This window comes from Pseudomonas shirazica (assembly GCF_015168335.1).
Taxonomy (GTDB): domain Bacteria; phylum Pseudomonadota; class Gammaproteobacteria; order Pseudomonadales; family Pseudomonadaceae; genus Aquipseudomonas; species Aquipseudomonas asiatica.
On record NZ_CP063456.1, the window covers coordinates 2618761 to 2676079 of the forward strand.

The window sequence follows — 57319 nt, forward strand, 5'->3', positions numbered from 1 at the left end:
CAGACCCCTTCCGACCAGCTGCTGCGCCTTTACCAGGCTTGGGCCAAGGGCGGTGCCGGGCTGTTGCTGACCGGTAACGTGATGGTCGACCCTGGCGCCATGACCGGCCCGGGTGGCGTGATGCTCGATGCCAGCCAGCCACTGCAACGTTTTCGCGACTGGGCGCGCATCGGCCGCGCCCACGGCGCGCAGTTCTGGATGCAGATCAACCACCCGGGCCGGCAGATGCAGGCCAACCTCGGCCAGCCCACCGTGGCGCCTTCGGCCATTGCCCTGGACATGGGCGATTTGTCAAAGCTGTTCCCCCTGCCCAAGGCACTGGACGAAGCCGAGATCGGCGCGTTGATCCAGCGCTTCGCCCGCACCGCGGCGCTGGCTGAAGAAGCTGGTTTCAGTGGCGTACAGATCCACGCTGCCCACGGTTACCTGCTGAGCCAGTTTCTTTCGCCACTGAGCAACCAGCGCCAGGATCGCTGGGGTGGCAGCCTGGAAAATCGCGCGCGGTTGCTGCTGGAGGTGGTCAAGGCCGTGCGCGAGGTGGTTTCGCCCGGTTTCGCCGTGGCAGTGAAACTGAATTCGGCGGATTTCCAGCGCGGCGGTTTCGAACCGGCGGATGCGCGCCAGGTAGTGCTGTGGCTGAATGAATTGTCGGTGGACCTGGTGGAGCTGTCGGGCGGCAGCTATGAGGCACCGGCGATGCAGGGTGATGCCCGCGATGGGCGCACCCTGGCTCGCGAGGCCTACTTCCTGGAGTTTGCCCGGGAAATCGCCGCTATCGCGAAGATGCCGGTGATGGTCACCGGCGGTATCCGGCGGTTGCCGGTGGTCGAGCAGGTGCTGGCCAGCGGTGTGGCCATGGCTGGGATTGCCACGGCGTTGGCAGTCGAGCCTGCCCTGCCCCGGCGCTGGCAGAACGGCGAGCCGACGGCAACCGCCGAACTGCAGCCCATTCGCTGGAAGCGCAAGGCCTTTGCCGCACTGGCCTACATGGCCCTGGTGAAATTGCAGATGCGCCGCCTGGCGGCCGGCAGCCGGCCCAAGGCGCATGCGTCGCCCTTGCGCGCCTTGTTGCTGGAGCAAGGCTACACGTTACTGCGGGTGCGGCAGTACAGGCGTATGATGAAAAGCCGAGCGGATTGATGGTGTGATCGCAGAGCCCGGCGTCGCACATTCGCGCTGGTAGCACTGCCTTCATCGGCATCCTTTACCGGAGCACTGCCATGAACAAACCCTTTCACGCGCTGATCCTTGCACTGGCAGCGCTTTCTGCCTGCTCGTCCAACTCCGCGCTGTACCACGACCAGCCGCTGGTGGCGAAAGTCACCAACGGCATGAGCAGAGACCAGGTCATGCAGGTAGGCGGCAAGCCCGCTGCGGAGACCGAACGCACCGTGGTGCCCGGCACCTGTTTCGACTACATGCTGACCAAGGCCGACAACCGGCAGCCCTACAGCGTAAGTTTCGACGGCACAGGCAAAGTGGACAATACCGCTTTCATGACCTGCGCCGAGTGGAGCAATGCTCAGCGCAGGGCCCGCCTGCCCAGCATGGGCGGGTCTAGCGGATCGGGTTACTGAATCAGTCCAGGCATTCCCTGGCTGCCTGGCGCAATTTGTCGCCAGACAGGAAGCTGCCCTTGTAGAAAGTCGCGCGGCTGCCCTCGTGGGAATCGACTACGTCCAGCACATCATCGGATGCCACGGGGCTGGGTGCCGTCAGCCGATAGCCGTGGGCGATCGATTTCTGCGTGGCTTGAGGCGCCAGTGCTTGCCATTTGGGTAGTACGCAAGCGGCGTATTGCTGTGGCGATTTGTGAGTCAGTTTGCTGGCAGTGGGTTTGCCTGGGGTTGCGCAGCCGGCAACACCGGTGACCACCACAGCGAAGAGAAAGATACGAAACATAGACATTTGCAATTAGCCATCAAGGATACGCTGCATTCTAACGGGGGTTGTATTGGCTTACCAATCAACCAAAGTCTCGCAGCACAGGCCCACCTGATATTTCTGCCAGTAGCCTGGGTGCGTGAAGGCTGGGAAAGTGAACCCTGCCAATAGCCTTCGGAGCACGCACCATGCAAAAGAACACCAACCGCACGCACTTCTTTTATCAGAATGGAAAACTCATCACCTTGAGTGTTGGTGAACAAGGTCGCAGCATTTTTCGTAATGCAGATATGCCACTGGCCGAACTACAAACAGAGGGCACGCACTCGAGCGAATTGCTGGTGACGGACGACAAAGGCTCAGTACTTAACGTTCTGGAAAATAGTAGCGGCAAGGATCGACAAGAATGAAGGCGCTGGCTGACACCAGCGCCAGGCTTCAATCCAGTGCGCCGTTCAACACCTCGTAGATGATCCCCGTAGCGACTGCCACCAGGATCAGGTCCGCCCCCGCCTGCATCCACTCATAGCCATCATAATGAGGGAGTTGCCCCAGCAGCCTGCCATCCAGCTTCTTGGCGATACCTGGCGGCAGCGGTTTGCCACGGGCCAGGTTCTTCTGAATGCCGGGGGGCAGCGCCGGCCCTGCGCTCCAGTAGCCACGGTGCCCGTCAAGAATGCCAAGCACATCGCCACGGTTTATCGACGGGCCACCATACGAGCCCCCGTGACCTTGACCATGCTGGCCCTTGTCCTTGCCGTGGCCCTGCCCTTTACCATTACCCGGGTCGGCATAAGTGAGCGCCGGCCCCACTGCCAGCGCGATCGAGGTAGCGATAACTGCCCATCGACGCTTTGCCATAGCTGTTTCCTTACACCAGAGACGTCCCAGCACTGTAGACCAAAACCCGGTTCAGGGTGGAAGTCCCCAAACCCGGGTCAGGGCTTGGCACTCCGATAGAGCATGATGGCTGCCACATCAAGGGCCAGCACGCCAATGGCGAAGAGAAACATGAAATAAAGATCTTCTGGAAGCATGGCCGTATCCCCGAATGGGCAGGTTTTCAGGGATGCAGCAATTCCCGTTCCAAACACCTCGCTGAACGAGCCTGCCCATCTGCTATCGAGATGATTGCTCCGTAACCACGACATCAGCCGGTAATGTTCCAGCGCGGCTTTCCCATTTTGCAATCACGATCGGCGCCAGCGCATTGCCGAGCACATTCAGTGCCGTAACGGGCATGTCCATCAATCGATATACCCCTGCAATCAAGGCCACGCCTTCCAAAGGCAAACCTGCCGCCGTCAGGGTTGCAGTGAGAATCACAAACATAAACCCGGGCACTCCGGCAGCGCCTTTGGACGTCAATACCATGATGAATACCAGCATCACCTGGTCTGCCAGGGCCAGTTCAATATTGTAGGCCTGCGCGATAAACAGCGTACCCAGGCCCGCAAACAGCGACGCGCCATCCAGATTGAATGAATAACCCAACGGGATCACCAGCGACGTGATAGCTCGCGGCACACCCCGTGCTTCGGTCTTGGCCATCAATTGCGGCATGACGGTGGCGGAACTCGCGCTGCTGAAGGCCAGTATCAGTTCACCCTTGAAGGCCTTGATGATCTCAAAGATATTCTCTCCAACAGCTCTGGCAACAAGCCCCAGCACGACAATTGCAAAGAACAGTACCGCCACATAAGTAATGGCTATCAGTTTTGCCAGCGGCATCAGTGAATCAATCCCGAAGGTCGACACGGTAACAGCTATCAGGGCAAAGATGCCGATCGGTGAGTAGGCCATGACCATATGAGTGACCTTGAACATGGTATCCACCACCGTCTGCAGCACGGCAACCAACGGCTGTTTCCTGGGTTCATCCAGCGTAGACAGTGCCACCCCGAACAAGATGGCGAAGAACAGTACCGACAACAGCTTCGCCTCTGCCATTGCCGCCACTACATTGTCAGGAATGATGCCCAACAGTACCTTGCCGAGCCCTGCCGAACCATTTTGCACCGGTGGCACTGCTTCACTCGCCGATGAAACGGCGAAGCCCGCACCGGCGCCTGGCTGGAGCACGTTACCGACCAGCAGGCCGAAAATGATTGCGACCCCGGTCACGGCAAAGAAATAGACAAGGCTCTTTGTTCCCAACCGCCCCAGGGCGCGCTTGCCGGAGCCGGCTATGCCTACCACCATGCAGGAAAACACCAGCGGCACGATGATCATTTTCATCAGTTTTATGAACGCATCACCCGCCGGTTGCAGTACTTGCTCGATCCACCAGCCCTTGTAATCGGGAAAATGATTCAATAGCAGGCCAACGCATATACCGACAGCCAGACCAATTGCAATTTGCGTGATTAGATTTATTTTTATTCTCACGGGATTGACCTCTGCTTTTATAAAACACTAGGAGGCAAAGATTGCACTCAAGTTCTTGAACCCCTTGATTTCGATCGGATTACCACTTGGGTCCAGGAAAAACATTGTCCTCTGCTCGCCAGGCTCACCCTCGAAACGTACAACCGGTGGAATTTCGAACTGCACACCCAGAACTTCAAGGCGTTCAGCCAAGGCTTGCCAGCGATCCAGAGGCAATATCACCCCGATATGAGGCATCAGTACAAGGTGCGGGCCGACCTTGCCAGTGCGGCTGGTTTCAAAGGGCTTGCCCACATGCAGAGATATCTGGTGACCAAAGAACTCGAAGTCTACCCACGTATCAGTGCTACGCCCCTCGACACAGCCAAGAACCTCTTTATAGAATTTTCTTGCTTCATCCATATCTTTGACATGATAAGCAACATGAAAGGGTGTCAACATGATGGTACTCCTCGAACGGAGCCACTATCCTCACACCGCCCGGCATTCATGTACACCAACTGACACTTGGTCTGAGCATAAGCATTACTTATGGACATTCAAAATCTGGAAAGCCTCATATCTGTTGTTGAATGCGGCTCCATTGCGGGTGCGGCAAAGAAAGCAAATGTTTCAGCCGCTGCAATAAGTTTGCGCATTCGAAATCTGGAGAAACACTTGGGCTGCACTCTCTTCAATAGAGAAGCACACGCGATAAGGCCGACAGAAAAGCTGCTGGCATTGATTCCACGCATACGTTGCATCGTCGAGCATGCCAATCAGCTCAGGAACGACCTCAACGCCGACACGCTGACCGGGGAACTGCGCATTGGCGCCATATCAACCGCCCTCACCGGCCTTGTACCGCCAGCACTCGAGCATTTGTCATCCTCCGCGCCCGACCTCAAGCTCACCATCACACCCGGTGACTCGAAACTGCTTCATGACAAGCTGATCAATCAGGAACTGGATGCGGCAATTCTGGTGGCGCCACCCTTCAAGACAGCAAAATCGTTGAGAACGCTCACATTGCGCAGCGAACCGCTGTACTTGTTGGCACCTGTCGCGGCCTCCCGGGCTGAAGCGCAGGCAATGCTGGCCACCGGGCCCTATATCCGATATGCCGTCGATTCCTGGGGCGGCCTGATAACCCAGCGCTATCTGGACGATCTGGGTCTCGCGCCAAGCGTGGCTTGCGACCTGGATGCGCTCGAAGCCATCAGCCTGCTGGTGTCGCTGGGGCAAGGCGTTTCCTTGGTACCGCAATGGCCGTCATTGCTGGAGCAATCGCCAAACGCCCGGATTCTGAGCGAAGAACCAAGGTACTGCCGCGACATAGTGCTGGCCTACAGTGCCGGCCATCACCGCACGTCGGCAATCAAGCTGCTGGCATCCGTACTGATGCCCTGACGCTCCAGCTCAGTACAGACGGGCCTTGATCAGCGGGCGCAGCAAATAATTGAGCACGCTGCGCTTGCCGCTGAGGATATCCACCTCGGCAACCATGCCGGGGATGATCGGCAGCACCTCCTCGCCGCGCTTGAGCTGGCTGCCGTCAGTGCGGATCAGCACCTGGTAGTACGACTCCTTGCCATGGGGCGTGTCCTCCTCGATGGTGTCGGCACTGATCTGCTCCAGGGTGCCCTTGAGGTCACCATAGATGCTGAAGTCGTAGGCAGTGATCTTCACCTTGGCCGGCATGCCCGGTACCAGGAAGGCCACGTCGCGCGGCTTGATCCTGGCCTCGACCAGCAGGCGGTCCTCCACCGGGATCACTTCCATGATCGCTTCGCCGGGCTGGATCACCCCGCCACGGGTGTTGATCAGCACGGTGTTCACCCGCCCACGCACCGGCGAAACGATCCCGGTACGGCGCAGTTGGTCCTGGCGCTGCTGGACGATCGGCTCCAGGGCACTGAGGTCGGCCTTGCGCTGTGAGCGTTCGGTATAGGCATCCTGGAAGTAGCTACTCTTCAGCTCGGTCAGCTTACCGTTGAGGGTAGCGATGTCCTGGCTCAGCCGCAGCGCCTCCATCTGGCTCACCGCACGCTTGGCCACCAGCGGGCGGACCAGGTCGAGCTGGCTCTGGGCCAGGCTGATCTGCCTCTGGATCGCCTGGCTGCCTTCGAGCAGCTTGTCCCGCCGCGACTTGAACAGCTCGCGCTCGGAACGCGCCAGCGGCCCTTGCGGGTCGATGTCCGGCGGGAACTCTATCGCCGCCTTGCCCAGCACCTCGGCGTCCAGCCGGGCGATGGCCGCGCGCAGCACGCCGGCCTGGTTGGCCGACTCCTGGAAGTTGGTGAGAAAGCGCGTCTCGTCCAGGCGCAGCAGCGGCTGGCCGACCTCCACCAGGTCGCCCTCCTGCACCAGCAGGCGGTCGAGAATGCCCCCTTCCAGGCTCTGGATCTTCTGGATGCGGCTGAACGGCACCACACGCCCATCGCCGCGCGTCACTTCATCGAGCTCCGCCCAGGCAGCCCAGGCAACGAACAGCACGACGCTGCCGAGCAGGGTCCAGAGCAGCGGGCGATAGACCGGGTGAGTGGTCGCCAGCAAGGGGTCGGCCAGTTGCCGGCGCAGCACTACAGAACTTTTTTCAGCTGCCATGGCCGACTCCTTCGGCGACCTGCGGCGCCTGCACCTGGTTGCCCAGCACCACCTGGTTCAGCGGGCCGTCCATGATCACCTGGCCGTTGCGCAGCACCACTGCACGGTCCACCAGCGCCAATACGCTTTTCTTGTGGGTGGTGATGATCAGGGTGCGCCGGCCCAGCCATTTCTGCAGGTAGTCGATGACCTGTTTCTCGCTGTTCTGGTCGAAGGCCGCGGTCGGCTCGTCGAGCAGCAGGATTGGCGGGTCCTGCAACAGTACGCGGGCCAACCCCACCGCCTGGCGCTGGCCGCCGGAGAGGCTGGCATTGCCCTGGATCGGCATGTCCAGGCCCAACGGGTGGGCGCGCACGAAAGTACCCAGCCCTACGCCATCGAGGGCTTCCAGCAATTCCTCGTCGCCCAGCGCGGCGTTGGCCAGGTTGAGGTTTTCCCGCAGGCTGCCGTGGAACAGCGCCACATCCTGCGGCAAGTAGCCGATGCCGCGCTGGCGGTCGGCCGGGTCGAGCTGGCTCAGGGCGATGTCGTCCAGCAGCAGCCGGCCGGATTGCGCGTCGAGCAGGCCGCTGAGCAGCCGCAGCAGGGTCGACTTGCCGGCGCCGTTGCCACCGAGCAGCGCTACCCGCTCGCCGGCCTGGATGTTCAGCGCCTGCACGTCGACCACCGGTGGGCTGTCGCCGTGGGCCAGGCGCAGCGCCTCCAGGCGGTAATGCCCGTGGAGCCGGTCGCGGTGCACGAAGCGCTTGCCGGCGGGCCGCTCCTGCTCGGCGGACATCAGCTGGTCGAGCCCCTCCAGCGCCACCTTGGTATGTTGCCAGCGGCCAAGGATGGCGGCAGCCTGGGACAGTGGTGCGATGGCCCGCGAGGCCAGGATCGAACAGGCCACCAGGGCACCGACGGTCATCGCGCCGTCGCTTATCCGGTAGACGCCGAACACCACCACCCCGACATAGCACAGCTGCTGAACGATACTCGCCGAATAGCTGAGGGTCGAGGCCAACGCATGGGTCTTCATTGCAGTACCGGCCAGTTCCCCGGTGAGCGTCTCCCACTGCTGTTGGCAGCGGCCTTCGGCACGCGCGGCCTTGACCGTCTCCAGGTGTTCGAAGGCTTCCAGCAGCACGCTGTTCTTCAGCGCCCCCTCGCGCAGGTTCTGCCGCGACAGGTGCCCCAGCAGGCGCTGGGTCAGCAGCCCTGGCAGCAGCATCAGCACACAGGCCACCAGCGGCACCCAGACCACATGGCCGCCGATCACGGCAATGATCAACAGGAAGATCGCCACGAACGGCAGGTCGCTGATCAGTGCGGCGCTGGACGAAGTGAAGAACTCGCGGACCGACTCGAACTCACGCACCTGGGTGCTGAACGCGCCCATCGACGCCGGTTTGGCGGCGATCCGGGTACTCAGCACGCGCGCGAACAGCAGGCTCGACAACTGCAGGTCCAGGCGCTTGCCGAGAACGTTCAGCAGGTGCCCGCGAAGGATCCGCAATACCCCGTCGACGATGATCGCCAAGGCCACGCCGCTGGCGAGTATCCACAGGGTATCGAAGGCTGCGTTGGGCACCACGCGGTCGTAAACCTGCATGGCGAACAGCGCTGAGGCGACGGCCAGGACGTTGGCCACCAGGGCCGCCGCCGTGACTTCCGCATAAGAGCGCCAGAGCCGCTTGAGCGGCCCGAAGAACCAGTGCTCCGGCAGGCCGCTGGCGTAGTCGCCCACCCGCCCATCGGGGCGGTAGCGGCACTTGGCGAACACCGCCGTACCGCTGTAAAGCGCCTCCAGAGCGGGCCGCGCCATGCACTCACGGCCGCCGTCGCTCTGCGGCACCAGCACCTCGTACTGCTCACCCTCGATGCCAACCAGCAGCAGGCTGCGGCCATCGTCGAGCAACAGCAGGGCCGGCAGCAGGTAGGCGTCCATCTGCCGCAACGGCAGCTCCGCGACCCTGGCAGTTATGTCGGCGCGACGCAGGGCGCGGGCTACCAGGCGCAGCGGCAGGCGTCCGTGCTCCAGTGCCAGGCCGTCGACCAGTTCGGCGTCGCCCAACGGCCGGCCCAGTTGCCGGCACAGCAGCAGCAGGCCCTGGCGCAGCGGGTCGTCGTGGTTCAGGGTCACGACGTTATCCGGGGATTGTTCAACTTCCATGATTCAACCGGTTCTCCAGTAATGCCCCCAACAACCCGACCTGCGCGGCCGCTCGATACTCGATACGCTTGCGCTCTATGTGCAGATTGATCAACTGCCGCTCGGCCTCGAAGCGTTCGCGCTGCACGTTGAGCAAGTCGATCACGTCGCGTCGGCCGACCTCGAATTGCTCGCGGTACAGCTCGCCAACCTGCTCCGACTCCGTCACCTGCTGGCTCAGGGACTGTTCCCGCCACCGTAGCGTGTCACCGTTGTCGAACAGCGTCTGCAACTGCCGGCGGATGTCACGCTGCATCGCATCGGCCGTCCATTGCGCCGACTCCAGACGCTGTTGCGCAGCAGTCGGCCGACGGAAGTTGGAAAGCCCCTGGAAGGTATCCATGCGAAAGCGCAGCGACATCACCGAGTCGCTTTCCGGACGACCGCCGATCTCCCGGCGCAACGCTGAGGCCTCCAGGTTCAACTGCGGCAGCAACGAAGCCTTGGCCTCGCGCACTTGCGCCTCGGCGACATTGGCGTCCTCCAGCGCCTTGCGCTGCAACGGCGACTCACGGATCACCCGCGCCACGTCGCTGGCAGCCAGGTAGCGCTGCAGCGACATCGGCTCTGGCTCCACCAGCTCGGAGGGGTCCTGGCCAACCAGGATCGCGTACTGGTTGCGCGCGTCCTGCAGGTTGCCCTTCTCCAGCGACAGCTGTTCCTGGGCACGCGACAGTTCGAGGTTGGCGCGGTCCAGTTCGCTGCGGTCGGCGTAACCATCGCTGCCGCGCGCCTGGGTCATCTCGCGGATGCCGTCCAGACGCTGGATGTGCTGGCGCACCGTTTCCACCCGGCGCTCCGAGGCAAGCACGTCGAGGTAGGTCTCGACGATATCCAGCGCAGCATCGTCGCGCGCCACCAGCACCGCCTCGGACAGTTTGCGCCGGGTGGCGCTGGCGCTGTCGACCTTGCTCGTCACCCTTCCCCAGTCATACAGCATCTGCGATACGGTGACGTCGTAGACGACCTCGCCAACGTCGAACTCCTGCGGCCCCCCGGACATGGTGACGGAGGGGTAGTAACCACCCTTGGCGATCTCTACCTCGGTACCCGCACGGTCCGCTTCGGCCATCGCCGAACGCACCTGCGGGTGGATCGCCAACCCCGCCCGCACCGCCTGGTCGAGAGGAATGGCCGGCGCGGACAGCGGCAGCCCGAAGCACAGGAGCCAAAGGGCTCCCGCGCCACGGCGCCTTCCCTTGAGCACGGACAGGCCGCGCATCAGACCACGACCTGTACCGTGTTGTCCTCGATCAGCAGGGTACTGCTGCCAAAGTTGTAGACATCGTAGGTAATGCCGTTGACCTGCTGGGTGGTTCCTGTGTTCACGGCACCCACCACGTTGAGGGTGTCGTTGCTCTCGCCAGTGATCTGCAGGATGTTGTTGCCATCGGTGATGGCGTCGACCTCCGCCGCAGTCAATGTCAGCACGCTCCCCGAGTCGCCCTTGCCGAGGTCGATACGCTCGATGTTCGAGAGCGTGCCGACGCCGACGGCGTTGTAGTCGAGGTCGATGCCGTCGGCCAGGATCAGGGTGTCGAAGCCCGCACCGCCGTCGATGCTGGTGAAGTCGGTCGCGGTGATCTGGATGGCGTCGTTGCCATCGCCTGCCACTACCTGATCGCCGGTCCCCACGTTGAAGATCAGGTCGCTGCCATCGCCTCCATTGATGTGCTCCGAACTGCCGTCCGCCCCGGACATGACATCGTCCCCCGAGGTGCCGTTGACGTCGATCTGGCCGATATTCAGCGACAGCCCGTTAGGGGCCAGGGTGATGCCGTAGGCCGAGCTGTCGTTGCCGTTGGTGTCGGTGGCGACGATGTTGAACGAGATCTGCGAACCGAGGTTGAGGATATCGGTGATGTTCAACCCCAACTGGGTGAGGACGGTCGGGCTCAGCAGGTTCAGCGAGAAGTTGCCGGAACTGTCCGCCTGGATCGGCAGCAGCTCGACGTTCAGCGCCGGGGTGATGACACGGATCACCACGCTGGAGTCCGGCTCGGTGGTGCCGCTGAAACCGAACCGCGGGTTCAGTGGGTTGAGGCTGACATCGACGCCGAAGTTACCGATGGTCACTGGCTGCTCGATGCTGCTGCCGACGCCGATGGTCGCCACATTGCTCGGGTTGCCGGCAGGGTCCTCACCGGTCACGGAGACTTGGGCATTGAGCAGTTGGTCCAGGGTAAGGTCTATGTCCAGGTCGGTGAGCAGGTTCAGCGAAGCCAGCCCGCTGTTGTCGGCAGTTACCGTGGCGGTGGCAGTGACCCCGCCGACGTCCACGGTGACCGTCAGTTCGGTGCCCGGATCGGTGGAGATGGTCAGGATGCTGCCCACCAGCGACAGCACCGGTGTTGAAGGCGGAATGGTGTCGACGGTGAACGGCACCGGGTTCGACGCGATACCGCCATTGATATCGGCGGTGACGGTCGAGGCGCCCTCCGGGAACGGCCCCATGCCATCGCCAGGGGGTATGGTCACGGTGACGCTGCCGGCCAGGATGTCGCCGGCAGTGATGGTGTGCGTTACCTGCGTCTCGTAACCGTTCTGCCCGGCGAACGCGACGGTGATCACCTGGCCGACCTGCATGGTCGGGCGGATCGTCACGTCGACCTGGATGCCGTCGCTGATCTCGGCAGCGTTGATCCAGGTATCGGCTGCCTCCGGTACGCTGATGGTCGGCGGAGCCAGGTCCGGCGCGTTGATCGTTGCCGGGCCGCTGAGGTTGCCGGCAGCGTCGGCGGTGACCCCGCTGATCAGCTCGCCGGTGATCAGCGGTGGTGCCAACGGCAGGCTGAAGTTACCGGCGCCGTCGACATTCACCGTGATCGGGTTGGCGGTATCGCCGTCGATCACGAGGCGCACCTGGCTGTTCGGCTCGGCGGTACCGGTCAGCAGCGCACCGTCGGCACTGATGCTCAGCAGCGGCGCCGACGGCGCCACCGTGTCGACCGTGGTACTGGCCGGGCCACTGCTGTTGCCGGCGGCGTCCTGGGCCACCGCGGTGACCACCGTGCCATTGGCCAGCGGCGTGGTTGGGGTGAAGCTCCAGTCGCCACTGCCGTCGGCGGTCGTCTCGCCGATCGGGTTGCCGCCACCATCGGTGAGGATGACGGTGGCGCCGGGCTCAGCGGTACCCGTGAGGACCACACCATTGCTCGGCTCGATGGTCGGCGCGCCCGGGGCGATAGCGTCAACGGTGACGCTGCTCGGCCCGCTGGCATTGCCGGCCGGGTCCTGGGCCACGGCGTTGACCACTGTGCCGTTGGCCAGCGGGGTTGCAGGCGTAAAGGTCCAGTTGCCACTGCCGTCGGCGGTCGTCTCGCCGATCGGGTTGCCGTTGCCGTCGGTGAGGATCACCTTGGCTCCGGCTTCGGCGGTACCACTGATCTCGGTGCCATTGCTCGGCTCGATCGTCGGCTGGCCTGGGGCTACGGCATCAACCGTGGTGCTGACCTGTGGGGTGCTGGTGTTGCCGGCGGCGTCCTGAGCCACGGCGTTGATCACCGTGCCGTTGGCCAGAGGCGCACCAGGCGTAAAGGTCCAGTTGCCACTGCCATCGGCGGTCGTCTCGCCGATCGGGTTGCCGTTGCCGTCGGTGAGGATCACCTTGGCCCCGGCCTCAGCACTACCAGTGATCACGGCCCCGTTGCTCGGGTCGATCGTCGGCTGGCCAGGTGCGACTGAATCCACCGTGGTGATGCCCTGCAGGCTGGTATTGCCGGCCACGTCCTGGGCAACGGCGATGATCACTGTACCGTTGGCCAGCGGAGTCGCAGGCGTGAAGGTCCAATTGCCACTGCCGTCGGCGGTCGTCTCGCCGATCGGATTACCGCTACCGTCAGTGAGAATCACCTTGACCCCTACTTCGGCGGTACCAGTGATCACCACCCCGTTGCTTGGATTGACGATCGGCGCGGCCGGGGCAATTGCGTCAACGGTGACGCTGGCCGGCCCGCTGGTATTGCCGGCCGGGTCCTGGGCCACGGCGTTGATCACCGTGCCGTTGGCCAGCGGTGTGCCGGGTGTGAACGACCAGTTGCCGCTACCATCGGCGGTCGTCTCGCCGATCGGGTTGCCGTTGCCATCGGTGAGGATCACCTTGGCTCCGGCTTCGGCGGTACCACTGATCTCGGTGCCATTGCTCGGCTCGATCGTCGGCTGGCCTGGGGCTACGGCATCAACCGTGGTGCTGACCTGTGGAGTGCTGGTGTTGCCGGCGGCATCCTGAGCCACGGCATTGATCACCGTGCCGTTGGCAAGCGGAGTTGCAGGTGTGAAAGTCCAGTTACCGCTGCCATCGGCGGTAGTCTGGCCGATGGGGTTGCCGCTGCCGTCGGTGAGGATCACCTTGGCCCCGGCTTCAGCGGTACCAGTGATCACTACCCCGTTGCTCGGGTTGATGATCGGTGCGGCCGGGGCGATGGCATCAACGGTGGCGCTGGTCGGCCCGCTGGTATTGCCGGACGGGTCCTGGGTCACGGCATTGATCACCGTGCCGTTCGCCAGCGGAACTGTAGGCGTGAAGGCCCAGTTGCCACTGCCGTCGGCCGTCGTCTCGCCAATCGGGTTGCCGCTACCGTCAGTGAGAATCACCTTGGCCCCTATTTCGGCGGTACCACTGATCACCACCCCGTTGCTCGGGTTGATGATCGGTGCAGCCGGGGCGATTGCGTCAACGGTGACGCTGGCCGGCCCGCTGGTATTGCCGGCCGGGTCCTGGGCCACGGCGTTGATCACCGTGCCGTTGGCCAGCGGCGTGCCAGGTGTGAACGACCAGTTACCACTGCCATCGGCGGTAGTCTCGCCGATCGGGTTGCCGCTGCCGTCGGTGAGGATCACCTTGGCCCCGGCTTCGGCGGTACCGCTGATTTCCGTGCCGTTGCTCGGTTCGACCACCGGTGCGGCCGGCGCAACGCCGTCCACGGTAATGACCGCTGGCGCACTATCGGTCCCACCGGGGTTACGTGCCACAGCGTTGACCACAGTGCCATCCGGCAGCGGTATACCGGGCGTGAACGACCAGTTGCCGCTGCCGTCGGCGGTGACCTGGCCGATCGGGTTGCCGTTGCCGTCGGTGAGGGTAATGGTGTTACCCGCATCCGCGGTACCGCTGATCACCGAGCCGTTGCTCGGATCGACCTGCGGAATCGACGGCAGCGACGAGTCCACGGTAGTGCTACCGGGGGCACCAGTATTACCGGCGGCATCAGTCGCCGTAGCGTTGACCACGGTGCCGTTGGGCAGTTGCGTGCTGGGTAAGAACGTCCAGTTACCGCTACCGTCAGCGGTGACCTCGCCAATGGGATTACCGTTGCCGTCGGTGAGGGTCACGGTGCTGTTCGGCTCGGCAGTACCGTTGATCACGTTGCCGTTGCTCGGATTGACCACCGGCGCGGCAGGTGCGATCGAATCCACGGTGGTGGTGCCCTGTGGGCCGGTGTTCCCAGCCGGGTCGGTCGCCGTGGCGTTGACCACTGTGCCGTTGGCCAGCGGCGTACCAGGGCTGTAGCTCCAGTTGCCGCTGCCGTCGGCGGTGGTTTGGCCGATGGGGTTGCCGCTACCATCGGTCAGGGTGATGGTACTGCCCGGCTCGGCGGTGCCGCTGATTTCGCTGCCGTTGCTGGGCTCGACCACTGGAGCCGCCGGGGCTACCGAGTCCACCGTGGTGGCGGCCTGCGGACCGGTGTTGCCGGTCGGGTCGGTTGCCGTGGCGATGATTACGGTGCCGTTGGCCAGCGGCGAGCCAGGGGTGAAGCTCCAGTTGCCGCTGCCGTCAGCGGTGACCTGGCCGATCGGGTTGCCGCTGCCATTGGTGAGTGTGACGGTAGCACCCGCTTCGGCAGTACCGCTGATGGTCGTCCCGTTACTAGGATCGATTACCGGTGCAGCCGGCGCGCTGGAGTCGACCGTGACCGTCGCTGCCGGGCTGGTGTTGCCAGCCGGGTCGCTCGCCGTCGCATTGACCACGGTGCCATTGGGCAGTGGTGTGGCTGGGGTGAACGTCCAGTTGCCGCTACCGTCGGCAGTGGCTTCGCCAATCGGGTTACCACTGCCGTCAGTGAGGGTCACGGTGCTGTTCGGCTCGGCGGTACCGCTGAGGCTGCTGCCGTTGCTGAGATTGATGGTGGGTGTACCCGGCACCACGCCGTCTACGGTGGTGCTGCCCTGCCCGCTGGTATTGCCAGCCGGGTCGGTCGCCGTGGCGTTGACCACGGTACCGTCGGCCAGCGGCGTACCAGGGCTGTAGCTCCAGTTGCCGCTGCCGTCGGCGGTGGTTTGGCCGATGGGGTTGCCGCTGCCATCGGTCAGGGTGATGGTACTGCCCGGCTCGGCGGTGCCGCTGATTTCGCTGCCGTTGCTCGGTTCGACCACTGGAGCCGCCGGGGCTACCGAGTCCACCGTGGTGGCGGCCTGCGGACCGGTGTTGCCGGTCGGGTCGGTTGCCGTGGCGATGATCACGGTGCCGTTGGCCAGCGGCGAGCCGGGGGTGAAGCTCCAGTTGCCGCTGCCGTCAGCGGTGACCTGGCCGATCGGGTTGCCGCCGCCATTGGTGAGTGTGACGGTAGCACCCGCTTCGGCAGTCCCGCTGATGGTCGTCCCGTTACTAGGATCGATTACCGGTGCAGCCGGCGCGCTGGAGTCGACCGTGACCGTCGCTGCCGGGCTGGTGTTGCCAGCCGGGTCGCTCGCCGTCGCATTGACCACGGTGCCATTGGGCAGTGGTGTGGCTGGGGTGAACGTCCAGTTGCCGCTACCGTCGGCAGTGGCTTCGCCAATCGGGTTACCACTGCCGTCAGTGAGGGTCACGGTGCTGTTCGGCTCGGCGGTACCGCTGAGGCTGCTGCCGTTGCTGAGATTGATGGTGGGCGTACCCGGCGCCACGCCGTCTACGGTGGTGCTGCCCTGCCCGCTGGTATTGCCAGCCGGGTCGGTCGCCGTGGCGTTGACCACGGTACCGTCGGCCAGCGGCGTACCAGGGCTGTAGCTCCAGTTGCCGCTGCCGTCGGCGGTGGTTTGGCCGATGGGGTTGCCGCTGCCATCGGTCAGGGTGATGGTACTGCCCGGCTCGGCGGTGCCGCTGATTTCGCTGCCGTTGCTCGGTTCGACCACTGGAGCCGCCGGGGCTACCGAATCCACCGTGGTGGCGGCCTGCGGACCGGTGTTGCCGGTCGGGTCGGTTGCCGTGGCGATGATTACGGTGCCGTTGGCCAGCGGCGAGCCAGGGGTGAAGCTCCAGTTGCCGCTGCCGTCGGCGGTGACCTGGCCGATCGGGTTGCCGCTGCCATTGGTGAGTGTGACGGTAGCACCCGCTTCGGCAGTACCGCTGATGGTCGTCCCGTTACTAGGATCGATTACCGGTGCAGCCGGCGCGCTGGAGTCGACCGTGACCGTCGCTGCCGGGCTGGTGTTGCCAGCCGGGTCGCTCGCCGTCGCATTGACCACGGTGCCATTGGGCAGTGGTGTGGCTGGGGTGAACGTCCAGTTGCCGCTACCGTCGGCAGTGGCTTCGCCAATCGGGTTACCACTGCCGTCGGTGAGGGTCACGGTGCTGTTCGGCTCGGCGGTACCGCTGAGGCTGCTGCCGTTGCTGAGATTGATGGTGGGTGTACCCGGCGCCACGCCGTCTACGGTGGTGCTGCCCTGCCCGCTGGTATTGCCAGCCGGGTCGGTCGCCGTGGCGTTGACCACGGTACCGTCGGCCAGCGGCGTACCAGGGCTGTAGCTCCAGTTGCCGCTGCCGTCGGCGGTGGTTTGGCCGATGGGGTTGCCGCTGCCATCGGTCAGGGTGATGGTACTGCCCGGTTCGGCGGTGCCGCTGATCTCGCTGCCGTTGCTCGGCTCGACCACTGGAGCCGCCGGGGCTACCGAATCCACTGTGGTGGTCGATGGAGCACTGGTGTTGCCGGCTGCGTCCCGCGCCACCACGTTGACCACAGTGCCGTTTGCCAGCGGCGTGGTCGGGACATAGCTCCAGTTGCCACTGCCATCGGCTACTACCTGGCCGATCGGATTACCGCTGCCGTCGGTGAGGGTCACGGTGCTGTTCGGCTCGGCAGTACCGTTGATCACGGTGCCGTTGCTCGGATTGATCGTGGGTGCCGAAGGTGCCACGCCATCGATCACGGTGCTGGCGGGCGGGCTGCTGTTGCCGGCGGCATCCGTGACCACCGCATTAACCACTGTTCCATCAGGCAGTTGGGTATCCGTGGGATATGACCAGTTGCCATTGCCATCGGCTGTAGCGTGGCCGATTGGGTTGCCGTTGCCGTCGGTGAGGACCACGGTACTGCCTGGCTCGGCTGTACCGCTGAGGCTGCTACCGTCGCTCAGGTTGATGGTGGGCGCACCCGGCGCCACGCTATCCACGGTGGTGCTGCCCTGCCCGCTGGTATTACCGGCCGCATCGGTCGCGGTGGCGTTCACCACGGTACCGTCTGGCAGCGGTGTCGCCGGGGTGTAGCTCCAGTTGCCGTTGCCATCGACAGTCACCTGGCCGATCGGGTTACCGCTGCCATCGGTGATGGTCACGGCGCTGTTCGGCTCGGCGGTACCGCTAAGCTCGGTACCGTTGCTCGGATTGATCACGGGTGCCGCTGGCGCCACACCATCAATAATGGTGCTGGCGGGCGGGCCGCTGTTACCGGCGGCATCCACGACCACCGCTTTGACCACCGTGCCATCGGGCAGTGGGCTATCGGGTGTGTACGACCAGTTGCCGTTGCCGTCGGCGGTAGTCTGGCCGATGGGGTTGCCGTTGCCGTCGGTAAGCAGCACGGTGCTGCCCGGCTCGGCGGTACCGCTGAGGCTGGAGCCGTTGCTCGGGTTGATGTGCGGCGCATCAGGGAAGTCAGGGGCCTGCACGGTAGCGGGCGGGCTGCTATTGCCGGACGGATCGGTCACCACCACGGAAACCGTTTCGCCGTTGGTCAGTGGCGGATTCAGCGGAATCTGGAATTTGCCGTCGGGGCCGACGACCACGCTGACGTCGGTTTCTCCATCGCCATTGCTGTCGATGCCCACGGTGGCGCCCGGCTCGGCCGTGCCGCTGATGCTGCTGCCATCCGGGGCAATTTGCAACCCGCTGGCCGGCGCCGGGGCCGAAGTATCGGGCGGCACACTGCTGTCACCGCCACCACCACCGCCACCACCGCCATTGCTGTTGGCGATCGCGACGCCGCCACCAATGATCGCAGCGCCAGCCAGAAGTGCAGCACCGGGGCTGAGCCCGCCAATGGTGCTGTCGGCGCCAGTGAGTGACTCGAACCCGGCCGGCGTTTCCTGGGGTACATAACCCGCCACCAGCGGCCCATCGGCAGCGACCGGCGGCAGGTCGACGGCCAGCAGCTTGTCCCGGTCTACCAGGTACAACTGGCTTGCAGGCTGCCCCTCGACATAGAAGTTGGCAATGCGCAGGCTTTCGCCACTCTTCAGCTGTACGATCAGATCGGCACCGCTCTTCGTGTAGCCCGACACACCTTCCGGAGCAATGTCCAGAACAATGTTACTGCTCTGGGTAAGAGTCAGGATTCCGTTGTTGGGGATTGCGATGGGGGCGGCAGAAGTAACACTTTGAGCGAGGGGAGATACCTTGGCCTGAATCGACATACCTGACAGTCCTTTTGTCTACAGCACGACTGAGCGGTCGCGCTCATATCTCCAGAAATAGCACGCTGCTCATAAAACGCCAGCCGGTTTATTACAAATAACTCGCGAGCCCTCCCAACTTTGACGAGAACGCCAGTCGCAATTGATTTCTTGATCGAAAGTAGAAGCTTGTTTGGATTAATACGAATGGAGAGTAACCCCCCATTTTGATAGATGCGATTGGATGACACTCCACTGCCGCCCCATCCAATTGAACATGGGCATGTAAACTCGCCGGCAATGGAGATGAGGAAATCGCGATGAACGACTTGGAAACCGAGCCGCCCCGAGACGAGATACCGGCATGCACCACTCATCGAGCGGCTTGTTCAGTATTTGCTCTAGTTGAACTTGAGCTTGGCCACCTTGCTCAGTGCCCACCCACTGAACACGTAGAACGCATCCAGGTAGAAGCGCCCTTCGTAGTTGGGCAGCGGCTCACGATTCAACAACAGTTCGGGCATGTCGGGCGAAGGGGGAAACAGCGCATAGAAACCGTTGGGCAACACCGCCAACGCAATGAGCAGCAGGTAGGTCACGGCCCGCAGCATGCTGGCGTGGCTATCGGACTGTTCGGCCCATTTCAGGCCGAACCAGGCGATCAGGCCGGCAACGGGCAACACCCAGAAATGCGTGGGCATCCCAATGAACATCTCAGCAACAACGCTTCTGGTTTCCAACTTGGTGTTCTCCGTTCAAATGAGCGGATTATTGCGGCTGGGGGCGGCAAATGCAAAAAGCCCGCTCTCGAGGGCGGGCCTTTTGCATCAAGGGTCAGATGATCATGCTTTCGAACACATCAGCGCGGCGTCCAGCAGCCTGCCATGGTCGTACCAGGCATCACGTTGATAGGCCGCGAACTGGCGCCGGGCTCCCGTGCCCCGCACCTCGACCAGGCCACCCGCCGTGTCGGGGTCGGTGCTATCGACAAACAGCCTGACCGAGTTATCGCCATCGACCTGGTAGGTTTTCACATTCCCTTGAAGCTCGCTTTTGACGCACCCCAGGTACGCCGGCGTACTTCTTTCCGTGGCCCCGGCTGCATACCCATGGCCTTGACGCACATCGGGGTCATGCGCACAGCCTGTCATGAACAGTGTGGCGAAGGTGGACATCAATATTGCACCTGCTACCGATCTTGAACTTTTCACGCGACACGCTCCTGCCACCCCATCGAGTAACTTGGGAAGTGTTGCCGAACTGCATGCCCCTTTTTTTGTTTTAGTTTGACCATGTTACTGCTCAATTTTAGCCGGGCAATATGCCTGTTTGCTATATCGGCTCCAGGGCGGGCTTTACCCGCGAAGTTAAACTTCGTTCATGGATCAGCGGGCAAGTTGCAGGCAAGCCAGCCTGGGCGAGCATGCGTTGTCTTGCAGTGTGTTCGCACAGGCGTGGCCGCAAGCGGAAGGGATTACTGGGTGCATCAATAGCGGCGGTAGTCCTGACCACCATGGTAGCCGTCGTTGAAATGCCGGTGATGGCCGCCGCCGTGATGCCCACCGTGGTGCCAATATGGCCAGCAACCACCGAGCAGCAGCAACCCTGACAACACTACGACCCATACAGTCTTGCGTTTCATGTGCGTACCTCCGGCCAGGTGAAACCAGGCCTTGCTTACGTTGGACCGCACAAAGGTGGGATGTTCAGGCAGAGGTACGCCGCTGGTGATCTTGCGGGCAAGAGTTCAGCTGGCGGTCGACTCAAAGGACGTGCAGCGCCATGTGGCCATGAACCAGACAGTGGGCGGACAAAATTTGTCCCAAAACCGGGTAGTCTCTGCAGATGACCCCGATTTCGGGTACAACCAGGCCCACAAATGGGGGTCAGGCGATGGCCTTGAGAAACACAAATGTCGCTGCCAGATCCAGGACCAGCACAGCAACCACAACGAAGATCATGTAGTAGCGGTCATTCTGAGTCATTTCTGCGTACTCCGCATGATCGATGCCCCAGGGTCGCAGCAATTTGCATTCCACTTCCCGGGTGCTCTCAGGCCGACCGGGCCTGATGGATGGGCAGTTCGACCCTGAATGTCGTACCGACTCCCACCTCGCTGTCTACGCGGATCTCGCCACCATGACGCTTGATGATTCCGTACGAAAGTGACAATCCCAGCCCGGTGCCCTGGCCGATGGGCTTCGTCGTGTAGAACGGATCGAAGATCTTTTGCAGGCTTTCGCCAGGAATGCCACAACCATTGTCTGCGACTTCGATCCATACCCACTTGTCACTGGCACCGGTTCGCAGGGTAATTCTGCCACGCTCGGCCCCCATCGCCTGGGTGGCATTGACCAGCAGATTCATGATTACCTGATTGATCTGTGAAGGCAGGCATTCGACCGGCGGCAATGGGCTGTAATCCTTGACAAGGTCCGCCTTGTGCCTGAGTTCGCTGGCAACGATGTTCAGCGTTGACTCTATGCCTTGATGCAAGTCTGACACTTGCCAGTCATGGCTGGTCTCTACTCGCGAAAAGTCCTTGAGGTCCTTGACGATCCGCGCAACGCGGCTGATACCGTCCTTGGATTCGCGGATCAGCGCCGGAATATCCTCCAGCAAGTAATCCAGCTCGATTTCCGTGCGCAACTTCGCCAGCTCCGCGCCGAGCGCGTTCGGAACCAGGGTATTTTCCGCGTCAGCATATGCCTTCAGCATGTCCTGCAAACGGCCGAAATAGTCGTCCAGTGCACCGAGGTTGGAAGAGACAAACCCAATCGGGTTGTTGACTTCATGGGCTACGCCGGCTGCCAGTTGACCGAGCGAGGCGAGCTTTTCGGACTGGACCAACTGGTTCTCGAGCAATCGGCGTTCATCCACCTCGCGCTGCAGTGCTGCGCTGGCTTGGGTAAGTGCCTGGGTACGCCGTTCGACCCGCTGTTCCAATTCGTCGTTGGCACTCACCAGCGCTCGGTTTACACGGTTTATTTCGGCGTAGCTACGCATCAGCCACATCCCCATGTACAGCAATAGCAATACCAGCAGGGTGGAAAACACCAACAGGTAGAAATGGTATCGCTGAGCCGTCAGCGCTGCTGCTTGCTCGTCACGGTCCAGCATCAGCGCAATGGCGTCCAGACTCTCGGCGATCGGAACCGCCTCGATCGCTTCAAGTAGTTGATCGACCTTGGGTTGCTCACGAAGAATCAACTCAATGTGTTTGCTGATGGTATCGATGGGCACCTGAAAATTGACAGGCAAGCGCTCCTTGTTGACCGAAAGGTTGTTCAGTCCGACAAGGATGTCGGCAGCTTTTTCATCTGTTGTGGCATGGGCAAACTCAAGGCTGCTCAGCATCAGGTCGTAGGTATCGCTGGTGATTCTGCGCAGACGCACTGTATCGGCATCAACCAATCGACGAAGGTGCACCTGTATCACATCGGCCGCAGCCGGGAGAAAAGCCAGGGAATTTCGCAGGATCGCATTGTGCGTCTTGAAGCGCGAGACCAGCAGGACCTTGTCGTCAAAGGCCTGTTGGTAATCGCGAAAAGCCTTTTGCCAAGCGAGCATTTCTGTTTTTTGATGACGCCCTTCCAGCGTGCCGAACTCCCGCCATAGGCGCTTCATTTCAATCAACGGCAGCACCAGCGGGTCGTAGTTGTAATTGGTGGTGGTGCGCGCCTTGAGCACTGCCCCCTCCCACTGTGCATCGTACTGCTTGATCTGGCGAATCAGATCGCGCGCCTGGGCGTAGTTGCCACTCTCATCGGACCTGGACATCCAGTACAGGTAGACCAGCACGGAAGCCAGCGACATGGCGCACGCAGCCAACAGCAGCAGACTGCGCCGAGCGTTCAACCTCATAGCGGTTTACCCTCCCATTGGCCGGTGAGGGTCTGGAGAAACTTGATGATCAGCGCTTTATCATCGTCGCTCGGCGTACGTCCCAACTGATAATGAAACATGGCATCGACGGCTGCTTCCAAGGTGGGCGCCGAACCATCATGAAAGTAAGGGGCAGTCACCTCCACGTTTCGCAGGCTTGGAACTTTGAACAGGTGGAGATCGTCCGGATCACCTGTCACGTTGTAGAGCCCCTGATCTGCCAAGGTAACACTGCCACGGTTGGTGAAATAATCATCGAAAACACCGAACTTCTGCAGCATGTTGCCGCCGATATTCACACCCTGGTGGCAGGCTATACAACCGTACTCCTGGAAGCGCTGATAGCCATGCTTCTCTTCCAGGCTGAGGCTGCTGGTATCTCCTTTCAGATAGCGATCGAAGCGTGAATCGGGTGTCAGCAGGGTACGCTGGTACGTAACCAGGGCATCTTTGACATCGATGGCGGTCACTGGTTTGCCATAGGCTTCGGCGAACCCCGTCTGGTAAGCCGGATCGTCAGCAATTCGTTGGACCACGGTAGCCCAGCCATCTTCTTTGCCGTCCGTATTACCGGTTGCCAGGTGCACCAGGCCGTCAAACGATTGCGCGCGCCCATCCCAGAACTGCAGGAAGTTCAGGCTGGCGTTGAAGACGCTGGGTGTGTGAACTGGCAAGGGTTTGCCATCTGCACCAGGCGAGCGCGCCTGCCCGTCCGCGCCACCACGATCCAGGCGATGGCAATCAGCACAGGACTGGCTGTTATCGAGGGACAATCGCGAGTCATTGAACAGTTTGCGCCCCAGTTCCACCCGGGCAGGGTCAAGCTCAGGCACCGCCGGCAATGGCGTGAGCGGCCCACCAATGCTCTGGGCCAGCACCCATGCCGGCAAAACCACAAGCATCGAGACAACGATGCGAACCTGCAGACAAGTCGGCACAGCACAACCCTCCCTGGCGAGATGCACCTGCCTCCGAGCATAGTGAGGCCAACAGACAAAAGCTAACGGCGGGGGCAAATATCATCTAGGCTGTGGCCAGGGAGTAGTCTGGCCGAGGCCGGCAGGGAGGGACCCATGGAGCTACCCGTTACCGATGGCGCAGCAGCCAAGCCGGTGATACTTCTGGTTGACGACGAGCCCTCGATTCTCAGCAGCCTTCGTCGTCTACTTCGCAACCAACCCTACGAACTCCTCCTTGCCGAAAGCGGTGCCGACGCCCTGCAACTGCTCCAACAACGCCCGATCAATCTGGTGATGAGTGATGCGCGTATGCCAAACATGGACGGGGCAACACTGTTGGCCCACGTACATGAGCGTTTTCCCGACACGTTGCGCATTCTGCTTACGGGTTACGCTGACACGGACACCATCGCGAAAGCCATCAATGATGGGCACATCTATCGTTACATCAGCAAACCCTGGAATGATGAAGAGCTGTTGGTCACATTGCGCCAGGCATTGGCCCACCAACATTCGGAAAGCGAACGAAAGCGCCTGGAACAGCTGACTCAGGTTCAGATCAAGCAACTCAAGGCGCTTAACGAAAGCCTTGAACAGCGTGTAGCGGCGCGCACCGCCGAGTTGCAGCAAACCGCCGACATGCTTGACCTTGCCTATGAAGAACTCAAGCGCAGTTACGTGACCAGCACCGAATTCTTTTCGCAGTTAGGCAACCTGCGTCTGCCCAAGGCCAAGCAGACCAACCGGCAAGTCATAGAACTGATACGGGTGTATTGCACCAGCCATGGGCTGGACGAAGGTAGCTGTCGCAACCTGACCATGGCTGCAGCCCTCTACAACATCGGCAAGATGAGCTGGACCGACAGCATGCTCACCTGCCCTGCCGATCTCATTCCTCCACCAGAGCGCGAACTGTACCGGTCATACCCGAAACAGAGCGAAGCGCTGGTCATGACCCTGGAGCCAATAAAAGAGGCTGCACAACTCATACTTCACCACCAGGAACGCTGGGATGGCAGCGGTTTTCCGGGCCACCTGAAGGGCGCGGCAATTCCACTGGGCGCCCGCTGGTTGAAAATGGCCGTGGATTTCATCGAGTTGCAGCGCGGAATGGTCCTGGATCGCCAGCTCAATAGCGATGAGGCACTGCTCTACATACGCAAGTATGCTGGAAAGCTGTATGACCCAGACCTGGTGGAAGACTTCGTCAACGTCTGTGCCGAGTACATGCGCGACATTACCTTGACCGACCCGGCGATCAAGGTATTGAGCACGCACGAACTGGCAGAGGGTATGATACTGGCGCGCAACCTGAATGCCGACAATGGCATGCTGCTATTGAATGCCGGCAAGGTACTGAACGGTGCGCTGGTGAAAAAACTGATTGCCTTCGAAGAAATGGAAGGTGGCAGATACAACGTGTTCATCAGGGTTCCCGAGCAGGCCGGCAGCCTGCAGCCATCGCCCGCAACGGCAGGCTGACCCCGTTGCGGGCAGGTGCTGAAATCCGTTCGTCATGCATCGTGGCAAGCGGGGTGCCTGGCCGTCCCCGTATGACTGCCGGCACTACTACCAGCCAACGGCTATCCTTCAGGTTTCGGTAGGAGGGCGTATGTGCGGAAGGCTCAGCCAGTACCGTGGCATACATGACTTCGTTGAAACCCTGAGCCTGCCAGAGGCCTGGCGGAACAACGTCGGCGACCAGCCGCTTGGCCGGTACAACATCGCGCCGACCACGCTGGTGGCGGTACTGCGGATGGATGACGCAGGCCCTCGAGCTGACCTGGTGAGGTGGGGGTGGCGGCCGCATTGGGCAACCGATCGCGCTGCGCCGATCAACGCGCGGGTCGAGAAGGTGGCGCATGGCCCATTCTTCCGGGCGATCTGGCCGCACCGGGCCATCACCCCTGTCGACGGCTGGTACGAATGGGTTGATGAAGGTGGGCCGAAGAAACAACCGTACTACATCCGCCGCCAGGATGGGCGCCCTGCCCTTTGCGCCTCGATCGGCCAGTTCACCGGCACCGAGCACGACGGGTTCGTCATCATTACCGCCGACGCTCAGGGCGGAATGGTCGACGTTCACGACCGCCGGCCTGTCGTGTTGTCGCCAGAACTGGCGTACGAGTGGATCGCGGCAGCAATGCCCAGCGAGCGCGCAGAACAACTGGTGCTCAACCTGGGTGAGCCGGCCGAAGCCTTCGAGTGGTACCGGGTGGGTATCGCCGTGGGGAATGTGCGTAATCAAGGTGCCGAGCTGATGAACCCGCTTCAATGAATGGAGGCAAATCCTTTCCGCGCGCTTTGGTATCAGAAATCGACCTGTACGGAACCCGTTTGAACAGCTTGGACAGAAACCACGGGCCAATCACCACTTTCGGGCGACTGCTCATTCCCCCATCACCAACGTCAATCCCGCTCGGCTCTTTGGCTGGCCTCCGGAGGGGAGTACGCCATGCGATACTCGCCAAGTCGACGAAAAGGTGACTGCTTTATCCAGGGCTGAGCCTTGTGCAGAATAAACAGCTGTAAAGCCCAGAAGCCAAGGCAGAAGGTTGTTCTTCCGCCATTCTCCAACGGCATTTCATAAGACAGTGCCACGCCAGCGAACATGATGCTGACAAAGAAGAAACCGCTGGCCAGGGCATTCGCCAGAAAATTGAGCCTGGGCCATTGTTCTGGCAGCAGCTCCAGCGGCCCCAGCGCGATCAGAGCAATGCCGAAAGGCACCGAATACATGATAAATGACGCGGATGGGTCCCCGTATCGCAGGATCGCTATCCACATCGCCAGGCAAACGAACGCTGCCGTCGGAGATCTAGTCGGCTTTATTCGTAAGCCAAACGTCCTGAACCTTCGCAACAAACCCATTACCAATCTCCCTGTTTGGTAAGCGGAGGAAGCATATCACCCCCTTTCAACCAATGACTCCTCCCCGATCAGGCCAACACCTGGAGCATCCATGACGATTGAGTGGACCGCGCGCCAAACGGCGTGCTCAAGGCAAAGCGCATTTCGCCGAATCGCCATTGGTCATCCCGCCCGGGAAGAACGGTGAGCACGTAAAACCAGCACCATCAGTAGCGCCCGATCGTCAAGGGTCCGGGGATCAGATACCGCCCCCGTATAACTGCCGTCGCACCTATGCGACAATGTGCTCAATGTCTGGTCTCAACCCCGCATTCATCGCCCATCAGCTCGGGCATAGCGTGCAGATGCTCTTATCACTCATGCGCGCTGGATTAACTCGTCCAACGACTGGCAGGAGCTGGAAAAGCTCCTGATTGGTCCGAAATGGGTCCGACGCTGCGAAGTAGTCACGTAAGTTATTGATAGGTAAGCCTCTTGATCTCCACCGCCAACATCACCATGCAGTTCGGCTCCAAGCCGCTGTTCGAAAACGTTTCCGTCAAATTCAACAACGGCAACCGCTACGGCCTGATCGGCGCCAACGGTTGCGGCAAGTCGACCTTCATGAAGATCCTCGGCGGTGACCTCGAACCGTCGGGCGGCCAGGTCATGCTCGAGCCGAACACGCGCCTGGGCAAGCTGCGCCAGGACCAGTTCGCCTATGAGGAATTCACCGTGATCGACACGGTGATCATGGGCCACGGCCAACTGTGGAAGGTCAAGGCCGAGCGCGATCGCATCTACTCGCTGCCGGAAATGACCGAGGAAGACGGCATGGCCGTCGCCGAGCTGGAAACCGAATTCGCCGAGATGGACGGCTACACCGCCGAATCACGCGCCGGTGAACTGCTGCTGGGCCTGGGTATTCCGCTGGAACAGCACTTCGGCCCGATGAGCGAGGTGGCTCCGGGCTGGAAGCTGCGTGTCCTGCTGGCCCAGGCGCTGTTCTCGGACCCGGACGTACTGCTGCTCGACGAGCCGACCAACCACCTGGACATCAACACCATCCGCTGGCTGGAGAACATCCTCACCGCGCGCAACAGCACCATGGTGATCATTTCCCACGACCGGCACTTCCTCAACAGTGTCTGCACCCACATGGCCGACCTGGACTACGGCGAGCTGCGCGTGTTCCCGGGCAACTACGACGAGTACATGACCGCTGCCACCCAGGCCCGCGAGCAGCTGCTGTCGGACAACGCCAAGAAGAAAGCCCAGATCGCCGAACTGCAGACCTTCGTCAGCCGCTTCTCGGCCAACGCCTCCAAGGCCAAGCAGGCCACCTCGCGGGCCAAGCAGATCGACAAGATCCAGCTGGCCGAGGTCAAGCCGTCGAGCCGGGTGAGCCCGTTCATCCGCTTCGAACAGACCAAGAAGCTGCACCGCCAGGCCGTCACCGTCGAAAAAATGGCCAAGGCCTTCGACGACAAAGTGCTGTTCAAGGACCTGGGCTTCACCATCGAGGCTGGCGAGCGCGTGGCGATCATCGGCCCCAACGGTATCGGCAAGACCACCCTGCTGCGCACCCTGGTCGGTGAAATGACCCCGGACAAGGGTGAAGTGAAGTGGACCGACAGCGCCGAGGTGGGCTACTACGCCCAGGACCACGCCCACGACTTCGAAGACGACATGACCCTGTTCGACTGGATGGGCCAGTGGACCTCCGGCGAGCAGGTGATCCGCGGCACCCTCGGGCGCATGCTGTTCTCCAACGACGAGATTCTCAAGTCGGTGAAGGTGATTTCCGGTGGTGAGCAAGGCCGCATGCTGTTCGGCAAGCTGATCCTGCAAAAGCCGAACGTGCTGGTGATGGACGAGCCGACCAACCACCTGGACATGGAATCGATCGAAGCGCTGAACCTGGCGCTGGAGAACTACCCGGGCACCCTGCTGTTCGTCAGCCATGACCGTGAGTTCGTGTCTTCGCTGGCCACGCGCATCATCGAGCTGTCGGCTGATGGCGTGGTGGACTTCAGCGGTACCTACGACGATTACCTGCGTAGCCAGGGTGTGCTGGTCTGATTGATGGAGCGGCCTGGCCATCTTGTATGGCTGGGCCGGCCTCTTCGCGGGCACGCCCGCGAAGAATTCACCGCCGATCCACGGGCTGGCACTGCCCGACGAATAATTCGTTAGCCTGCTTTCATTTCTTTCGCGCAACGGCCATGATGGGGCCACGCCCAACCGCCCGCCCGCGAACGAGCCCATGACCGCGCAACAGCCTGCTCCCGCCAGTAACACGCTGCAAATCACTCTGCAGATCCTGTCGATCGTTTTCTACACCTTCATCGCCTTCCTCTGCATCGGCCTGCCGATCGCCGTGCTGCCCAGCCATGTGCATGACCAACTGGGGTTTGGCGCGGTGGTCGCCGGGCTGACCATTGGCCTGCAATACCTGGCCACGCTACTCAGCCGCCCGTTTGCCGGGCGCGTGGCCGATACCCTGGGGGGCAAGCAGGCCATTCGCTTCGGCTTGCTGGGGATTGCCGGCTGCGGGGTGTTGACCCTGCTCTCGGCCTGGACCCTGACGCTTCCGCTGCTGAGCCTGGTGCTGTTGCTCGGCGGGCGCCTGCTGCTGGGCATCGCCCAAGGGCTGATCGGCGTAGCCACGCTGAGCTGGGGCATCAGCCAGGTCGGCCCCGAACACACCGCCAGGGTGATTTCGTGGAACGGTATCGCCTCCTATGGCGCCATCGCCATTGGTGCCCCCTTGGGTGTACTGGCCGTCGACGGGCTGGACTTCAGCGTGCTGGGGCCGGCATTGCTGGTGCTGGCGGTATCTGCCCTGCTGGTACTGCGCAAGCGGCCGGACGTGGTGGTGGTGCGCGGCGAGCGCCTGCCCTTCTGGTCGGCCTTCGGCCGGGTCGCACCGTGCGGTCTGGGCCTGACCCTTGCCTCTATTGGCTACGGTACCCTGACCACCTTCGTCACCCTGTATTACCTGGAGCGCGGCTGGGTGGGCGCAGCCTGGTGCCTGAGTGCCTTTGGCGTGTGCTTCATCATTTCCCGGCTGCTGTTCGTCAATGCGGTCAACCGCTTTGGTGGCTACAACGTGGCGGTCGCGTGCATGGCCACCGAAGTGCTCGGCCTGAGCCTGCTGTGGCTGGCACCGTCGCCGCCGTGGGCGCTGATCGGTGCCGGGCTTACCGGTTTCGGGCTGTCGCTGGTCTACCCGGCGCTGGGGGTTGAAGCGATCAAGCAGGTACCCAGCAGCAGCCGTGGTGCAGGGCTGGGGGCCTACGCCGTGTTCTTCGACATGGCCCTGGCCATCGCCGGGCCGGTGATGGGCGCAGTGGCCGCACATCTGGGCTATGCCTCGATCTTCTGTGTGGCCGCGTTGCTCGCCCTGGCCGGTGTCGGTCTAACGCTGTTGCTGGCGCGGCGCGCCACTCGCGGCTGAACGCTCGGCCGGCTCCGGCGCGCCCAACGCCTGGCTGAAGAACACCGCGGCTTCCTGCTGCAGGGAATGGTGGATGTGCCGACGATCCACACCTGCGGCGTCCTTGCACAGCGCCGGCATCCGCACGGACTGCTCGGCATCGCAATGGGCCATGAACACGAAGTGCCCGGCGCCGGCCAGCAGGCGATAGTCCGGTGTCACCGGCAACTTGCGGGCCAGGGCTTCGGCGTTGCGGTCCACCGCCACCAGCTGGTCGCTGTCGCCACTGTAGATCAGCGCCGGCACCTGCACCCCGGCCAGGGCATGGCGCCCGAACAGCAGGCTGAGCGGTGCCATGAGCATCACGGCCCCCACCCGCTGGTCGGCCTCTGGCACCAGCTCGCTGCGGTCGGCAATCAGTACACCGTGGGTCTTGCAGGCGTCGGCGTCGTCAGGGCGCTCCAGGCAGTACTTGCGCAGGCGGTCCAGGTCTGGGCGCGCGCCTGAGAGGATCAAGGCAGTTTCACCACCGGCCGAGTAGCCGATCACCCCAACCTTGCCACCGTTCAGATAAGGCCCCAGCAAGGCATCATCGCGGGCGGCCGTAATTGCGGCACTCACTTGCAGCGGCCGGCCGTACAGGTTGCTCAGGGTGCCCAGGCGGCTGTGGTCGCGGGCGTTGTCGCCGGGGTGCACCACCGCCACCACGATAAAACCCTGGCGCGCCAGCGACGTCGCCAGGTAATGCAAGGCCAGCGGGCTGCCGGTATTGCCGTGGGACAGCACCAGCAACGGGAACTGGCCCAATGCTACCGGCGCCTCTTCACTCACGTCGACCGGGTAGCCGTCTATCCGGCTGCTGCGGGTCTTGCCAATGGCCGGGTAGAACGCCAGCGCCTGCATGGGCCGGGCATCGACCGGGTCGGCCAGAGTCATGTGGTGCAGGCCGACAACCCAGGGTGCGGCCTCGGCATGGGCCAGAAGGCTACCGAGCAGGGCCAGCGCCAGCATGCAGCGAGAAAGAGTCATCGGCCGGCGGTTCCTTGCAGGGCGAAGAGATAGCCCAGCATAGAACCGCCCTGGGCTGCACAGGATGAAACCTGAATGAAACCGAAGTCATGCACTTCACGCCCGCGCCCTATGCATTTGCGCTTTTCGTCGAACCCGTGGCATAGATGCAGGTCCACGTTTCTACGTGACCGTTTCGCGCCATTTAAGGAGATTCACGCATGAGCAAGCCCGCCTACGTGCCACCCAAGGTCTGGCGCAACGACGCCGCGTCCGGTGGCCAGTTCGCCAGCATCAACCGCCCGGTTGCCGGCCCGACTCACGACAAGGACCTACCGCAGGGCAAGCACCCGCTGCAGCTGTACTCCCTGGCCACGCCCAATGGCGTGAAGGTCACCATCGCCCTCGAAGAGCTGCTTGCCCTGGGCCACCTTGGTGCCGAGTACGATGCCTGGTTGATCCGCATTGGCGAGGGCGACCAATTCTCCAGCGGCTTTGTCCAGGTAAACCCCAACTCGAAGATCCCCGCCCTGCTCGACCGCAGCGTCGAGCCGCCGGTGCGGGTGTTCGAGTCGGGGTCGATCCTGCTGTACCTGGCGGAAAAGTTCGGTGCCTTGCTGCCGAAAGCGCCAGCTGCACGCACCGAAAGCCTGAACTGGCTGTTCTGGCAAATGGGCGCGGCGCCATACCTGGGCGGCGGCTTTGGCCACTTCTATGTGTATGCGCCAGAAAAGTTCGAGTACGCGATCAACCGCTTCACCATGGAAGCCAAGCGTCAGCTGGATGTGCTCGACCGGCGCCTGGCCGAAAGCCGCTACCTGGGCGGCGAGGAATACAGCATCGCCGACATTGCCGTGTGGCCTTGGTATGGCCAGCTGGTACGCGGCAACCTGTATGGCGCGGCGGAGTTCCTGGCGGTGGACGAGTACAAGCATGTGCAGCGCTGGGCCGAGGAGATTGCCTTGCGCCCGGCGGTGCAGCGTGGCACACGGGTGAACCGGACCTGGGGGGATGAGGCCAGCCAGGTGCCGGAGCGGCATGCAGCGGCAGACCTGGACGAATAACACGGCCTCTTGTGGGAGCGGGTTTACCCGCGAATACCGGCGTAGCCCGGTGCCATCCACCGCAGCGCCTGCTTCGCGGGCATGCCTGCTCCCACAAGGCTCGGGCACGGCCGAGGGCTGCTGCTCAGCGAATCTGGTGCTTGTGCAGCAACCGATAGAAAGTCGGCCGCGATATACCTAGCACCTTGGCCGCCACACTCATGTTGTCACTGTGCCGGCTGAGTACATCGCACAGCGCCTGGCGCTCGGCTCGGTGCTTGTACTCTTCCAGCGTGCCCAGCGGTTGCTGTACCTGGTCCAGGGGCTGCAATCCAAGGTCCTGTGCCTCGATTTGCCGGCCTTCTGCGAGCACCAGCCCGCGCCTTACCCGGTTGGCCAACTCGCGGACATTGCCCGGCCAGTCATGCCGGCCCATGGCCGCCAAGGCATGCTCGCTGAACGAGCGCGGTCGACGCCCGGTTTCAAGACTGTAGAAATGGGCAAAATGACTGGCCAGCATCGACAGGTCGCCATGCCGGTCTCGCAGTGGTGCGGTCACTACCTGCAACACGTTCAGGCGGTAATACAGGTCTTCGCGAAAGCGCCCTTGCTCGATGGCCCTTTCCAGGTCCACGTGGGTAGCCGCCAGCACCCTGACATCCACCGGGATCGGCTGGCTGCCCCCCACGCGCTCGATGTGCTTTTCCTGCAGAAAGCGCAGCAGGTTGGCCTGCAACTCCAGCGGCAAATCGCCAATTTCGTCGAGAAACAGCGTGCCACCATGAGCCGCTTCGATGCGCCCGGCCTTGCGCTGATGAGCACCCGTGAAAGCGCCCTTTTCATGGCCGAACAGTTCCGACTGGATCAGGTGCTCGGGGATTGCCCCGCAGTTGATGGCAATGAACGGTTGCTCGCTGCGTTGCGACTGGCGATGCAGGGTGCGGGCCACCAGTTCCTTGCCGGTGCCGCTTTCTCCACAGATCAGCACCGGCGATTCAGTGGGCGCCAGCTTGCCCAGCAGCTTGCGCAGTTCACGGATCGGGCGGCTATCACCGAGCAGTTCGTGGCTCGTTTCATCCACCCTCGCCATCCCTTTGCCGCGCAGGCGCGCCATACCGAAGGCCCGGCCCAGCGTGACCTGAACGCGGGAAACGTCGAACGGCAAGGTGTGGAAGTCAAAGAACCATTCACAAACAAAATCGCCGACGGCCGGCATGCGCAGTTGTTCGGCGCTGAGCACGGCAATCCATTCGGTGTTGCTGCGTTTGATCAAGTCCTTGACCCCGTCCGGGCGCCTCAGGTGCGACGCCTGCAAGCGCAACAGGCCCACATCGCAGGGATGATCCAACGCGGCGTCGAGCATGCAGCTGTGCACATCCCAGCCTGCGCTGCGCAATCCGGGTAACAAACGATGGCAGTCATCGCAGGGGTCGACGATGAGCAAACGGCGTTGGGCGGCAAGCTGCTGCATGACCAATCCTTGGCGCCAGTTTTCAGTTTTTTGAAATAAAACAGTAAGTTGTGGCGCCCGATTAACAGTAGCAACTAAGTTGACGGTTCCCAGTACCGTCTGTCTGCCGAATCATTTTTTTACAATGCGTGACGGGAATTTTCGCACTTTATCGACATCACATGGCGGCATGGGCAAGAACGGATTCGACCTTGGCAAATTTTTTTACAACCAATGTGTGACTCGCCCCCGGACAACGAGCATCAGTACACATAACCCCGCGCTGCACTTCGCGATAACCGAGGCGACTTCGAAGCAACGCGGACTTTAACTGGATGTTTGGGACCATAGAGAGACCGAACCATGAATGCCCCGCTCCGTGTCAACGAAGCACTGCTGATTGCCGACCACGCCTTCGAACCTTTCCAGTGCGTAGCCTGGGATGCACCCAACGGTACTGGTGAACTGAGCCTGGCAGTGATCGACCGGACCAGCACCCGCATCGGCAGCAAGCAAGTGTCTTCGCGCATCTATTCCGACCCGGCCCAGTGGGCCAGCCTGATCGAGGAAGTGCGCGCCGAACTGTGCGAAAAAGGTTACGACCTGCAGCCGTGGTCAATGCCGAAATAATATCGGCCAGCAAACCAAGTGCGTGCGTCGCCACGCACTTGTACAACTTCCGGGTTGCTGTTCTGGCAACTTTTTCTTATTGCGGCATAGTGTCGCACCGGTGCTTTTTCAATCCACCAATCTGAACTGTTGCAGGTGCTGGTAATCCGCCTGAAGTTGCTGCGCCAGGCGCTGCGCACGGCCCAGGCGCACCGGCGCCAGTTCCATGTCCACCAACAGAGTGGCGCACGGCATCGGCTGCACGGTATTCCAGTGTTGCAGGCGACCATCGGTGAACACCAGGCAGCGTAACCCTTCTTCGGGGTGGGCCCGTTGCCGATCCTGCAACCAGTGCCGAGCCTGCTCCAGTGCAGCGATCAACGGCGTGCCACCACCAGCTCCCAAGGCTTGCAGCCACGGTTGCAAGGCGGCCGAGGCCTTCAGGCCGTGGCGCTGCCACTGCGGTGAGCGCCCGCTGGCGGTAAGCAGGGCCAACCGGGCACGTTGGCGGTAGGCTTGGTCGAACAGCGCCGCCAGCAGCCCTTTGGTTTGCGCCAACGCCTGGTGGCGACGGGTCGAGGCCGAAGCATCGACGATTACCAGCCACAGTTCTGCGGGCCTGGCCTGGCGTTGCTGCCAGCACAGGTCCTGGCGCTGGCGTGGCCGGCCCTTGAGCAGGGTCGGCAGCCAGGCCACCCGACCGGCCGCAGCACTGCGCGCCCGGCCTCGGCTGGCACCGTATTGCTTACCTGCGCCTGCTTTGGCATCCGCCCCTTTGGCAGGTGACTGGGGGATGCTCAGGGCTTTTTTGCCCAGTTCGGCACCTCGCGGCGCGCGCCGCTGGCCACAGGCTGCGCCGGCATTGCGCCCCAGTCGCCCTGCCCGCCCTGTTCGCCAGGGTTGCCCGCGCCTTGCCGACCGGGCTGCTGTTCAGGCTGCTGCGGCGCCGCAGGCGGGTTGGCCTGGGGCGAAACGCGGCGGCGATGGCGCAAGGCGAACTCGGCCACTGCATCGACATCGGCCTCCTCGATGGCCTCGCAACCGCGCCAGGCACAGTGGGCGCGTGCGGCGCGCAGCCAGACCAGGTCGGCGCGCAGGCCGTCGACCCCAGCGGCATAGCAGCGTTCGGTGATCCAGGCCAGCGCCTGGTCGTCCAGGGCAATGCCGGCCAGGGCCTGACGCGCCGCCTGGCAGCGCTCGCGCAATTGCGCCTGGGCCTCGGCCCATTGCGCGCAAAAGGCCTGCGGGTCGCTGTCGAAGGCCAGGCGGCGGCGAATGATCTGTTGGCGCGCCTCAGGTTCGGGCAAGCCTTCCAGAGCCACGTTGAGGCCAAAGCGGTCGAGCAACTGCGGGCGCAGTTCGCCCTCCTCAGGGTTCATGGTGCCGATCAGTACGAAGCGAGCACTGTGCCGGTGCGAGATGCCGTCGCGCTCGATGCGGTTGGTGCCGCTGGCTGCCACATCGAGCAGCAGGTCGACCAGGGTGTCGGGCAGCAGGTTCACCTCATCGACATACAGCACGCCACCATCGGCCTGGGCCAGTACCCCTGGGGAGAACTGCGCCTTGCCCTGCCCCAGTGCGGCATCCAGGTCGAGGGTGCCGACCAACCGCTCTTCGCTGGCGCCCAGTGGCAGGGTCACGAACGGCCCCTCACCGAGCAGGTCGGCCAAGCCACGGGCCAGGGTACTCTTGGCCATGCCACGTGGCCCCTCGATCAACACGCCGCCGATCTTCGGGTCGATTGCGGTCAGGCACAGCGCCAGTTTCAGGTCATCGGCACCGACCACGGCCGCCAGTGGAAATTGCACGGGTTCACTCATTTCAAGCCTGTTCCTCGCCGTCGAGCAGTTGTTCCTCGAGGGCTTCACGGTAGTCGCCCGGTGCCTGCCACAGACCGCGCTGCTGGGCCTCCAGCAAACGCTCGGTAAGGTCGCGCAGGGCCTCGGGGTTGTGCTCGCGCATGAAGTCGCGGGTCGCCGGGTCGAGCACGTAGGCATCGGCCAGCGCCTGGTAATGATGGTCGTCGATCAGTTGCGTGGTGGCGTCGAAGGCGAACAGGTTGTCGACCGTCGCCGCCATCTCGAAGGCGCCCTTGTAGCCGTGGCGCTTGGCCCCGTCGATCCATTTCGGGTTCAGCGCCCGGGCGCGGATAACCCGGTTCAGCTCTTCCTTGAGGGTACGGATGCGCGGCCGGTCGGCCTGGCTATGGTCGCCGTGATAACTGGCAACTGCCGCACCGGACAAGGTTTCCGACGCCGCCAGCATGCCACCCTGGAACTGGTAATAGTCGTTGGAATCGAGCAGGTCGTGTTCGTGGTTGTCCTGGTTCTGCAGCACCGCCTGCACCTTGGCCAGGCGCTGGGCGAACTGGGCTCGGGCCGGGGTTCCGTCGTCGCTGGCGCCGTAGGCATAGCCGCCGTGATTGAGGTAGACCTCGGCCAGGTCGTCGCGGCTGTGCCACAGGCGCCCGTCGATGGCGTTCTGCACCCCGGCGCCGTAGGCCCCGGGCTTGGCACCGAACACCCTCCAGCCAGCCTGGCGCGCGGCCTGCTCGGCGTCCACGCCCTGCGCCTGCAGCGCGGCACGCTCGCTACGCACGCGGGCGGCCAGGGGGTTGAGATCCTCGGGTTCATCAAGTGCGGCTACCGCCTGCACTGCGGCATCGAACAGGCGGATGAGGTTGCCGAAGGCATCACGGAAAAAGCCGGAAACGCGCAAGGTCACGTCCACCCGCGGGCGGTCGAGCAGGCTGAGCGGCAGGATCTCGAAATCGTCGACCCGCTGGCTACCGGTGGCCCACACCGGTCTCACGCCCATCAGCGCCATGGCCTGGGCGATATCATCACCGCCGGTACGCATGGTTGCCGTGCCCCACACTGAAAGGCCGAGTTGGCGCAGGTGATCGCCGTTGTCCTGCAGATGGCGCTCCAGGATCAGGTTGGCGGAGGCGAAGCCCAGGCGCCAGGCGGTGGTGGTGGGCAGGTTGCGCACGTCCACGGTATAGAAGTTGCGACCGGTGGGCAGCACGTCCAGGCGACCACGACTGGGTGCGCCACTGGGGCCGGCGGGCACGAAACGCCCGGCCAGCGCCGCCAGCAGGCCATCCATTTCGGCGCTGCCGCAAGCGTCCAGGCTGGGTGCCACCGATTCTCGCAGCGTCCGTACCACATCGTGCACAGGCTGCCATTCGCTCTGGGCAGGTAAATGCACGGTGCCGCACAGCGCCTGGTCGATCAACTGCAGCGCCAACAGTTCGAGGCGTTCGCGGGTATCGCCAAAGGTGCGCCAAGGCTCGCTGCTCATGGCCTGCAGTTGTTCCGGGCGTGGCCCTTGCCACGGCTGGCCTAGTTCGCAATCGAGCGGATCGAAGCCTGGCACCAGCGCCTTGGCCAGGGCCCGCAACAGGCTGGCATTGCCACCGCGACCGTCGCCACGCTCGACCCTTAACAGCGCCAGCAAGGTATCCAGCCGCAGCCGGCCTTCCGGGGACTGGCCGAACACATGCAGGCCATCGCGAATCTGCGATTCCTTCAGGTCGCACAGGTAGGTATCCAGGCGTGGCAGCCACACGGCGGCATCGTCCAGCTGGCCTTCCAGCTGCAGTTCACGGTCAATGTGATTGGCCTTGACCAGTTCGAGAATGTCGCGCTGCAACTCGCGAGCGCGCCGCGGGTCGAGCAGCTGCGCTTCGTAGAACTCGTCGGCCAATTGCTCCAGGTGGCGCAACGGGCCGTAGGTTTCGGCACGGGTCAGCGGCGGCATCAGGTGGTCGATGATCACCGCCTGGGTGCGGCGCTTGGCCTGGGCACCCTCGCCCGGGTCGTTGACGATGAACGGGTAGATGTTCGGCAACGGGCCGAGCAAGGCGTCCGGCCAGCACTGCGCCGACAACCCGACGCCCTTGCCGGGCAGCCATTCGAGGTTGCCGTGCTTGCCGACATGGATCACCGCGTCGGCGGCAAAGGCATGGCGCAGCCAGAAGTGAAATGCCAGGTAGCCGTGGGGTGGTACCAGGTCCGGGTCGTGGTACACCGCGCTGGGGTCCACCTGGTAACCGCGCGCCGGCTGGATGCCGACAAAGGTCAAGCCAAAGCGCAGGCCGGCCACCATCAGCCGGCCACTGCGGTACATCGGGTCCTGCTGCGGCGGCCCCCAGCGTTCCAGCACGGCCTGGCGGTTTGCCTCTGGCAGGCGCTCGAAGGCGGCCTGGTAGTCGGCCAGGCTCAGGCTCTGCGCGCAGGGGCGCAGGTCCAGCTGGTCGAGGTCGTTGGTCACGCCACCGAGCAACTGATGGATCAGCTGCGTGCCGCTGCCCGGCAAGTCGGCCAGCGGATAGCCTTCGGCCTGCAGGGCCTTGAGTATGTTCAGCGCGGCCGCTGGCGTGTCCAGGCCAACGCCATTGCCAATACGGCCGTCCCGAGTCGGATAGTTGGCCAGCACCAGGGCTACGCGCTTCTGCGCATTCGGCAGGCGCGCCAGCTCGACCCAGCGGCGGGCCAGTTCGGCGACAAAGTCCATGCGCTCGGGGTGGGCGCGGTAGCAGACCACATCGGACTGGCTGCGTTCGCTGCGCCAGGCCATGTCTTTGAAACTGACCGGGCGGGTGATGATGCGCCCGTCCAGTTCGGGCAGGGCAATGTGCATGGCCAGGTCACGCGCCCCCAGGCCCTGCTCGCTGGCTTCCCAGCCAGGCTGGTTGTCTTGTGCGCAGATGGCCTGCAGTACCGGAATGTCACGACGGAACGGGCGCAGGTTGGGGCGCTCGGGGCTGGACAGGGCAAAGCCGGTGGTGTTGACCAGCACTTCGGCCCCCGCCTCGTCCAGCCAGGCTTCGACCTGCTCCAGGCAGGCACTTTCCTTGAGGCTGGCCACGGCGATCGGCAATGGGTTGAGCCCGGCCGCCTGCAGGCGCTGGCAGAACACATCGATGAACGCGGTATTGGCCGCCTGCAGGTGCGAGCGGTAGAACAACAGTGGCGCCACCGGCTGCTCGGGGTGCCACTGCGGGTACCAATCCTCCAGCGTGGCGCTGCCCTTGGCCGGGTGATACACGGCAGTGCGCGGCAGCGGCTGCGGCTCGTCCCAGGCATAGTCGCGGCCCAGCCACTGGCTGGCCAGGCAGTTGAACAGGTTGATGGCGTTGGCCTTGCCGCCCTGGCGCAAGTAGTGCCAAAGGCGTTCGGCCTGCTCGCCGCTGACACTGCCCAGGCTGGTCAGCTCCGGGTCCGGGCGGTCGTCACCCGGCACCAGGATCAGCTGCACGCCACGGCCGGCCAGCTCGACCAACTGCTCGACGCCATAGCGCCAGTAGCCGACACCACCGTGCAGCGACACCAGGATGACCTTGGCATGGCGCAGCACCTGGTCGACGTACAGGTCGACCGAGGCATGGTTCTGTACCTGCATCGGGTTGGCCAGGCGCAGGCTGGGGTAATCCTCGGGCAATTGCTCGGCGGTATCGGCGAGCAATGCCAGGTGCGAATCGCCGCTGCAGAGAATCACCAGCTCGGCGGGCGTCTGGCCGAGGTCGGCAATGCTGTCATCCGGCACGAAGCCGCCGGGCTGGGTCCGCAGCAGGTGCATGGGTCAGGCGCCCAGTGCCTGGCGTAGGCGCGCTTCCAGCTGGGCGGCGTCAAGGTCCTGGCCAATCAGCACCAGGCGGGTGATGCGCGGCTCGTCGGCGCGCCAGGCGCGGTCGAAGTGCTTGTCGAAACGGGTACCCACGCCTTGCACCAGCAGGCGCATCGGTTTGCCCGGGATGGCAGCGAAGCCTTTGGCGCGCAGGATGCCGAACTCCACCACCAGCTGGGTCAGGGCATCGAGCAGCAGGCTTTCGTCGGCTTCGGGCAGGTCGATGGAGATGGAGTCGAAGGCGTCGTGGTCATGATCGTCATGGTCATCACCGTCATGGTGGGAATCATGGTGGGTACGGCGACCATCGATGTGCGCCTCGGACTCGGCGCCCACACCCAGCAGCACCTCCAGCGGCAGCTTGCCGCTGCTGGCCTCGACAACCTTGACCGCCGGAGGCAGTTCTTCGGCCACCTCGGTGCGGACCTTGGCCAGGCCTGCAGCGTCGATCAGGTCGGCCTTGTTCAGCACCACCAGGTCGGCGCTGGCCAACTGGTCGGCGAACAGTTCGTGCAGTGGCGACTCGTGGTCCAGGTTGGGGTCGAGCTTGCGCTGGGCATCGACCTGGTCCGGGTAGGCGGCGAAGGTGCCGGCGGCCACCGCAGGGCTGTCGACCACCGTGATCACCGCGTCGACGGTGCAGGCATTGCGGATTTCTGGCCACTGGAAGGCTTGCACCAGCGGTTTGGGCAGGGCCAGGCCGCTGGTTTCGATGAGGATATGGTCCAGGTCGCCACGGCGTGCCACCAACTCGCGCATCACCGGGAAGAACTCTTCCTGCACGGTGCAGCACAGGCAGCCGTTGGCCAGCTCGTAGACGCGGCCGGTGGCTTCTTCTTCGGTGCAACCGATGCTGCACTGCTTGAGGATTTCGCCGTCGATGCCCAGCTCGCCGAACTCGTTGACGATTACCGCAATGCGGCGGCCCTGGGCGTTGTCGAGCATGTGGCGCAGCAAGGTAGTCTTGCCCGAGCCGAGGAAGCCGGTGACGATGGTGACGGGGAGCTTGGCCAGTGTTTTCATGTCGCATTGCCCTTGGCAGATTGGCGCGGGCATGCAGGACGACAGCCGCAGGCCAGGCCGGCCGGGCTTGTTCGCCACCGGATCACCCCGCCCGGTTGAAAGTCGAAAACGTGACGAGGCAGGTCTCCTGGCTCGCACCGTTCCATGTGCCCGCTGGTGCAGCAGGCTGGCGGGATGACGCCTTCCCGCGCGCGAGCGCAGTGGCTGTGTCGATCCGTTGTCGGTGCTTACAGTTGCGGGGGCAGCCGCGGCTTGTACCGCGTTCCCGTCTTAGCTTCGGCCTGGCCGAAGAACCTCGAAGTGGCAAGGCTACGCAGTGGCTGGCGGGTGGTCAACCATTGGCTCGCCTCGATTCTTGTAGCGCCTGTGAGATCGAGCGCCGCGCGGGCGGCGCTTCGCAGCACAAGGCTGCTCCTACATCTGTTTCGGGCCAATTATTCCTGAGGCAAAGGCGCGCGGCCCCTTGGTGTCCACCTCGATATCGTGCCGGACAAACAAGGCGGTCGCGCGCATTGGTACAGGCGTTACTGGCCCGAAACAAATGTAGGAGCAGCCTTGTGCTGCGAAGCGCCGCGCGGGCGGCGCTCGATCTCACAGGCCCTGAAAATGTTGTGGCGAGCACCTCGCAGCCCCACTGCAATACCTGCGCCGTGCCGCAATAAATGCATTGCAGGCTATCAATTCGTGACTGGCCGTTCCCGATCTGCCACGGATGTATTATGGTGGCGTGGTGCGCATATAACAGCAGCCCGAGCAATCGGGCACTTGCAAGACAATGAGGGTGTCATGAGCAACGAAAGCATTAATTGGGACAAGCTGGGTTTCGACTACATCAAGACCGACAAACGCTACCTGTCCGTATGGCGCAATGGCGAGTGGGACAAGGGCACCCTGACCGAAGACAACGTACTGCACATCAGTGAAGGCTCCACTGCCCTGCACTACGGCCAGCAGTGCTTCGAGGGCCTCAAGGCCTACCGTTGCAAGGACGGTTCGATCAACCTGTTCCGCCCGGACCAGAATGCCGCCCGCATGCAGCGCAGCTGCGCCCGCCTGCTGATGCCGCAGGTGCCGACCGATGTGTTCATCGAGGCGTGCAAGCAAGTGGTCAAGGCCAACGAGAAGTTCGTGCCACCGCATGGTAAAGGCGCCCTCTACCTGCGCCCGTTCGTGATCGGCACCGGTGACAACATTGGCGTGCGCACCGCCCCCGAGTTCATCTTCTCGATCTTCGCCATCCCGGTTGGCTCGTACTTCAAGGGCGGCATGAAGCCGCACAACTTCCAGATCTCCAGCTTCGACCGCGCAGCCCCGCAAGGCACTGGCGCGGCCAAGGTCGGTGGCAACTACGCCGCCAGCCTGCAGCCGGGTGCAGAAGCGAAGAAAGCCAACTTCGCCGACGCCATCTACCTCGACCCGCTGACCCACACCAAGATCGAGGAAGTCGGTTCGGCCAACTTCTTCGGCATCACCGCCAACAACGAGTTCGTCACCCCGAAATCGGCTTCGGTGCTGCCGGGCATCACCCGCCTGTCGCTGATGGAACTGGCGCAATCGCGCCTGGGCCTGACCGTGATCGAAGGCGATGTGGAAATCAACAAGCTGGACCGCTTCATCGAAGCCGGCGCCTGCGGTACCGCTGCGGTGATCACCCCGATCGGCGGCATCGAGTACAACGGCAAGCTGCACGTGTTCCACGACCTGGAAAAGGTCGGCCCGGTTACCCAGAAGCTCTACAACGAGCTGACCGGTATCCAGAGCGGTGACGTGGAAGCACCGGCTGGCTGGATCGTCAAGGTTGCCTGAGGCGCTTTAACGTTTTGAAAAACGGGGCATGCCAGCGATGGCATGCCCCTTTTTATTGGGTGCACCGGCTGCACCGGTGTTCGCGGCTAAAGCCGCTCCCACAGGTACAGCGCAAGCCTGAAGCCTGCGCCATCCCTGTAGGAGCGGCCTTGTGTCGCGAAAGGGCTGCGAAGCAGCCCCAGGATATCCGCGCAATGCACAAATCGAGGAGCAGCGCAGGCTGGTGGTTTTCATGCAAGGCGACGCTGCATCAGCAGGTGCCGGGCTTTGTCGAAAACCCAGTTGTACAGCACGGTGTAGGGCAGGATGATCACAAAGAAGCCCAACTCCACCATGAACGCCTGCAGCAACGAAATCTCCAGCATCCACGCCGCCACCGGCAGGCACCACACCACCAGCCCGGCTTCGAAGCCCAGGCCGTGTGCAAAGCGTGCGCTGGCCTTCCAGTGGATGCGCTCGGCTTGCACGTAGCGGTCGACCAGCGCGTTGTAGACCATGTTCCACAGCATGGCGATCACCGAGAGGGTCACCGCCAGCGCCCCCGCCGTCGCCAGCGACTTGCCCATGATCCAGGACAACAGCGGCGCACATAGCAGCACGGCGAACACTTCATAGCCGACGGCGTGAACCAGGCGTTCGCTGAAAGAGACATTTTTCATTGCAGATTCCATCCAGTGCGTGAGTCGTGCTTCCTATTTTCTTTGATAGAACTGATACTCGCGACATAGCTACCATCGATTTTATCAATACCATGCGCTACTCACCCGAAGCTCTGGTCGCCTTTGTCGAAGCCGCATCGCTGGGTTCGTTCTCCGCTGCGGCGCGCAAGTTGCGCAAAAGCCAGTCCACCATCAGCATTGCCATCGCCAATTTCGAGGCCGATGTGGGTTGCCCGTTGTTCGAGCGTGGCGGTCGCCACCCTACACTGAACGAGGCTGGGCGGCAGGTGCTGAGCCATGTGGAGGCGATTCTCGATGCCAGCGCCCAGCTCGATGCCCTGGCGGTGCGGCTGGCGGAAAACATCGAGGCACTGGTCTCGGTGGTGATGTCGGACAGCTACAGCGTGACCTTCCAGGGCGCGGTGATGGCCCGCTTCGCCCAGCACTACCCGCATACCGAGCTGCGCTGCGGCCCGTCGGAAGATGCCGATGTGATCGAGCTGATCCAGCAGGGCCTGGCACACGTCGGCATTCTTGCCACCCAGCCCAGCTACCCCGCTGACGTTGCCGTGGCACGCTTGCCCGAGCAGGCAGAGTTTGGGGTGTACGTGGCCAGCGGGCATCCGTTGGCGGCTTTGCCCCAGGTGCAGACGCAGCACCTGGAGAACGTCCGGCAGCTGTATATCAAGACCTATGCTCCCAGCCTGCACCACGGTCGTGGCCAAGCCTGGTCGGCACCGGACTACCTCACCTTGCTGGAGTTCGCCGTGCGCGGGTTCGGCTGGGCCGAACTGCCCAGGGCGCTGGTGGCACGGTTTGGCAGTGGGCTGATAGAGTTGCAGGTCGCGGGCTATCCACGGCGAGTGAATATGGACGTGGCCTGGTCCAGCCGGCGCGCGCTGGGGCCCGCGGGGCAGTGGCTGGTGCGGCAGATGCTGGAAAATAGTCCGCAATGAAATTCTATTCAGAAGCAATATGAAACATGGAACTACTCGCGAACAAATTATTGACCCAATACAAATATCTATTCATTGGATGAAGTCCGCTTAATTGTTCTCACCGCCACTTTCTTGATGAAGCCAACTGCTGCCCGTGGAATGCTCGGAAAACAGATTTTAATGCAAATGCGATACTGCTCCGCTCTGCCTTGCGCCCATTCCCACTTGGCACGCGATTCTACCTTCTTCAACCGTCATATCGGGAAACCTATACTCGTTCATCTCGTTCAGCACGGCGAACTTGACCCGCACAGCTTGGTCAGCCTGCTTAGCTCTCCCCAAGTGATTTCCAGGCAGCCGCATGCTTAACGCCACTGGAGTCCTGCATTGGATGAAGACGACTCTGTAACGTGTGTCACCCATGTACAATCCGGGGGAGATGGAGGCGAAATTTATCACCTGAAATGTTTCACCAGACACATAAAAAGATCGTTTAGTCTAGCCAGGGCGTTTACGGCGGTACCGATCGAGTACGCCCCTCAAACCCTGCCGAATTCTCTCCACCTGAGTTAGTGAAAGATCAGGATTCGCACGGTTAATAGATGCTTGTACATTGCCACCGACAGCAAAAGCTTCCACTGCAACTCTGCGCAACTCCCTAGTCTGCTCAGAGCTTAATCCTTCTATAGCATGATTACTCTTATTAATAAATTCAAGAAGCTTTTCAAATTCACCAGCCTTCAACTTGTCACGACGCAATGTCCAGCTATCTACTGTGTGCACCGCACCTACCGTCCCCGCCGATGACGCGACCGAATAAACAGCAGAGTCTGCAATAGGCGACGACTGACTTTGAGCTGTGGTTATTGCCAAGGGCTGCGAACTGCTTTGCCCAGGCGCACCTGAGTCCTTCCTACCCGTTTGGGTACTCATAACCTCTTGCCCGACTCTTCGCTCAGTCGGCGACGACAGCCTTCGCCTTTTTCCACCTCCAGCCTCCAAACCTGTCTTTATTGCGTCCATTAATACTTCATGTTGGGTTGCTGGCGATATACTTCGAATCTGAATAGGGCGTTTTGTAGGCATATGCCCGCTGGGATCACTGAAATTGACCGGATCACCCGCACAATAGGCATAACAGTTCAAGCCCCCCGCACCAAATGGGCTTTGGCTATCGGGACTCTGAAAACACATCAAGACCGGATTGAAGGCACGATAACCATTTCCGAGTAAATAGAGGTACCACAGCAGCAGGTGGCCATTGAATGCCGGTCGATGCAAGGGAATGTCATTGGGATTGTGATACCCATAGGCATTGTAAGTCACCGCCTCCGGCTGCCCCTGAGATCGGACACCTACCACTGAATCCCCACTGTCTGCAGCCAGTAGTGCCGAGCGCGCTGTTTCCTGCTCCAGCCTGGTTTCTGCCAGGACGCCTGCCTGCCCTCTCATGCATACCACGGCAGCGTTGCCTGACAAAGCGGTGTGAACCCTGTCGTGCTGCATGAAAAAGCGCGTGTACTTCATTGGCGAGGTCATATCTGGCTCCCGTGGATGAGGTAGCCATATTTTCGCGTCGAACCCCATCAAACAACTGTCAGAAATGACAGGTACGGCTTTCGTGGAACGCCCACTGGCGGTATGAAAGCCAGGGCTACCTTGCAGTTCATAGGGACGAAGCGCCGTGAGAATTGCGCCACCTTCTGCGTAGCGCAGTTTCAGTCGTCGGCTTCCATACCCGCAAACGAAACGATGCGGCTCAAAGGCCCTGCAGAGTCAGTCATCCACCGGCACATCCACCACCTTCCAACTGTCATCCGGATCGAAGCGTTTCATCTCCTTGGCCAGCTTGTCGCCGTGCGGCCCGAGGTCTTTCTCGAACACCTCGCCGTCATGGCTGATCATGAAGCTCATCACCCCGGTGTCATCGTACCTGGCCGGCCAGGCGACCATGGCGAAGCCACGGCTCATCTGGTTGCCGATCAGGTAACTGTAGGCACCACCAGGGGCGGATGGGCCCTGAGCATCGAGGATACGAAAGTGGTAGCCATACCAGTCGTCGCCAACCCGGTCCTGGCCGAACAGCGGGCCCAGCGGGCTGACCTGGCCATCGCCATCGTCGTCCCAGTACAGCCCGTCATGCTTGCCGGGCTCGCTGAATATCTTCTGCGCGTATTCCAGCGCACCGTTGCCGTTGTGGTCCTGGGTGGCGTACTCCATTTGCGCATCGTGATAGGCCAGCATCGACTGCATGGCACCCAGCTCGTTGCGGCCAATGCGCCGGGCGCGGATTTCGGCGCTGCCGGCCTTGAGGTCGAAGCGCCAACCCTGGTCGCCTTTGGTCAACGGAATAGGCAACGTCCAGTGATCACTGCCCACCGCGAGGATGGCCTTGTTTGTACCCGACAGGTTGATGCTGTGCTGCGCGCGATATTGCGCAAGGAACGTGTCCACATCACTGCGTTGCACACCGCCGCGAGGTATGTAGGTACGCCAGTCATCACCCAGCAACCGGGCCAGGCGGGCTTCATCAGGTTTCTCCTCGCCCAGCGCCGCAACAAAGGATTCCACGGCCTTCTCCGGTGTCGGGAAGGCTTCCTGCGCAGCGGCCAGGGATGACCATGTCATACCGGCTGCGATTACCAGTGCCGCTATCGTTTGACGGTTCATCGACGGCCACCTCCCCCGCGGCGTGCGGGCGCACTGGGCCGGGAAATCTGGTGCCCGGCGGCACGCGATGCGTTCGGGCGCTGGGCGAACGACTGGCTGGTGCGGCCACGGCTGGCCTGAGCGCTGGTGCGCGAGGGTGAACGCACGCCGTCGAAGGCATTGTTACGCGCGCGGCCAGCGGTATTGGACGGCCGATTTTGTGCCAGCTGCCGCCCCTGGCCTTCGCCCTGCCTGCGCTGGTTCACCTGGCTGTTCTGCTGGCGAGCCTGGGTGTTGCGGGTTTCCTGTCGACGGTCGGTTGCCCTGGGGTTGTCGCTACGAGGCTGCATGCGGTTGCCGACCGAATTGCCTGCCTGCGCCTCGCGCATCTGCTGGCGTGCCTGGCGGTTGCTGGTGGCCGGACGTTCGATGCCGGCCCGGTCCATCGACGCCCGGGCCTTGTCCCGCGCCTGGGCGCGTTGGGCGTCGTCACCGCGGAAGGCAGTACGCTGGGTGGCACCGTCCAGCTGGCGACCATACTGCTGGCGGCTGCGAGAGTCGCGGTATGGCACGCCGTCGCGGTTGGCGGCGTTGTGCTGCCATTTGTTCTGGTTGTTGGTGATGCGGTTGTTGGCGTTGATGTTGTTGTAGCGGTTGACGTCGATGTCGATGTCGTTGTTGCCCCAGTCACAGTCGCCCCACAGCGAGGCTACGATCGCCACGCCGGTCCCGAAGGCCAGGCCCGCCACCAGTGCAGAACCAGGGTAATACATGGGCGGTGGCGGGTAATACACCGGCGGCGAGGCCGGGTAGGCCCAGGTGCCGTAGCTGGTGGTCGGGTTGTAGCTGGGCACGTACACCACCTGCGGGTCGGCTGGCTCGATGATGATGGTGGTGGGCGGGCTACTGGCCGTAACCACCTGAGTACTGCTACCACTGGAGGCCGGTGCCGGGGCGGTCTGCACGGTCACGTTCTGGTACTGGTTGCTCTGCAGGTTGCCGGCGGCCTGGGCCTGGTGGCGCAGGCGCTGCACGCCGCCCATGACATCGTCGGGCTGCGCAAGGAAGGCGTCACCCAGTCGCTGTACCCAGACCGGGTCTTGCCCCAGGGTCGCCAGTACCTGCGGGAAGGCCACCAGCGCCTGTACACTCGGGTCCCAGGGCTGGTTCGCCACCTTCTTGACGGCATCGTCGCCGGTGGCCTTGGGGTTGGCCTTGGACCAGGTCACCGCTTCGCTCACCTGCCCCGGATAAGTGGAGGCCATCAATACCTGGGCCAGCAGCGCATCGGGGTACAACGCGATGGGCGCGAGCATCTGGTCCAGTTGCTCCTGGGTGAACACCGGGTCCTTGGCCGCGACCGTGTCGGTTTGTGGTGCCGGGTCGGGGGCCGGTACATCCTCTGCCAGCACCAGGCCGGGCGTGGCACTCAGATACAGGATCACCGACAGGACCGCTGACAATGGCATGCGCATCGCATCTCTCCGTGAGATCAGGCCGCGTGGGTTAAGGGTAGCAATGGCGCTGCTTTTGGCCAGATACGGGGGCGCGAACTTTTCGCGCTCTAAGGGTGCGGTGGTTGCTGCTTTTGAATCTATATCAGGGTTGGGCTGAGAACTGTAATTGCTGTACCGGCCCTTTCGCGGGCACGCCCGCGGCGGTGTTCAACCGCCCAGGGCGATGATCGCCACGATCAGCGACGCTCCAACTACTGCCAGAACCACGCCGGTCAACAGGGTGCGGCCACCGGAATAGCGTGCCAGCAGCCAGCCCGCAAGGAAGAGCATGGCCAGGGCGACCAGGTTCGATACACGGATGGCCGTACCGGTGGTCTCGATCAGCAGGAACGGAATGACCATCGGGAAAGTTGCCAGTACCACCAGCAGGAAAGTGGCCAGCGCCGCCTTGAAATCATCAAGCCCCAGGCGTGCCGGTAGCGAACGGGCAGCATCACGCAGCAATCGCCCGCGCAGCATCTCCAGCCCATCTTCATCCAGTGCCAGGCCGATGCGCTCTGGCAACGTATCGGCAATCAGCCTGCGCCCCTGGTTGATATCACCTGCTTGCAGGCGGGCCAGCAAGGTCCGGCTGCGGGTGCGTTCGGTCCAGGTACGCAGCAGGTAGATGACGGCATCGGCCAGGCCCCAGGCCAGGTTGCAGCCGAGCGCGGCAATCAGCATCAGCCGCGCGTCTTCGCGCCCTGCCGTGGCCACGCTCAGCGAGCCGATGAAGGTCATCGCCATCAACAGGCCGAAGATGACTTCGGTGATCCGGTCGATCGGTTCCAGCACGCCCCATTTTCGCGGTTGCTCGTCTTGCCCCATCGCACCCTCCCAGGAACCATCGATAGTCACTATCGAGAATGGCAATTTCTGCCGAACGACATGGCCGAATAACCTAGCTCCATCGACTCGCCGCCCACCACCCCGGCCCCTGGAGCTACCTGATGAACACCTTGGCCCGCCTGCTGTCCGCCACCCTTGCCGTCATTGCCATCGCCATCACCAGCGGCTGTGCCAGCCACCCCGAACTGCGTCCCTACACCGCCGAAGAAACCCGTCAACTGCAATTGGAAGCCTTGCAACGCCGTGGCCTGTCGCTGGACGACTACGAGCAGCAACGGCGGGTAATCCAGCGTGCCGGCAACCTGCCCGTAGTGACCGAAGCTGCAGACGCCGACCGTTCGACCAAAGGCTGAATGGGCTAGCCGGCGGTTCCCTCACGTTACCTGCACAGGTATGCTTTACCGCTCAACCGCAAGCCTTCCAGGACGGAGACCATGACCAGGCCCCTTCTGTTGCTGAGTGCTGCACTGCTGTTCAGCCCCATGCTGCTGGCCCAACAGATCAAACGCGAACTGGGCGACTTCGACTTTACACTCGGCACCACCCCCTCACGCAGTATGGCCCAGGGGCTGATATCGCCCAGCGCCATCGGCGCGTTCCACGGTGGCCTCGACTTCAGCCACCCCAGCGGCTGGTACCTTGGCCAGTACGCCCCGAGCATGGGCGTGACGCCCGACTCCACCCTGCGGCTGGACAGTTACCTGGGCTACAAGCACCGGTTCGACACTAGCCTGGGCTACGAGGTGGGGTTGATCCATTATAGTCAGCCAAACATTGCGGGCCCCGACAGCTATGCCCTGTACGGCGGTGTTTCGGTGCTGGGCAGCCGTTTCGGTGGAGCGCTGCGCGACAATCCCGACAACCGCACCGCCACGCTGTTCGCCGACTTCGGCCAACTGCCGCTGTTTGATGTCGACCTGAGCGTCAAGCTCGCCCATCACCGCCTGGGTACGCCATTCACCATTCGTGATGGCAGCGAGGTGAATGCCTTTTCCGATTGGTCGCTGGAACTATCCCGGCCTTGGCTCGGCATCGACCTGAACCTGGTCTACAGCAACTCAAACCTCAATGGTGGCGGGTGTGATGCGTATTCGGGCATCAACACTTATTGCGACAGCATGGTCACGCTCAAGGCGCAACGCCGTTTCTTTTAACGGCGCGGCGCCAGCGCCAGGGCGATACCGCCCAGCACCACCACGCAGGCCACCAGCAAGCGCAACGACAATGGCTCGCCAATCAGGCCAACCCCGCCCAACGCCGCGATCACCGGGACGCTGAGCTGCATGGTCGCCGCCTGCTGCGCGCTGACTTGCCTGACCACGCCGTACCACACGGCATAGCCAGCACCGGACGCCAGCACACCAGAACCCAGCGCATACAGCACGCCGAGCGGGCTCAGGTGCAAGCCGGCGCCCAGCAACAGCATCGGCGCCAGCAGCACCAGGCACGGCAGGCTCCTAGTGAAATTGCCGGCAGTGTCGGCCAGCGGCCTGGGTGAACCTTTGCCCAGCAGCGTGTAAACGCCCCAGGCCACGCCAGACAGGGTCATCAGCAAGGCACTGGCAAAAGGTGGCGCCGCAGTACCGGGCAACAGCAGCACCAGCAGGCCGACGAAGGCGATCAGCATGCCCAGCAGCATCCGCGCGGTGATTTGTTCGCCTTTGTACCAGGCGAAGCCGAACATGGTGATCTGCACCGCGCCAAACAGCAGCAACGCACCCGCGCCTGCGCCCAGTTGCAGATATGCCGCAGAAAACAGGAATGCGTAGAGGAACAGGGCCAAGCCGCCGCGCCAGCTCCCCCCCATGGCAAGCGCGGGTTTGCGCAGGCGGATCAACAGCAGCAGGAACAGTGCACCACTGGCCAGGCGCACCACGGTGAAGGATGCCGGGTCGATGGCCCCATCCTTCAGCGCGAGTCGGCAGAATACCGAGTTGGCAGCGAAGGCCACCAGGCTGAAAAGTGCGGGCCAGACCCAGGCCCGGGCCTTGGGTTCGGCAAGCGTGGTGGTGCCGGTGCTCATGGTGTGGTCACCTTTGAGGTCAATTGTTGTTACAGCGGCCATGCTGGTTGGGCCAGCACCGATATACAACATAGTGTTTATCTGCCGCGACCACCGAATCGCCCGGGCCTATACAGCCGCCACTGCCTCGATCTCCACCAACATGCCGTCCAGCGCCAACCGGGGTACCGGTATCAGCGTGCAGGTCGGTTTCATGCTACGGCCCCAGGCCCTGTCAGCCTCGGCTACCCATTCATGCAGTCGCGTTTCGGAATGCTCGACGATCAGCAGGGTCAGCTTGAACACCTGGGCCAGGCTGGCGCCTTTCGACGCCAGGGCAATCTCAAGGTTGGCCAGTGCCTGGCGCGCCTGCTCGGCGAACAGCGGCGACAGCTGCCCGTTGCGGTCCTCCCCGCCCTGGCCGGCGATGAACAACAGGCGGCTGTCGGCATGAACCTCGGCGACATGAGAGTAGGCATTACCGCTGGGGTCGTACAGGCCTTCCGGGTTGCTCAGCTGGAACGCGGTTGAATGGCTCACGGTAAACCCTCGATCAGTTGGAAGAGGGACGGAGTATCGAACCTTGAGTTAACTCGAGGTCAAGCATGCATCGTAAAACGGGCTTGTCTGCGTAGGACGTTTCGCACAGCGCGCTGGCTTGCGTGAACCACGCGTTTGTATACGCGGTGGCTGCCAGGCGCTAGATTGCGAGGCCCGGCATGGAGGCCTGCACGTATCAAGGATAAAGCGATGAGCAAATATGATTTTCAGCTGGCTTATACCATCAAGCCCAAAACCGCACGAGATGAAGACGATGCGGCAAAGGCGCGCCTGCACCTGCGCGAAAAAATTGGCCTGGACACCGTCGAACACATTGAAACCACCTTGCTCGGGGTGATCACTCTCAGCAGCACCACGCTCGCAGACCGCAGGCGCGATGCCGAAAAGCTGCTTCACGATTACATCCATGAAGCGCTCAAGCATCTGTGTGTGCTGTCGACCGTGAAGTTCTATGGTTGCCTGATGGTGGACGGGCTGGGGTCAGCCATTCGCTTCGATATCCTGCCCAAGTGAACATCGACGGCCTCAGGCGCCCCCGCGCCTGAGGCCGTTCTCCATCATTTTTCCTGCAGTACCGCCCTGCCCTTCACTGCCCGAGGCCCGCGCCAGGCCCAGAACAGCAAACCGGGGAACGGTGCGTAGACCACGAAGACGATCCACAGCATCTTGCGCTCGGCGCGCCGGTCACTGCCGATGATGTGCCAGATGGCCCAGATTTCCAGCAGGATCACAAAGGCCGCGACGATGATCCAGATCGTTCCGATTTCCATGAGCGCTCTCCCATTTGGCATGTAATGGGTTGGGTTGCAGAGGCTGCCGAGGGTTCAGATTGATTTGGCTGGCGGCATGGCACCACGGCCCTTTGTAGGAGCGGCCTTGTGTCGCGATGGGCTGCAAAGCAGCCCCCTGCGGTCTTTCGTAGGGCAAAAATCCTGGGGCTGCTGCGCAGCCCATCGCGACACAAGGCCGCTCCTACAGGGAGTAGTGACGGCCCTCAATGCCGTGGTGCAGTCTCCAACGCCGCCTTCAACGCCGGCGCATCGGCAAATGCCCGCTGGCTCACCAGCTTGCCCTGTTCCAGTTGCAACCACTGCACCTGGCCATCCTGCCCTGGATAACGGCTGGCCACGCGCCCGTCGCGGTCGAGCAGCACGCGGTAGTTGTAATCGCGCATGGCGGGGATGGCGAATAGCTTGCTGATCAGCGCCGGCATGCGCTGGATGTCGGCAACGAACACCGCATCGCGCGCCTCCAGGTAACCCTTGGGCTGTTCGGCAAGCGCCGCCTTCACCAGCTTGGCACCGTCCATGTCACGTGCCACCAGCAGGATGTGCGTGTCGGCGGCGAGGCTATAGGCCTGGTCGTACTGGTCGAGCAGCGTCCACGGGGCGAGCTTGTCGCCCTGCTCCAGGGCATTGGCCAACAATGGCATCAGGCAAAGCAACAGGGAAGCGGCGTACTTCATCAAGGTATCCTCAGTGACAGGAGCATCAGCATAGCGGCAACGGGCCAAGCCAGACAGGTTGCCTGAACACGACCTGGAATACGACACGGCCACCCGGGAGATTGTCTTTCCCCCGGCCACCCGCCACACTCTCAAGGCCAGCCAGGAAGCGGAGTCCAGAGTGCCCACGCCACGCCAGTTCAGCAAGAAGACCAGTACCAGCAACATGCTGCGGCTGAAGTCCGCCAGCGCCAATGCCCAAGCCCCCTATCGGGTCGATTTCGTATTGCTCGAACACTTCTCCATGGCCAGCTTCACCGTGGCCATGGACGTGCTGGTCACGGCCAACCTGCTGCGCGCCGACAGCTTTCAATTCACCCCGCTGTCGCTTGCAGGCGACCGCGTGCTCAGCGACCTGGGGTTGGAGTTGGTGGCTACCGAGTTATCCGCCGAGGCCCTGAAGGAGTTGGACCTGCTGGTGATCTGTGGCGGCCTGCGCACGCCATTGAAGTACCCCGAGCTTGACCGCCTGCTGGGTGATTGCGCGGCCCACGGCATGGCCCTGGGCGGGTTGTGGAACGGCGCGTGGTTCCTCGGCCGCGCAGGGGTGCTGGACGACTATGGCTGCAGTATCCACCCCGAGCAACGCGCCAGCCTGTCCGAGCGCAGCCCGCAGACGCGGATCACCCCGGCCAGCTTCACTCTCGACCGCGACCGCCTCAGCGCTGCCAGCCCCAATGGTGCCATGGAGCTGATGCTCGGCCTGGTGCGCCGGCTGTATGGCGACGGCTTGGCCGAAGGCGTCGAGGAGATCCTGTCGTTCTCCGGTGCCCGCTATCGCCAGGTCGGCCCTGGCGCGAAGAAATCCATGAGTTTGCACCTGCGCACCATCGTCGAGCTGATGGAGAACAACCTCGAGGAAACCCTCAGCCTCGACCAGTTGGCCGCCTACAGCGGGCGCTCGCGCCGACAGATCGACCGCCTGTTCCAGGCCCAGTTGGGCACTTCGCCGCGGCGTTACTACATGGAGTTGCGCGTCACCAAAAGCCGCCGCCTACTGCAGTATTCCGACCTGTCGGTGATGGAAGTGGCAGTGGCCTGCGGGTTTGTTTCGGTGTCGCACTTCAGCAAATGCTATGCGGCTTACTTTGGCTACCCGCCGTCGCGTGAGCAGCGGTTGGGCGAGTGAGCAGGGGAAAATGGCAGGAATGTGTGGCCTGGCGAGGCCTCTTCGCGGGCGCGCCCGCTCTCATAGAACAACACATGACTCATTGGTTCGGCGAGGTCCTGTAGGAGCAGCCTTGTGCTGCGAAGAGGCCGGGGCTGACAAAGCCTGTCTATTGGCTGTACCGGTCTCTTCGCAGCACAAGGCTGCTCCTACAAAGGACGCGTCAGACGAGCGATATTGGTTCTCTGCGCGACAGCGCAGCCCAAAGGGCTGGGCAATCTCCCACAGGATCACCAAAGCATCCACGTGCGATCCCGGCGAGAGCGGGCTCACAAACCCAAGCGCAACGCCTCCCCCACCCCCGCCCCACGCAAATCGTCCACCGCGCTGACCAGAGCAAAGTTGTAGGCCCCATGCGACCAGTACCGCGCCTCCAGCTGCCCGTCCACGCGCTGCCCGTCCGGCATGCGCCGATAATGATCACCTGGTGAGCGCAGGAACAGGCTGATGCGCTGGCCCTTGCCATCCTCGAACACCAGCAACGCCGCCGGCCCCTGCTCATTGCTTAGCAGGCGCGCGCCCACCGGTTTGAAGCCGTAGTCCGCCAGGTCCGGCAGGTGGCCAACGCGGCTGAAGTGGCGCCCCAGCCAGTCGCGCAACTGGCCTGGGTCGCTGGCCTGGATATCCAGCGCCTGGCTACCGGCAAACAAGCGGTGTGCCTGGACAGCATCGGCCATCGGCAGGTCGGCACGCGCCAAGGTCGCGTCGCGCACCTGCCAACCGCCCAGGCCACCCACGCCCAATGCCAGCAGCAACACCGCCGCCGTGGCCCAGCGGCGCTGGCGGCGTTGGCGCAATTGCCGGCGCAACTGCCCCAGGTCCAGCTGCGCCGCCCCGGGCACTTCGCCAAACCCGGCCAGTGCCGTACGCAGGCGGCGGGCGTCGGCACGCCAACCCTCGACCTTGGCCGCGGCCTGCGGGTTGGCCGCCAGCCAGGCCTGCACCTCGGCCCGGCGCACCGGCTCCAGGCGCTCGTCGACGTAAGCGTGCAGTTCGTCTTCGCTGGGGATCAGGCGCGTCATTTCAGTCTCCGCAAGGCCGGGGGCTGGGGGTTGCCCTCGGTCAGTTCGCGCAAGGCATTGCGGGCGCGCGACAGGCGCGACATCACAGTGCCGATAGGGATGCCCAGGGCCTGGGCGGCCTCCTTGTAGCTCAAACCCTCGATGCTGACCAGCAGCAATAGCGCACGCTGTTCTGCCGTGAGCCGGGCGAAAGCCTGCAGGTCGGCCTGGGCCAGGACAATGGCCTCGAGGTTGCCGCCAACCGGCTCGTCGTCGCGCTCGCCGCGGCCGAACCAGGACAGCCATCGCGCGTGCAGGCGCTCGCGGCGCTTTCCATCGAGGAACAGCCGATAAAGGATGGTGAACAGCCAGGCCCGCAGGGCATCGGCATCACGTTGCTGGTCGCGCCGGCTCAAGGCCCGCTCGACCGTTGCCTGTACCAGGTCGTCGGCGCTGCCCGGCTCGCGGGTCAGCCACACGGCAAAGCGGCGTAGGCGGGCCAGCAGCTCGCGCCACTGGTGGTCGTCCAGATCATGCATGGCAAAGTCCCGACCTCTGGGGCTGTCAGTGTATGAGGCAGACGCCTGTGAGGAAAATCTATTCCCGGCAAGGGAATAAGTTTTTCCCTGCGCCGTCGTACCGGCACCTTCACCGTACCGGACAATGACCATGAACTCACCCCTGCACGGCCCGGCCAAGGCCCTGCGCCTGGCCGCCATCGGCGTCGTGATGCTGGGCGCGGGCGCCGCCTTTGCCTATGCCGCCGGCTGGGTTGGCGATACCCGCCTGACCCCACAACGTATCATCGACACCTTCGAAGCACAGGCCGGGCATTACCCGGGTTACCGCAAGAACCACGCCAAGGGCCTGTGCGTCAGCGGCTACTTCCAGCCCAGCGGGCAGGCCGTCAGCCTGTCCACGGCGCGGGCGTTCAGCCAGCCGCGGGTGCCAGTGATCGGCCGCTTCGCCATCGGCGGCGCCAACCCGTTCGCGCCGGATACCGGCATACCGGTGCGCAGCCTGGCCATCGAGTTGAGCACCGACGACGGGCAAGTCTGGCGTACCGGCATGAACAACCCGCCGGTGCTGGCGGTAAGCACGCCTCAAGCCTTCTATGAACAGGTACTGGCGGGGGCACCCGACCCGGCCACCGGCAAACCGGACCCGGGCAAACTGCAGGCGTTTTTCGCCGCCCACCCGGAAAGCGCGGCGTTTCGCCAATGGGCGGCGGGGTACAAGCCCAGCAACAGCTTCGCCAGCACGCAGTACCACAGCATCAACGCCTTCCGCCTGATCGACGCAAGCGGCGCGTCCCACCCCGTGCGTTGGCAACTGGAGCCGCAGACAGCGTTTGCCGCCCTGCCTGCCCAAGTCGATGACAAACAGTTCCTGCAGCACGACCTGCAGCAACGGCTGGCCCAGGGCCCGCTGCGCTGGACGCTGCGCCTGGTACTGGCGGAACCCGGCGATGCAGTGGACGACCCTGCCAGCCCGTGGCCTGCCGACCGGCGCAGCGTGGACGCCGGCACGCTGGTACTGGAACAGGTCGACGGCCCCGAGCAAGGGGCCTGCCGCGACATCAACTTCGACCCGCTGATTCTACCCCGGGGCATCCAGGCCTCTGCCGACCCGATCCTCGCCGCCCGTTCGGCCGCCTACTCGGAATCCTTCAACCGCCGCAGCCGCGAGTCGCTCGACACCGGAGCCCACCCATGAAAACCGACGCCTTCCACCCCCTCGCCCGCCTGTTGCACTGGCTGATGGCCGTGCTGATCCTGGCCATGTTGTTCATCGGTGTGAGCATGGTCGCCGACCTGTCGCCGCGCCACCCCGTGCTGATCGGGTTGCACAAGGCAACCGGCCTGGCCCTGCTGGTGCTGGTGCTGCTGCGCATCGCCGTTCGCCTGGCCCTGCCCCACCCAGCCCTGCCGCGCGACCTGCCTGCACTGCAACGCTGGGCCGCCGGGGCTTCGCACCTGGTGCTCTACGGACTGATGCTTGCCATGCCGCTGCTGGGCTGGGCCATGCTGTCGGCCGGTGGCTACCCCCGCCCCTTGGGCTTGCCGGCCATTGCCCCCCATGACCTGCAACTGTATGCAGTGCTGCGCCAGGCCCATGGCTGGGCTGGCTACTTGCTGTTCGCCACGGTGCTGGT

General features: G+C 62.9%; 49 protein-coding genes and 1 riboswitch (2 of these 50 running past the window's edge). Of the genes, 18 read left to right on the plus strand and 31 right to left on the minus strand.

Going from position 1 to position 57319, the window contains the following annotated elements:
• Together IMX18_RS11915 and osmE are read left to right on the plus strand one after the other, a co-directional pair.
• Positions 1–1140: the 3' portion of an NADH:flavin oxidoreductase/NADH oxidase family protein gene (locus IMX18_RS11915; protein WP_015270225.1), read on the plus strand. 96 nt of this gene lie to the left of the window's left edge; the window shows 1140 of its 1236 coding nt (coding positions 97–1236); the start codon falls outside the window, past its left edge; it ends in the stop codon at positions 1138–1140.
• Positions 1141–1220: 80 nt separating this feature from the next.
• A complete protein-coding gene (gene osmE, locus IMX18_RS11920; protein ID WP_015270224.1) occupies positions 1221–1577 on the plus strand; it encodes an osmotically-inducible lipoprotein OsmE in 357 nt (118 codons plus the stop codon).
• 1 nt (position 1578) lies between these two features.
• On the opposite strand, the gene IMX18_RS11925 is transcribed toward osmE, so the two are convergent.
• Positions 1579–1908, minus strand: coding sequence for a hypothetical protein (locus IMX18_RS11925; RefSeq protein WP_015270223.1), 330 nt, complete (start codon positions 1906–1908; stop codon positions 1579–1581).
• Positions 1909–2072: 164 nt separating this feature from the next.
• Between IMX18_RS11925 and IMX18_RS11930 the strand changes: the two genes are divergently transcribed.
• The gene (locus IMX18_RS11930; protein ID WP_080604868.1) at positions 2073–2294 is read left to right on the plus strand and encodes a hypothetical protein; all 222 of its coding nucleotides are present in this window, start codon (positions 2073–2075) and stop codon (positions 2292–2294) included.
• 28 nt (positions 2295–2322) lie between these two features.
• Here the strand turns inward: IMX18_RS11930 and IMX18_RS11935 are convergent, their stop codons facing one another.
• The 3 genes from IMX18_RS11935 to IMX18_RS11945 form a co-directional block, all read right to left on the minus strand.
• Entirely contained in the window at positions 2323–2745 is a 423-nt protein-coding gene (locus IMX18_RS11935) for an anti-virulence regulator CigR family protein (protein WP_015270222.1), read from the minus strand.
• 258 nt (positions 2746–3003) lie between these two features.
• The gene (locus IMX18_RS11940) at positions 3004–4272 is read right to left on the minus strand and encodes a cation:dicarboxylate symporter family transporter (RefSeq protein ID WP_217190456.1); all 1269 of its coding nucleotides are present in this window, start codon (positions 4270–4272) and stop codon (positions 3004–3006) included.
• Positions 4273–4299: 27 nt separating this feature from the next.
• Positions 4300–4713 carry a VOC family protein gene (locus IMX18_RS11945; RefSeq protein ID WP_161551371.1) on the minus strand — a complete coding sequence of 138 codons (414 nt, stop codon included), beginning with the start codon at positions 4711–4713 and terminating at the stop codon, positions 4300–4302.
• A gap of 90 nt (positions 4714–4803) precedes the next feature.
• On the opposite strand from IMX18_RS11945, the gene IMX18_RS11950 reads away from it, so the two are divergent.
• Complete coding sequence (locus tag IMX18_RS11950) at positions 4804–5661, plus strand: LysR family transcriptional regulator (RefSeq protein ID WP_161551370.1); 858 nt, start codon at positions 4804–4806, stop codon at positions 5659–5661.
• A 9-nt stretch (positions 5662–5670) separates the two neighbouring features.
• On the opposite strand, the gene IMX18_RS11955 is transcribed toward IMX18_RS11950, so the two are convergent.
• The 9 genes from IMX18_RS11955 to IMX18_RS11995 all read right to left on the minus strand — a co-directional run bounded on the left by IMX18_RS11955 (position 5671) and on the right by IMX18_RS11995 (position 23421).
• Positions 5671–6858: a beta-barrel domain-containing protein gene (locus IMX18_RS11955; RefSeq protein WP_217190458.1), complete on the minus strand. Its 1188-nt coding sequence runs from the start codon at positions 6856–6858 to the stop codon at positions 5671–5673.
• Positions 6848–9010 carry a type I secretion system permease/ATPase gene (locus IMX18_RS11960; protein WP_085720071.1) on the minus strand — a complete coding sequence of 721 codons (2163 nt, stop codon included), beginning with the start codon at positions 9008–9010 and terminating at the stop codon, positions 6848–6850. The genes IMX18_RS11955 and IMX18_RS11960 overlap by 11 nt, the downstream gene beginning before the upstream one ends.
• Positions 9000–10271, minus strand: a complete 1272-nt coding sequence (locus IMX18_RS11965; RefSeq protein ID WP_039613506.1) for a TolC family protein — start codon at positions 10269–10271, stop codon at positions 9000–9002. The genes IMX18_RS11960 and IMX18_RS11965 overlap by 11 nt, the downstream gene beginning before the upstream one ends.
• On the minus strand, positions 10271–18655 hold the full coding sequence (locus IMX18_RS11970) for an Ig-like domain-containing protein (RefSeq protein WP_223175420.1): 8385 nt from the start codon (positions 18653–18655) through the stop codon (positions 10271–10273). Before IMX18_RS11970 ends, IMX18_RS11965 begins: the two co-directional genes overlap by 1 nt.
• Before the next feature lie 380 nt (positions 18656–19035).
• On the minus strand, positions 19036–19347 hold the full coding sequence (locus IMX18_RS11975) for a hypothetical protein (protein ID WP_039614856.1): 312 nt from the start codon (positions 19345–19347) through the stop codon (positions 19036–19038).
• 129 nt (positions 19348–19476) lie between these two features.
• Positions 19477–19809 carry a hypothetical protein gene (locus IMX18_RS11980; protein WP_015270217.1) on the minus strand — a complete coding sequence of 111 codons (333 nt, stop codon included), beginning with the start codon at positions 19807–19809 and terminating at the stop codon, positions 19477–19479.
• Positions 19810–20120: 311 nt separating this feature from the next.
• Complete coding sequence (locus IMX18_RS11985) at positions 20121–20276, minus strand: hypothetical protein (protein ID WP_158239717.1); 156 nt, start codon at positions 20274–20276, stop codon at positions 20121–20123.
• A gap of 410 nt (positions 20277–20686) precedes the next feature.
• On the minus strand, positions 20687–22498 hold the full coding sequence (locus IMX18_RS11990) for a DAHL domain-containing protein (RefSeq protein ID WP_100413724.1): 1812 nt from the start codon (positions 22496–22498) through the stop codon (positions 20687–20689).
• Positions 22495–23421, minus strand: coding sequence for a cytochrome-c peroxidase (locus tag IMX18_RS11995; RefSeq protein WP_015270215.1), 927 nt, complete (start codon positions 23419–23421; stop codon positions 22495–22497). The genes IMX18_RS11990 and IMX18_RS11995 overlap by 4 nt, the downstream gene beginning before the upstream one ends.
• Before the next feature lie 171 nt (positions 23422–23592).
• Between IMX18_RS11995 and nosR the strand changes: the two genes are divergently transcribed.
• Both nosR and IMX18_RS12005 read left to right on the plus strand, forming a co-directional pair.
• The gene (gene nosR / locus IMX18_RS12000) at positions 23593–24960 is read left to right on the plus strand and encodes a response regulator c-di-GMP phosphodiesterase, NosR family (RefSeq protein ID WP_217190563.1); all 1368 of its coding nucleotides are present in this window, start codon (positions 23593–23595) and stop codon (positions 24958–24960) included.
• A 130-nt stretch (positions 24961–25090) separates the two neighbouring features.
• The gene (locus IMX18_RS12005; RefSeq protein ID WP_217190561.1) at positions 25091–25756 is read left to right on the plus strand and encodes an SOS response-associated peptidase; all 666 of its coding nucleotides are present in this window, start codon (positions 25091–25093) and stop codon (positions 25754–25756) included.
• Positions 25757–25887: 131 nt separating this feature from the next.
• Here the strand turns inward: IMX18_RS12005 and IMX18_RS12010 are convergent, their stop codons facing one another.
• Positions 25888–26217 carry a hypothetical protein gene (locus tag IMX18_RS12010; protein WP_224765924.1) on the minus strand — a complete coding sequence of 110 codons (330 nt, stop codon included), beginning with the start codon at positions 26215–26217 and terminating at the stop codon, positions 25888–25890.
• Positions 26218–26823: 606 nt separating this feature from the next.
• Between IMX18_RS12010 and IMX18_RS12015 the strand changes: the two genes are divergently transcribed.
• Positions 26824–28410, plus strand: a complete 1587-nt coding sequence (locus IMX18_RS12015; RefSeq protein ID WP_013972511.1) for an ABC-F family ATPase — start codon at positions 26824–26826, stop codon at positions 28408–28410.
• A 184-nt stretch (positions 28411–28594) separates the two neighbouring features.
• Positions 28595–29788, plus strand: a complete 1194-nt coding sequence (locus IMX18_RS12020; RefSeq protein ID WP_085719956.1) for an MFS transporter — start codon at positions 28595–28597, stop codon at positions 29786–29788.
• Here IMX18_RS12020 and IMX18_RS12025 read toward each other — a convergent pair.
• On the minus strand, positions 29750–30796 hold the full coding sequence (locus tag IMX18_RS12025) for an alpha/beta hydrolase family protein (RefSeq protein WP_015270209.1): 1047 nt from the start codon (positions 30794–30796) through the stop codon (positions 29750–29752). The genes IMX18_RS12020 and IMX18_RS12025 overlap by 39 nt on opposite strands.
• Positions 30797–30996: 200 nt before the next feature.
• On the opposite strand from IMX18_RS12025, the gene yghU reads away from it, so the two are divergent.
• The gene (gene yghU, locus IMX18_RS12030) at positions 30997–31839 is read left to right on the plus strand and encodes a glutathione-dependent disulfide-bond oxidoreductase (RefSeq protein ID WP_013972508.1); all 843 of its coding nucleotides are present in this window, start codon (positions 30997–30999) and stop codon (positions 31837–31839) included.
• Between the two features lie 124 nt (positions 31840–31963).
• Here yghU and IMX18_RS12035 read toward each other — a convergent pair whose 3' ends face one another.
• Positions 31964–33289 carry a sigma-54 dependent transcriptional regulator gene (locus IMX18_RS12035; protein WP_015270208.1) on the minus strand — a complete coding sequence of 442 codons (1326 nt, stop codon included), beginning with the start codon at positions 33287–33289 and terminating at the stop codon, positions 31964–31966.
• 342 nt (positions 33290–33631) lie between these two features.
• On the opposite strand from IMX18_RS12035, the gene IMX18_RS12040 reads away from it, so the two are divergent.
• Positions 33632–33898, plus strand: a complete 267-nt coding sequence (locus IMX18_RS12040) for a hypothetical protein (RefSeq protein ID WP_013972506.1) — start codon at positions 33632–33634, stop codon at positions 33896–33898.
• Between the two features lie 108 nt (positions 33899–34006).
• Here IMX18_RS12040 and IMX18_RS12045 read toward each other — a convergent pair whose 3' ends face one another.
• The 4 genes from IMX18_RS12045 to cobW form a co-directional block, all read right to left on the minus strand.
• A complete protein-coding gene (locus tag IMX18_RS12045; protein ID WP_015270207.1) occupies positions 34007–34573 on the minus strand; it encodes a vWA domain-containing protein in 567 nt (188 codons plus the stop codon).
• A gap of 101 nt (positions 34574–34674) precedes the next feature.
• The gene (locus IMX18_RS12050; RefSeq protein ID WP_054572553.1) at positions 34675–35697 is read right to left on the minus strand and encodes a magnesium chelatase ATPase subunit I; all 1023 of its coding nucleotides are present in this window, start codon (positions 35695–35697) and stop codon (positions 34675–34677) included.
• A 1-nt stretch (position 35698) separates the two neighbouring features.
• Complete coding sequence (gene cobN, locus IMX18_RS12055; protein ID WP_217190558.1) at positions 35699–39460, minus strand: cobaltochelatase subunit CobN; 3762 nt, start codon at positions 39458–39460, stop codon at positions 35699–35701.
• Between the two features lie 3 nt (positions 39461–39463).
• Entirely contained in the window at positions 39464–40531 is a 1068-nt protein-coding gene (gene cobW / locus IMX18_RS12060; RefSeq protein WP_015270204.1) for a cobalamin biosynthesis protein CobW, read from the minus strand.
• A 100-nt stretch (positions 40532–40631) separates the two neighbouring features.
• Positions 40632–40844: riboswitch (cobalamin riboswitch) on the minus strand.
• A 473-nt stretch (positions 40845–41317) separates the two neighbouring features.
• Between cobW and IMX18_RS12065 the strand changes: the two genes are divergently transcribed.
• Positions 41318–42337, plus strand: coding sequence for a branched-chain amino acid aminotransferase (locus IMX18_RS12065; protein ID WP_013972500.1), 1020 nt, complete (start codon positions 41318–41320; stop codon positions 42335–42337).
• Positions 42338–42567: 230 nt separating this feature from the next.
• Here IMX18_RS12065 and IMX18_RS12070 read toward each other — a convergent pair whose 3' ends face one another.
• Positions 42568–42996: a multidrug/biocide efflux PACE transporter gene (locus IMX18_RS12070; RefSeq protein WP_102084222.1), complete on the minus strand. Its 429-nt coding sequence runs from the start codon at positions 42994–42996 to the stop codon at positions 42568–42570.
• Positions 42997–43088: 92 nt separating this feature from the next.
• Here IMX18_RS12070 and IMX18_RS12075 point away from each other — a divergent pair, with 92 nt between their 5' ends.
• Positions 43089–43952: a LysR family transcriptional regulator gene (locus IMX18_RS12075; RefSeq protein WP_217190556.1), complete on the plus strand. Its 864-nt coding sequence runs from the start codon at positions 43089–43091 to the stop codon at positions 43950–43952.
• A 480-nt stretch (positions 43953–44432) separates the two neighbouring features.
• On the opposite strand, the gene IMX18_RS12080 is transcribed toward IMX18_RS12075, so the two are convergent.
• From IMX18_RS12080 to IMX18_RS12095, 4 genes are all read right to left on the minus strand, one after another.
• Positions 44433–45473 (minus strand): RHS repeat-associated core domain-containing protein, encoded by a 1041-nt coding sequence (locus IMX18_RS12080; protein WP_015270200.1) that lies wholly within the window; start codon positions 45471–45473, stop codon positions 44433–44435.
• A 237-nt stretch (positions 45474–45710) separates the two neighbouring features.
• The gene (locus IMX18_RS12085) at positions 45711–46604 is read right to left on the minus strand and encodes a DUF2950 domain-containing protein (protein WP_100413716.1); all 894 of its coding nucleotides are present in this window, start codon (positions 46602–46604) and stop codon (positions 45711–45713) included.
• Positions 46601–48058 carry a DUF3300 domain-containing protein gene (locus IMX18_RS12090; protein WP_015270198.1) on the minus strand — a complete coding sequence of 486 codons (1458 nt, stop codon included), beginning with the start codon at positions 48056–48058 and terminating at the stop codon, positions 46601–46603. The genes IMX18_RS12085 and IMX18_RS12090 overlap by 4 nt, the downstream gene beginning before the upstream one ends.
• A gap of 189 nt (positions 48059–48247) precedes the next feature.
• Entirely contained in the window at positions 48248–48907 is a 660-nt protein-coding gene (locus IMX18_RS12095) for a VIT1/CCC1 transporter family protein (protein ID WP_217190554.1), read from the minus strand.
• 122 nt (positions 48908–49029) lie between these two features.
• Between IMX18_RS12095 and IMX18_RS12100 the strand changes: the two genes are divergently transcribed.
• Both IMX18_RS12100 and IMX18_RS12105 read left to right on the plus strand, forming a co-directional pair.
• Entirely contained in the window at positions 49030–49281 is a 252-nt protein-coding gene (locus tag IMX18_RS12100; RefSeq protein WP_015270196.1) for a hypothetical protein, read from the plus strand.
• 81 nt (positions 49282–49362) lie between these two features.
• Entirely contained in the window at positions 49363–50082 is a 720-nt protein-coding gene (locus IMX18_RS12105; protein WP_015270195.1) for a TorF family putative porin, read from the plus strand.
• On the opposite strand, the gene IMX18_RS12110 is transcribed toward IMX18_RS12105, so the two are convergent.
• Entirely contained in the window at positions 50079–50951 is an 873-nt protein-coding gene (locus IMX18_RS12110) for a DMT family transporter (protein ID WP_100413714.1), read from the minus strand. The genes IMX18_RS12105 and IMX18_RS12110 overlap by 4 nt on opposite strands.
• 108 nt (positions 50952–51059) lie before the next feature.
• Positions 51060–51470, minus strand: a complete 411-nt coding sequence (locus tag IMX18_RS12115; protein ID WP_054573119.1) for a RidA family protein — start codon at positions 51468–51470, stop codon at positions 51060–51062.
• Positions 51471–51680: 210 nt separating this feature from the next.
• On the opposite strand from IMX18_RS12115, the gene IMX18_RS12120 reads away from it, so the two are divergent.
• Positions 51681–52004, plus strand: coding sequence for a hypothetical protein (locus IMX18_RS12120; protein ID WP_015270192.1), 324 nt, complete (start codon positions 51681–51683; stop codon positions 52002–52004).
• Positions 52005–52048: 44 nt separating this feature from the next.
• Here the strand turns inward: IMX18_RS12120 and IMX18_RS12125 are convergent, their stop codons facing one another.
• Both IMX18_RS12125 and IMX18_RS12130 read right to left on the minus strand, forming a co-directional pair.
• On the minus strand, positions 52049–52261 hold the full coding sequence (locus tag IMX18_RS12125; RefSeq protein ID WP_013972488.1) for a PLDc N-terminal domain-containing protein: 213 nt from the start codon (positions 52259–52261) through the stop codon (positions 52049–52051).
• Positions 52262–52485: 224 nt separating this feature from the next.
• Positions 52486–52956, minus strand: a complete 471-nt coding sequence (locus IMX18_RS12130) for an FAD/FMN-containing dehydrogenase (RefSeq protein WP_100413713.1) — start codon at positions 52954–52956, stop codon at positions 52486–52488.
• Between the two features lie 160 nt (positions 52957–53116).
• Between IMX18_RS12130 and IMX18_RS12135 the strand changes: the two genes are divergently transcribed.
• A complete protein-coding gene (locus IMX18_RS12135) occupies positions 53117–54124 on the plus strand; it encodes a GlxA family transcriptional regulator (protein ID WP_100413712.1) in 1008 nt (335 codons plus the stop codon).
• Positions 54125–54432: 308 nt separating this feature from the next.
• On the opposite strand, the gene IMX18_RS12140 is transcribed toward IMX18_RS12135, so the two are convergent.
• Entirely contained in the window at positions 54433–55185 is a 753-nt protein-coding gene (locus tag IMX18_RS12140) for an anti-sigma factor family protein (RefSeq protein WP_217190552.1), read from the minus strand.
• Entirely contained in the window at positions 55182–55703 is a 522-nt protein-coding gene (locus IMX18_RS12145; RefSeq protein ID WP_217190550.1) for a sigma-70 family RNA polymerase sigma factor, read from the minus strand. The genes IMX18_RS12140 and IMX18_RS12145 overlap by 4 nt, the downstream gene beginning before the upstream one ends.
• A gap of 124 nt (positions 55704–55827) precedes the next feature.
• On the opposite strand from IMX18_RS12145, the gene IMX18_RS12150 reads away from it, so the two are divergent.
• A complete protein-coding gene (locus IMX18_RS12150; RefSeq protein ID WP_041506053.1) occupies positions 55828–56880 on the plus strand; it encodes a catalase family peroxidase in 1053 nt (350 codons plus the stop codon).
• Positions 56877–57319: the 5' portion of a cytochrome b gene (locus IMX18_RS12155; RefSeq protein ID WP_015270187.1), read on the plus strand. The gene runs 91 nt beyond the window's last position; the window shows 443 of its 534 coding nt (coding positions 1–443); the start codon lies at positions 56877–56879; its stop codon lies beyond the right edge, outside the window. The genes IMX18_RS12150 and IMX18_RS12155 overlap by 4 nt, the downstream gene beginning before the upstream one ends.

Coding starts and splice junctions, on each gene's coding strand:
- IMX18_RS12105 (WP_015270195.1), top strand. CDS start 49,363: ATGACCAGGCCCCTTCTGTTGCTGAGTGCTGCACTGCTGTTCAGCCCC.
- IMX18_RS12140 (WP_217190552.1), bottom strand. CDS start 55,185: ATGACGCGCCTGATCCCCAGCGAAGACGAACTGCACGCTTACGTCGAC.
- IMX18_RS12025 (WP_015270209.1), bottom strand. CDS start 30,796: ATGACTCTTTCTCGCTGCATGCTGGCGCTGGCCCTGCTCGGTAGCCTT.
- IMX18_RS11970 (WP_223175420.1), bottom strand. CDS start 18,655: ATGTCGATTCAGGCCAAGGTATCTCCCCTCGCTCAAAGTGTTACTTCT.
- IMX18_RS11930 (WP_080604868.1), top strand. CDS start 2,073: ATGCAAAAGAACACCAACCGCACGCACTTCTTTTATCAGAATGGAAAA.
- IMX18_RS11960 (WP_085720071.1), bottom strand. CDS start 9,010: ATGGAAGTTGAACAATCCCCGGATAACGTCGTGACCCTGAACCACGAC.
- IMX18_RS12090 (WP_015270198.1), bottom strand. CDS start 48,058: ATGCGCATGCCATTGTCAGCGGTCCTGTCGGTGATCCTGTATCTGAGT.
- cobN (WP_217190558.1), bottom strand. CDS start 39,460: ATGCACCTGCTGCGGACCCAGCCCGGCGGCTTCGTGCCGGATGACAGC.
- IMX18_RS11980 (WP_015270217.1), bottom strand. CDS start 19,809: ATGTCCACCTTCGCCACACTGTTCATGACAGGCTGTGCGCATGACCCC.
- IMX18_RS11975 (WP_039614856.1), bottom strand. CDS start 19,347: ATGTTCATTGGGATGCCCACGCATTTCTGGGTGTTGCCCGTTGCCGGC.
- IMX18_RS12120 (WP_015270192.1), top strand. CDS start 51,681: ATGAGCAAATATGATTTTCAGCTGGCTTATACCATCAAGCCCAAAACC.
- IMX18_RS11950 (WP_161551370.1), top strand. CDS start 4,804: ATGGACATTCAAAATCTGGAAAGCCTCATATCTGTTGTTGAATGCGGC.
- IMX18_RS11990 (WP_100413724.1), bottom strand. CDS start 22,498: ATGAGGTTGAACGCTCGGCGCAGTCTGCTGCTGTTGGCTGCGTGCGCC.
- yghU (WP_013972508.1), top strand. CDS start 30,997: ATGAGCAAGCCCGCCTACGTGCCACCCAAGGTCTGGCGCAACGACGCC.
- IMX18_RS11935 (WP_015270222.1), bottom strand. CDS start 2,745: ATGGCAAAGCGTCGATGGGCAGTTATCGCTACCTCGATCGCGCTGGCA.
- IMX18_RS12075 (WP_217190556.1), top strand. CDS start 43,089: ATGCGCTACTCACCCGAAGCTCTGGTCGCCTTTGTCGAAGCCGCATCG.
- IMX18_RS12040 (WP_013972506.1), top strand. CDS start 33,632: ATGAATGCCCCGCTCCGTGTCAACGAAGCACTGCTGATTGCCGACCAC.
- IMX18_RS12110 (WP_100413714.1), bottom strand. CDS start 50,951: ATGAGCACCGGCACCACCACGCTTGCCGAACCCAAGGCCCGGGCCTGG.
- IMX18_RS11965 (WP_039613506.1), bottom strand. CDS start 10,271: ATGCGCGGCCTGTCCGTGCTCAAGGGAAGGCGCCGTGGCGCGGGAGCC.
- IMX18_RS12100 (WP_015270196.1), top strand. CDS start 49,030: ATGAACACCTTGGCCCGCCTGCTGTCCGCCACCCTTGCCGTCATTGCC.
- IMX18_RS12150 (WP_041506053.1), top strand. CDS start 55,828: ATGACCATGAACTCACCCCTGCACGGCCCGGCCAAGGCCCTGCGCCTG.
- IMX18_RS12005 (WP_217190561.1), top strand. CDS start 25,091: ATGTGCGGAAGGCTCAGCCAGTACCGTGGCATACATGACTTCGTTGAA.
- IMX18_RS12080 (WP_015270200.1), bottom strand. CDS start 45,473: ATGACCTCGCCAATGAAGTACACGCGCTTTTTCATGCAGCACGACAGG.
- IMX18_RS12065 (WP_013972500.1), top strand. CDS start 41,318: ATGAGCAACGAAAGCATTAATTGGGACAAGCTGGGTTTCGACTACATC.
- IMX18_RS12145 (WP_217190550.1), bottom strand. CDS start 55,703: ATGCATGATCTGGACGACCACCAGTGGCGCGAGCTGCTGGCCCGCCTA.
- IMX18_RS12050 (WP_054572553.1), bottom strand. CDS start 35,697: ATGAGTGAACCCGTGCAATTTCCACTGGCGGCCGTGGTCGGTGCCGAT.
- IMX18_RS12035 (WP_015270208.1), bottom strand. CDS start 33,289: ATGCAGCAGCTTGCCGCCCAACGCCGTTTGCTCATCGTCGACCCCTGC.
- IMX18_RS12130 (WP_100413713.1), bottom strand. CDS start 52,956: ATGAAGTACGCCGCTTCCCTGTTGCTTTGCCTGATGCCATTGTTGGCC.
- IMX18_RS12085 (WP_100413716.1), bottom strand. CDS start 46,604: ATGAACCGTCAAACGATAGCGGCACTGGTAATCGCAGCCGGTATGACA.
- IMX18_RS11995 (WP_015270215.1), bottom strand. CDS start 23,421: ATGCTTGTGGTTTTGCCGGCATGGGTGCTGGCCCAGAGCATTGGTGGG.
- IMX18_RS12010 (WP_224765924.1), bottom strand. CDS start 26,217: ATGTATTCGGTGCCTTTCGGCATTGCTCTGATCGCGCTGGGGCCGCTG.
- IMX18_RS11945 (WP_161551371.1), bottom strand. CDS start 4,713: ATGTTGACACCCTTTCATGTTGCTTATCATGTCAAAGATATGGATGAA.
- IMX18_RS11955 (WP_217190458.1), bottom strand. CDS start 6,858: ATGGCAGCTGAAAAAAGTTCTGTAGTGCTGCGCCGGCAACTGGCCGAC.
- nosR (WP_217190563.1), top strand. CDS start 23,593: ATGGAGCTACCCGTTACCGATGGCGCAGCAGCCAAGCCGGTGATACTT.
- cobW (WP_015270204.1), bottom strand. CDS start 40,531: ATGAAAACACTGGCCAAGCTCCCCGTCACCATCGTCACCGGCTTCCTC.
- IMX18_RS12070 (WP_102084222.1), bottom strand. CDS start 42,996: ATGAAAAATGTCTCTTTCAGCGAACGCCTGGTTCACGCCGTCGGCTAT.
- IMX18_RS12095 (WP_217190554.1), bottom strand. CDS start 48,907: ATGGGGCAAGACGAGCAACCGCGAAAATGGGGCGTGCTGGAACCGATC.
- IMX18_RS11925 (WP_015270223.1), bottom strand. CDS start 1,908: ATGTCTATGTTTCGTATCTTTCTCTTCGCTGTGGTGGTCACCGGTGTT.
- osmE (WP_015270224.1), top strand. CDS start 1,221: ATGAACAAACCCTTTCACGCGCTGATCCTTGCACTGGCAGCGCTTTCT.
- IMX18_RS11985 (WP_158239717.1), bottom strand. CDS start 20,276: ATGAAACGCAAGACTGTATGGGTCGTAGTGTTGTCAGGGTTGCTGCTG.
- IMX18_RS12125 (WP_013972488.1), bottom strand. CDS start 52,261: ATGGAAATCGGAACGATCTGGATCATCGTCGCGGCCTTTGTGATCCTG.
- IMX18_RS12020 (WP_085719956.1), top strand. CDS start 28,595: ATGACCGCGCAACAGCCTGCTCCCGCCAGTAACACGCTGCAAATCACT.